46 protein-coding genes and 1 tRNA gene (1 of these 47 cut by a window edge) are annotated in these 48,859 nt (G+C 65.4%); 22 read left to right on the forward strand and 25 right to left on the reverse strand.

The window, feature by feature from the left end:
- Together AC4D2Q_RS16895 and AC4D2Q_RS16900 are read right to left on the reverse strand one after the other, a co-directional pair.
- On the reverse strand, positions 1-248 hold the 5' portion of the coding sequence (locus AC4D2Q_RS16895; protein ID WP_490947592.1) for a threonine/serine exporter family protein. The gene continues 1,588 nt to the left of window position 1, outside the view; the window shows 248 of its 1,836 coding nt (coding positions 1-248); the start codon lies at positions 246-248; the stop codon falls past the left edge of the window.
- A gap of 48 nt (positions 249-296) precedes the next feature.
- Positions 297-1,370, reverse strand: a complete 1,074-nt coding sequence (locus tag AC4D2Q_RS16900) for a lipid II:glycine glycyltransferase FemX (protein WP_490947593.1) — start codon at positions 1,368-1,370, stop codon at positions 297-299.
- Positions 1,371-1,622: 252 nt separating this feature from the next.
- Between AC4D2Q_RS16900 and AC4D2Q_RS16905 the strand changes: the two genes are divergently transcribed.
- Complete coding sequence (locus AC4D2Q_RS16905; protein WP_490947594.1) at positions 1,623-2,657, forward strand: LLM class flavin-dependent oxidoreductase; 1,035 nt, start codon at positions 1,623-1,625, stop codon at positions 2,655-2,657.
- A 26-nt stretch (positions 2,658-2,683) separates the two neighbouring features.
- On the opposite strand, the gene AC4D2Q_RS16910 is transcribed toward AC4D2Q_RS16905, so the two are convergent.
- Together AC4D2Q_RS16910 and AC4D2Q_RS16915 are read right to left on the reverse strand one after the other, a co-directional pair.
- Complete coding sequence (locus AC4D2Q_RS16910) at positions 2,684-4,252, reverse strand: MFS transporter (protein ID WP_490947595.1); 1,569 nt, start codon at positions 4,250-4,252, stop codon at positions 2,684-2,686.
- Positions 4,253-4,265: 13 nt separating this feature from the next.
- Entirely contained in the window at positions 4,266-5,282 is a 1,017-nt protein-coding gene (locus AC4D2Q_RS16915; RefSeq protein WP_490927669.1) for a CHAD domain-containing protein, read from the reverse strand.
- 157 nt (positions 5,283-5,439) lie between these two features.
- Between AC4D2Q_RS16915 and AC4D2Q_RS16920 the strand changes: the two genes are divergently transcribed.
- Positions 5,440-6,417, forward strand: a complete 978-nt coding sequence (locus tag AC4D2Q_RS16920) for an aldo/keto reductase (RefSeq protein WP_490947596.1) — start codon at positions 5,440-5,442, stop codon at positions 6,415-6,417.
- Here AC4D2Q_RS16920 and AC4D2Q_RS16925 read toward each other — a convergent pair.
- The 3 genes from AC4D2Q_RS16925 to AC4D2Q_RS16935 form a co-directional block, all read right to left on the reverse strand.
- Positions 6,414-7,349 (reverse strand): sugar ABC transporter permease, encoded by a 936-nt coding sequence (locus AC4D2Q_RS16925; protein WP_490947597.1) that lies wholly within the window; start codon positions 7,347-7,349, stop codon positions 6,414-6,416. The two genes, AC4D2Q_RS16920 and AC4D2Q_RS16925, sit on opposite strands and share 4 nt — an antisense overlap.
- Entirely contained in the window at positions 7,346-8,953 is a 1,608-nt protein-coding gene (locus AC4D2Q_RS16930) for an ABC transporter permease subunit (RefSeq protein WP_490927666.1), read from the reverse strand. Before AC4D2Q_RS16930 ends, AC4D2Q_RS16925 begins: the two co-directional genes overlap by 4 nt.
- A 129-nt stretch (positions 8,954-9,082) precedes the next feature.
- Positions 9,083-10,372, reverse strand: coding sequence for a sugar ABC transporter substrate-binding protein (locus AC4D2Q_RS16935; RefSeq protein ID WP_490947598.1), 1,290 nt, complete (start codon positions 10,370-10,372; stop codon positions 9,083-9,085).
- A gap of 281 nt (positions 10,373-10,653) precedes the next feature.
- Between AC4D2Q_RS16935 and AC4D2Q_RS16940 the strand changes: the two genes are divergently transcribed.
- From AC4D2Q_RS16940 to AC4D2Q_RS16975, 8 genes are all read left to right on the forward strand, one after another.
- On the forward strand, positions 10,654-12,378 hold the full coding sequence (locus AC4D2Q_RS16940; protein WP_490947599.1) for a glycoside hydrolase family 13 protein: 1,725 nt from the start codon (positions 10,654-10,656) through the stop codon (positions 12,376-12,378).
- Between the two features lie 122 nt (positions 12,379-12,500).
- Positions 12,501-13,520, forward strand: coding sequence for a LacI family DNA-binding transcriptional regulator (locus tag AC4D2Q_RS16945; RefSeq protein ID WP_490947600.1), 1,020 nt, complete (start codon positions 12,501-12,503; stop codon positions 13,518-13,520).
- Positions 13,521-13,634: 114 nt separating this feature from the next.
- Positions 13,635-14,000 carry a DoxX family protein gene (locus AC4D2Q_RS16950; protein WP_490947601.1) on the forward strand — a complete coding sequence of 122 codons (366 nt, stop codon included), beginning with the start codon at positions 13,635-13,637 and terminating at the stop codon, positions 13,998-14,000.
- Between the two features lie 10 nt (positions 14,001-14,010).
- On the forward strand, positions 14,011-14,937 hold the full coding sequence (locus AC4D2Q_RS16955) for a hypothetical protein (protein ID WP_490947602.1): 927 nt from the start codon (positions 14,011-14,013) through the stop codon (positions 14,935-14,937).
- 98 nt (positions 14,938-15,035) lie between these two features.
- Positions 15,036-15,326, forward strand: a complete 291-nt coding sequence (locus AC4D2Q_RS16960; protein WP_490927660.1) for a DUF1540 domain-containing protein — start codon at positions 15,036-15,038, stop codon at positions 15,324-15,326.
- An 84-nt stretch (positions 15,327-15,410) separates the two neighbouring features.
- Positions 15,411-17,024 carry an AMP-binding protein gene (locus AC4D2Q_RS16965; RefSeq protein ID WP_490927659.1) on the forward strand — a complete coding sequence of 538 codons (1,614 nt, stop codon included), beginning with the start codon at positions 15,411-15,413 and terminating at the stop codon, positions 17,022-17,024.
- Positions 17,025-17,137: 113 nt separating this feature from the next.
- A complete protein-coding gene (locus AC4D2Q_RS16970; RefSeq protein WP_490927658.1) occupies positions 17,138-18,073 on the forward strand; it encodes an HNH endonuclease in 936 nt (311 codons plus the stop codon).
- 13 nt (positions 18,074-18,086) lie between these two features.
- Positions 18,087-18,470: an RNA-binding S4 domain-containing protein gene (locus tag AC4D2Q_RS16975; protein ID WP_400933899.1), complete on the forward strand. Its 384-nt coding sequence runs from the start codon at positions 18,087-18,089 to the stop codon at positions 18,468-18,470.
- Positions 18,471-18,526: 56 nt separating this feature from the next.
- Here the strand turns inward: AC4D2Q_RS16975 and AC4D2Q_RS16980 are convergent, their stop codons facing one another.
- The 3 genes from AC4D2Q_RS16980 to AC4D2Q_RS16990 all read right to left on the reverse strand — a co-directional run bounded on the left by AC4D2Q_RS16980 (position 18,527) and on the right by AC4D2Q_RS16990 (position 21,694).
- Positions 18,527-19,816: an MFS transporter gene (locus AC4D2Q_RS16980; protein WP_490947603.1), complete on the reverse strand. Its 1,290-nt coding sequence runs from the start codon at positions 19,814-19,816 to the stop codon at positions 18,527-18,529.
- Between the two features lie 34 nt (positions 19,817-19,850).
- Positions 19,851-21,380 (reverse strand): succinyl-CoA:acetate CoA-transferase ScpC, encoded by a 1,530-nt coding sequence (gene scpC, locus AC4D2Q_RS16985; protein WP_490947604.1) that lies wholly within the window; start codon positions 21,378-21,380, stop codon positions 19,851-19,853.
- A gap of 134 nt (positions 21,381-21,514) precedes the next feature.
- On the reverse strand, positions 21,515-21,694 hold the full coding sequence (locus tag AC4D2Q_RS16990; protein WP_490927655.1) for a hypothetical protein: 180 nt from the start codon (positions 21,692-21,694) through the stop codon (positions 21,515-21,517).
- 76 nt (positions 21,695-21,770) lie between these two features.
- Between AC4D2Q_RS16990 and AC4D2Q_RS16995 the strand changes: the two genes are divergently transcribed.
- The 3 genes from AC4D2Q_RS16995 to AC4D2Q_RS17005 all read left to right on the forward strand — a co-directional run bounded on the left by AC4D2Q_RS16995 (position 21,771) and on the right by AC4D2Q_RS17005 (position 23,903).
- The gene (locus AC4D2Q_RS16995; RefSeq protein ID WP_490947605.1) at positions 21,771-22,622 is read left to right on the forward strand and encodes a DUF1684 domain-containing protein; all 852 of its coding nucleotides are present in this window, start codon (positions 21,771-21,773) and stop codon (positions 22,620-22,622) included.
- Positions 22,623-22,640: 18 nt separating this feature from the next.
- The gene (locus AC4D2Q_RS17000; RefSeq protein ID WP_490947606.1) at positions 22,641-23,351 is read left to right on the forward strand and encodes a bifunctional 4-hydroxy-2-oxoglutarate aldolase/2-dehydro-3-deoxy-phosphogluconate aldolase; all 711 of its coding nucleotides are present in this window, start codon (positions 22,641-22,643) and stop codon (positions 23,349-23,351) included.
- A 90-nt stretch (positions 23,352-23,441) separates the two neighbouring features.
- Positions 23,442-23,903 (forward strand): GatB/YqeY domain-containing protein, encoded by a 462-nt coding sequence (locus AC4D2Q_RS17005; protein WP_490947607.1) that lies wholly within the window; start codon positions 23,442-23,444, stop codon positions 23,901-23,903.
- Positions 23,904-23,949: 46 nt separating this feature from the next.
- Here the strand turns inward: AC4D2Q_RS17005 and AC4D2Q_RS17010 are convergent, their stop codons facing one another.
- Both AC4D2Q_RS17010 and AC4D2Q_RS17015 read right to left on the reverse strand, forming a co-directional pair.
- Positions 23,950-24,588, reverse strand: a complete 639-nt coding sequence (locus AC4D2Q_RS17010; protein WP_490947608.1) for a peptidyl-tRNA hydrolase — start codon at positions 24,586-24,588, stop codon at positions 23,950-23,952.
- A gap of 34 nt (positions 24,589-24,622) precedes the next feature.
- A complete protein-coding gene (locus AC4D2Q_RS17015) occupies positions 24,623-27,667 on the reverse strand; it encodes an alpha-mannosidase (RefSeq protein WP_490947609.1) in 3,045 nt (1,014 codons plus the stop codon).
- 188 nt (positions 27,668-27,855) lie between these two features.
- On the opposite strand from AC4D2Q_RS17015, the gene AC4D2Q_RS17020 reads away from it, so the two are divergent.
- Positions 27,856-28,440 carry a dihydrofolate reductase family protein gene (locus tag AC4D2Q_RS17020; RefSeq protein WP_490947610.1) on the forward strand — a complete coding sequence of 195 codons (585 nt, stop codon included), beginning with the start codon at positions 27,856-27,858 and terminating at the stop codon, positions 28,438-28,440.
- A gap of 12 nt (positions 28,441-28,452) precedes the next feature.
- Here AC4D2Q_RS17020 and AC4D2Q_RS17025 read toward each other — a convergent pair whose 3' ends face one another.
- From AC4D2Q_RS17025 to AC4D2Q_RS17040, 4 genes are all read right to left on the reverse strand, one after another.
- A complete protein-coding gene (locus AC4D2Q_RS17025) occupies positions 28,453-28,872 on the reverse strand; it encodes a hypothetical protein (protein ID WP_490927648.1) in 420 nt (139 codons plus the stop codon).
- Positions 28,873-28,905: 33 nt separating this feature from the next.
- Positions 28,906-29,985 carry a PLP-dependent cysteine synthase family protein gene (locus tag AC4D2Q_RS17030; RefSeq protein WP_490927647.1) on the reverse strand — a complete coding sequence of 360 codons (1,080 nt, stop codon included), beginning with the start codon at positions 29,983-29,985 and terminating at the stop codon, positions 28,906-28,908.
- 5 nt (positions 29,986-29,990) lie between these two features.
- Entirely contained in the window at positions 29,991-30,962 is a 972-nt protein-coding gene (locus AC4D2Q_RS17035) for a patatin-like phospholipase family protein (protein WP_490947611.1), read from the reverse strand.
- 122 nt (positions 30,963-31,084) lie between these two features.
- Positions 31,085-31,582, reverse strand: coding sequence for a GNAT family N-acetyltransferase (locus tag AC4D2Q_RS17040; protein WP_490947612.1), 498 nt, complete (start codon positions 31,580-31,582; stop codon positions 31,085-31,087).
- A 74-nt stretch (positions 31,583-31,656) separates the two neighbouring features.
- On the opposite strand from AC4D2Q_RS17040, the gene AC4D2Q_RS17045 reads away from it, so the two are divergent.
- Complete coding sequence (locus tag AC4D2Q_RS17045) at positions 31,657-32,403, forward strand: dienelactone hydrolase family protein (RefSeq protein WP_490947613.1); 747 nt, start codon at positions 31,657-31,659, stop codon at positions 32,401-32,403.
- A gap of 30 nt (positions 32,404-32,433) precedes the next feature.
- Here the strand turns inward: AC4D2Q_RS17045 and AC4D2Q_RS17050 are convergent, their stop codons facing one another.
- The 4 genes from AC4D2Q_RS17050 to gap form a co-directional block, all read right to left on the reverse strand.
- A complete protein-coding gene (locus AC4D2Q_RS17050; protein ID WP_490927643.1) occupies positions 32,434-32,661 on the reverse strand; it encodes a hexameric tyrosine-coordinated heme protein in 228 nt (75 codons plus the stop codon).
- Positions 32,662-32,844: 183 nt separating this feature from the next.
- Positions 32,845-33,882: a CU044_5270 family protein gene (locus tag AC4D2Q_RS17055; protein ID WP_490947614.1), complete on the reverse strand. Its 1,038-nt coding sequence runs from the start codon at positions 33,880-33,882 to the stop codon at positions 32,845-32,847.
- Positions 33,848-34,444: an RNA polymerase sigma factor gene (locus AC4D2Q_RS17060; RefSeq protein WP_490927641.1), complete on the reverse strand. Its 597-nt coding sequence runs from the start codon at positions 34,442-34,444 to the stop codon at positions 33,848-33,850. Before AC4D2Q_RS17060 ends, AC4D2Q_RS17055 begins: the two co-directional genes overlap by 35 nt.
- 183 nt (positions 34,445-34,627) lie before the next feature.
- Positions 34,628-35,635, reverse strand: a complete 1,008-nt coding sequence (gene gap / locus AC4D2Q_RS17065) for a type I glyceraldehyde-3-phosphate dehydrogenase (protein ID WP_490927640.1) — start codon at positions 35,633-35,635, stop codon at positions 34,628-34,630.
- Positions 35,636-35,733: 98 nt separating this feature from the next.
- On the opposite strand from gap, the gene AC4D2Q_RS17070 reads away from it, so the two are divergent.
- Complete coding sequence (locus tag AC4D2Q_RS17070; protein WP_490927639.1) at positions 35,734-36,942, forward strand: ROK family protein; 1,209 nt, start codon at positions 35,734-35,736, stop codon at positions 36,940-36,942.
- 55 nt (positions 36,943-36,997) lie between these two features.
- Here the strand turns inward: AC4D2Q_RS17070 and AC4D2Q_RS17075 are convergent, their stop codons facing one another.
- Positions 36,998-37,615, reverse strand: coding sequence for a TetR-like C-terminal domain-containing protein (locus tag AC4D2Q_RS17075; protein WP_490947615.1), 618 nt, complete (start codon positions 37,613-37,615; stop codon positions 36,998-37,000).
- Positions 37,616-37,741: 126 nt separating this feature from the next.
- On the opposite strand from AC4D2Q_RS17075, the gene AC4D2Q_RS17080 reads away from it, so the two are divergent.
- Complete coding sequence (locus tag AC4D2Q_RS17080; protein WP_490947616.1) at positions 37,742-38,719, forward strand: DUF5692 family protein; 978 nt, start codon at positions 37,742-37,744, stop codon at positions 38,717-38,719.
- A gap of 74 nt (positions 38,720-38,793) precedes the next feature.
- Here AC4D2Q_RS17080 and AC4D2Q_RS17085 read toward each other — a convergent pair.
- Together AC4D2Q_RS17085 and AC4D2Q_RS17090 are read right to left on the reverse strand one after the other, a co-directional pair.
- Positions 38,794-38,870, reverse strand: a tRNA-Thr gene (locus AC4D2Q_RS17085).
- Positions 38,871-39,022: 152 nt separating this feature from the next.
- Complete coding sequence (locus AC4D2Q_RS17090) at positions 39,023-39,895, reverse strand: DsbA family protein (RefSeq protein ID WP_490927637.1); 873 nt, start codon at positions 39,893-39,895, stop codon at positions 39,023-39,025.
- A 167-nt stretch (positions 39,896-40,062) separates the two neighbouring features.
- On the opposite strand from AC4D2Q_RS17090, the gene otsA reads away from it, so the two are divergent.
- From otsA to AC4D2Q_RS17115, 5 genes are all read left to right on the forward strand, one after another.
- Entirely contained in the window at positions 40,063-41,523 is a 1,461-nt protein-coding gene (gene otsA, locus AC4D2Q_RS17095) for an alpha,alpha-trehalose-phosphate synthase (UDP-forming) (RefSeq protein WP_490947617.1), read from the forward strand.
- On the forward strand, positions 41,520-42,296 hold the full coding sequence (gene otsB, locus AC4D2Q_RS17100; RefSeq protein ID WP_490947618.1) for a trehalose-phosphatase: 777 nt from the start codon (positions 41,520-41,522) through the stop codon (positions 42,294-42,296). Before otsA ends, otsB begins: the two co-directional genes overlap by 4 nt.
- A 130-nt stretch (positions 42,297-42,426) precedes the next feature.
- The gene (locus tag AC4D2Q_RS17105) at positions 42,427-43,518 is read left to right on the forward strand and encodes an ABC transporter ATP-binding protein (protein WP_490927634.1); all 1,092 of its coding nucleotides are present in this window, start codon (positions 42,427-42,429) and stop codon (positions 43,516-43,518) included.
- Between the two features lie 121 nt (positions 43,519-43,639).
- Positions 43,640-45,010, forward strand: coding sequence for a DUF4032 domain-containing protein (locus AC4D2Q_RS17110; RefSeq protein WP_490927633.1), 1,371 nt, complete (start codon positions 43,640-43,642; stop codon positions 45,008-45,010).
- 129 nt (positions 45,011-45,139) lie between these two features.
- Positions 45,140-46,870, forward strand: coding sequence for a glycoside hydrolase family 13 protein (locus AC4D2Q_RS17115; protein WP_490947619.1), 1,731 nt, complete (start codon positions 45,140-45,142; stop codon positions 46,868-46,870).
- Here AC4D2Q_RS17115 and AC4D2Q_RS17120 read toward each other — a convergent pair.
- Both AC4D2Q_RS17120 and AC4D2Q_RS17125 read right to left on the reverse strand, forming a co-directional pair.
- Positions 46,854-48,227 carry an FAD-binding oxidoreductase gene (locus tag AC4D2Q_RS17120; RefSeq protein ID WP_490947620.1) on the reverse strand — a complete coding sequence of 458 codons (1,374 nt, stop codon included), beginning with the start codon at positions 48,225-48,227 and terminating at the stop codon, positions 46,854-46,856. The two genes, AC4D2Q_RS17115 and AC4D2Q_RS17120, sit on opposite strands and share 17 nt — an antisense overlap.
- 9 nt (positions 48,228-48,236) lie before the next feature.
- Entirely contained in the window at positions 48,237-48,722 is a 486-nt protein-coding gene (locus AC4D2Q_RS17125; protein WP_490927630.1) for an SRPBCC family protein, read from the reverse strand.
- Positions 48,723-48,859: the final 137 nt, after the last annotated feature.

The raw sequence follows: 48,859 nt of genomic DNA on the forward strand, positions 1-48,859 counted from the left end.
GGCTTCGGTTTCGTGCTGCGCAGGCCGGTCCCTTCGGGACCGGTGGGCAGGCCCGCTGCCTTAGCTGACTGCGGCGCCTGGCCGGGCGCGGCCGGGCGCCGCACCCGGGCGCTGGATGTTTTGGACCCGGATGCCTTGGAACCGGCCGCCTTGGGCTGCCGGACTACAGGAATCGGTCCCACCATCGGATCGGGGTTCTGAGCAGGCTCTTGGCGGTCTGCATCGGACGTGTTCTCCAAAGGACTCACCCTTTCGCCTTTGTTGTGCCTGAATCGGCGTTCAGGCATGCTTCCTGGTTAGTAAAACGGCTGCTGGTGCCGGCGCCAGTAGATCTGGCGGGCCACCCGCTCACCAATGGTGTTCCAGATCTTGTACCGCACCGGATCCAGGACCAGGTCATAACAACCCACAAAATCCGTGACCGTCTTCGAGAAGCTGGTCTTGAACAGGCCAAGGCCGTGGTGCGGGTGCTCCTTGTTTTTCAGCTGATCGCTGGGAGGAGTTCCGCAGAAGTCATACTGCTCAATGCCGAAGTCTTCCTTCAGCTCATTGATGGCGGTCCACTGAACCAGGTGGGAATCCCCGTACTGGTTGCGGCGCGGCTTGGATCCGCCGTCCTTGTACGTGCCCTTTTTGCCATAGGCAATGACAAAGGCACCCACTGTGGGTTCGCCGTTCTCGAAGGCGAAGTAGAACCGGCCCTGGCCGGCGGCCACGAAGTTGGACCAGAAGCGGTGGTAGTACTCGTAGGAGCGCATCCGGGCCGAGGACCGGTCCTCGATGTGGCTCATCAGCTTGTACATGATGCGCATGTTCTCTTCGGTGGGTTCCACCCGGCGTACATCCGCTTCCTCGCGGATCGCCCGGCGGACGGCGTTGCGCCCGCGCGAGGAGAGGTTCTTGAGCAGCTGTTCAGTATCCGGAGTGGTATCCAGCAGTGCCGTGGAGTCATTGGGCTGCAGATTGAAGGTCTTCACCAGGCCTGCGCCCAGGAACTGGGCACGCACCTCCGGGCTGTCCACAATGTCCGGTTCCACCTTGACGGCGAACACGTTGCGCTTGGTGTCCTTGATAAACCGGCGCAAAGCATCCAGCACCTCGGGCACATGCGACGGTTCCGCTACGTCCGGGCCCTTGATGAGGTACCAGAGACTGCCCAGGCCGGGAACCTTCTTTTCGATGGCCAGGTTGTACGTGGTGTAACCGTGGCCGGTGAATACCAAATGGATCGGATTCCACCCGTGGTGCGACTTGACTTCCGCATAGGACGCAGACTGCAGCACGTTCCCGCCGCACGGGTTGGACAGCACATGGCTGTCCCACTTTTCCATCTCGTCGGCTGTGGCCAGGCGTGCACTAAAGTCTCGCAAAATACCTCAACTAATCACTTGATCGCTTGATCACTTGCGCCATCGGCTGCTGATCCGAAGCGGACCCCGGAATTGCCCAAGGAACCGCCCCAAGTCTATCCGGTGTGGTGTTCCCAGTATGAAATCCGAGCCCCCGCAGCAGTGTGACGTGGCCCCGGCTGCCGCGGCCTGTGGTGCGGCGCCCCGGCGGCCCCGGCCCCGGCTACACTAGATGCAAAATCATGTACTTTTAGCGGAAGCGGGAAGCACCACATGGGTCAGCATCTGGAACTTGGACTGGACACCTTTGGAGACGTCACTTCGGACCCGGACGGTGAGCGGCTTCCACAGCACCAGGTCCTGCGCAATGTTGTGGCCGAAGCAGTGCTGGCCGATTCGGTGGGCATTGACTTCATTGGCATCGGCGAACACCACCGCGAGGACTTTGCCGTCTCCGCTCCGGATGTGATTCTCGCGGCCATTGCCGGCCAGACCAGCCGGATCCGGCTGGGTTCGGCAGTAACGGTCCTCAGCTCCGATGATCCGATCCGCGTCTTCCAGCGCTTCTCGACCCTGGACGCAGTGTCCAACGGCCGCGCCGAGGTGATCCTGGGACGGGGATCCTTCACCGAGTCCTTTCCCCTGTTTGGCCTGGACCTGGCACAGTATGACGAGCTCTTTGAGGAAAAGCTCGAGCTCTTTTCCGAACTGCGCCGCGAAAAGCCGGTGACCTGGAGCGGCAGCACCCGGGCGCCGCTGCAGAACCAGCGCGTGTATCCGCCCACTGCCTCCGGCGAGCTCCCGGTCTGGATTGCCGTGGGCGGAACGCCGCAGTCCGTAGTCCGGGCTGCCCATTACGGCCTGCCGCTGATGCTGGCCATCATTGGCGGCGAACCGGCACGCTTCGCGCCGTTCGTGGATTTGTACAAGCGGGCGCTGACCCAGTTTGGGCGTCCGATGCTTCCGGTGGGAGCACACTCCCCCGGTTACATAGCGGCCAGCGATGAGCAGGCACTTGAAGAGGCCTGGCCGCATTTTGAACGCATGCAGAACCGGATCGGCCGCGAGCGCGGCTGGAGCCCCACCACCCACAGCGACTATCTGGCCTCAGCGGGTCCCGACGGCGCCCTGTTTATCGGTTCCCCGGAGACCGTCGCTGCCAAAATCGTTCGGGTGGCCCGGGAGCTGGAGCTGAGCCGCTTCGATTTGAAGTACAGCCTCGGAACATTGCCGCACGAGCTGCTGATGAACTGCATCCGCCTGTACGGCACGGAAGTGGCCCCGCTGGTCCGCGAGCAGCTCGCGTAGCGCCTTCCCGTCTCCGCCTGGTACAGCTAGACCGAGGCGGGAAGGAACCAGCGCACCCGGGGCGGCTCCTCGGCCATCTCCGCGGCGCGGTCCATAGCCCTGCGGTCCTCGCCCGTGATGCGTTCCTGTTCCTGGCGCAGGTACTCCCGCCAGGTGGCGACGTCGTAAATCTCGCGGAACTGGCGGGAGTCCGTCACCGAGTGGACCAGTTCCCAGTCCCGGGCGCCGGTGCGCATCCGCGCAAGCTTCACTTCATGCATGGCCTGCACAAAGTCGGCCGCCTTGTCGGGAGCAAGCTCATAGGCGATGAGGACGGTGACCGGCCCGGCATCGGGCTCGGGCTCCTCCTCCGCCTCAATGCCGAGATCAGCTTCCGCGACGCTCCGATCCAGCTTGCCGGTGCGCGGAAGCAGCGGCAGGACGGTAATACTCAGCCCCGCGGCCACCAGCAGAATTCCCGCCGCGGCCAATACCGGGGCATAACCGAAGGCGGTTGCCAGGGATCCCCAAACAACAGCACCGAGCGCCTGGGCCCCGGTGGTCACCATCAGCTGGACCGAAAGCCCGCGGGCACGCACCCATTCCGGCAGCGTGAGCTGAATGGCGCTGTTAAGAATGGAGAAGGTGGCAATCCAGGAAATGCCCGCGAACACCAGCAGCGCAGCCAGCACGCCCGCGGGCAGGATGCCGGCGGCAAACGTCGCGACGCCGAACACGGCCGCCGCCAGCCCAAGCATCAGGTTGTCATTGATCCGGTCCGTGACCCTGGGCAGCAGCACCACACCGACGACGGCGCCGCCGCCCAGCGCGCCCAGCAGCAGGCCGTAGCCGGTGGACCCGAGGTGGAGGTGCCCGTTCACGGCCACCGGAAGCAGGGCATACAACGCGCTCGCGGGCGTCACGAAGAAACCGGTCCGCAGAAGAATGCGCCGGATCCTCGGTGCCGCCCGGATGTAACGCATTCCGGCCGCAAGTGCCTCGCGCAGGCGTTCCGGGTCATCCGGGCCCGGGGGCGCGCGCCACACGTAGACGGCCAGCGCCGTTCCCAGAAACGACACCGCGTTGAGTCCGAAGACAAAGGCCGGACCGAAGAAGGAGACGAGAACACCTGCCACGGCAGGACCAACGGCCCGGGCACCGTTTACCGCCATGCTGCCCAGGGCAGCCGCCGCCCGAATTTCCTCCCGCGGCACCAGGTCGGGGTTAATGGCCTGCCATGCCGGCTGGCTGAGGGCCACCCCGCAGCCGATCAGGAAGGTGTACAGAAGCAGCGAATCCGGATTCAGCAGGCCCAGCGCCGCAATCACGGTCAGGACGGCGGCAGCGGCCGCCGCAAAAAGATTGGCCCCGAGAATCAGGCGCCGCCGGTTGAAGGCATCGGCAAGGAATCCGGCAATGAGTCCCAGCAATAGGGAAGGCAGCAGATTGGCCGTCTGGACCAGGGATACCAAGGCGGGATTGGACGCTTTCTCCACCAGAAACCACTGCGCGCCCACGGTCTGCATCCACGTGCCAATGCTGGACCCGAGATTGGCGAGCCACAGAATCAGGAAGGCGCGGCGCCGCAGGGGCGCCCAGGGCGATACCGAATCCATCAGGACACCTCCGTCAGACCACGCGCGGGAATCCTGCCCATGCTTTCCGGAACCGCTTCCGTGCTGTTCTTCCGCGTTCCTCTTCCGCCGCGTACATCAGTCCGTAGGTGAACCCGTTCCGGCCGGCGCCCGCGGCTTCGGCACCGAGCCGGCGCAGATACTCCCGGCTGACCACACTGTCCTGATGCTCGCCAAGGATTTTTTGGATGTGTTCGGCACCGGCCGCAAGCTCGGCCGACCCTTCGGTACACACCGGCTGAGCAACCTCAGCCGCGTAGCGCAGGCGTTTGGCATCCTTGCGCGCCTCGTGCAGGGATTCGGACCGGAGATCCTCGCTGCCCGCCGTGCGGGCGTCCCGCACCTGCCGGTGCAGGCGTTTTCGGTCCCGGGTCAGCATGCGGGCTGCTGTTTGCGCGGCCGGCGCATCAGCTTCGGGAGTGAAGTCCGGTTTGGTGACCACAATCTCCAGCCGCTCAAGCAGGCTGCGGTAACGCCCGCCGTCGAGCGCCTGCAGCACCAGTGCGTGAGCGGCCCGATAATCCCCCAGCAGCTCTTCGTCGATGCGCTGGCGGACCGGCCCCATGACCAGCTCGGCGGGCTGCGCTGCCGCCAGGGACTGCAGGCGTGCCCGCATCACCTGGGCGTCGCGGGCGGCACCCAGAACCCCGGCCAGCCATTTCAGTTCATCCCGCACCTCCTGCACCTGTTCAGGACCCAAAACCTTGCGGTAGCTGGCCAAGGCCGATCGCATCCGTCTGGTACCCACGCGCATCTTGTGGATGGCATCCGCCTCGTTGGCCCGCACCCGCGGATCCTCCCGAAGCATGGCCAGGAGCTGTCCGTGCAGATACTCCACCAGGAGCAGTCCAACCGGGCCGTCAGGTTCGGGCGGCGCCGGTTCGCTGGCGGCCACTCGCACCGCAATGTGTTCCGCGGCTGCGGCTGGGATCGGTTGGGCGGGAGAAGAGGCATCCGTGTTGCCGGGGATCCGGAAAGCTGCCCGGATCTGCGGCTCCTGAGCGGTAGGCATGGCTCAGTATAGAACCGCGAAACTGGTTCCCGGCAGGGGTTCGGCGCGGTGCGGAGGCGCAGGCCGGCCAGGCTCTTTCCGCTTCTCGGCCCCGGCTGTAGCATCGCCGGTACCCGGGCCGCCGGGCCCTGTTCCGCCAAGGCAAAAGAGCGAACGCATGAGATACGTAAAACTGGGAAACTCGGGCACCACGGTGTCGGCACTGGGGCTGGGATGCATGGGCTTCGGCGACCCCCAGCGCGGGACCCACGGGTGGACGCTGCGCGAATCCGAGTCCCGGCCGGTGCTGCGCCGCGCCCTGGAGCTGGGCATCACTTTCTTTGACACCGCAAACGTCTATTCCTCGGGGGACAGCGAGCGGATTATCGGCGGCACAGTCCTCAGGGACGCACGCCGGGAAGAGGTGGTCATCGCCACCAAGGTCCACGGGAAAATGGCGCCCGGCCCCAACGGATGGGGCCTGTCGCGCAAACACATCCTCTGGCAGGTGGACGAAAGCCTGTCGCGGCTGGGGACGGACTACATCGATCTCTACCAAGTCCACCGGTGGGACAATTCCACCCCGCTGGAGGAAACCCTTGAGACCCTGGACGGCCTGGTGCGGGCCGGAAAGGTCCGTTACCTGGGCGCCTCCACCATGTACGCCTGGCAGTTCGCGCAGGCGCTGGCGCTGCAGCAGGCGCACGGCTGGTCCCCCTTCGTGACCATGCAGGCGCATTACAACCTGATCTACCGCGAGGAGGAGCGGGAAATGTTTCCTCTGTGCACGGCCGCGCGCACCGGCGTGCTCGCCTACTCGCCGCTGGCCCGCGGCAGGCTGGCCCGCGGATGGGACGAGATCAGCCTCCGGCAGCAGCAGGATGAGCTGGGCCACTCCCTCTACTCCGGGCAACAGGACGCCAACCGGGCTGTGGCCGACGCGGTGCTGCGGGTGGCCCTGCGCCACGGAGTAACCCGTGCCCAGGTGGCTCTTGCCTGGGTCCTGGCCCACCCGGTGGTGAGCGCGCCTCTGGTGGGCGCCTCCGCCGTCGGGCACCTGGATGACGCGGTGGCCGCCCTGGACCTCCGGCTTTCGCCGGAGGACCTGGACGAATTGGAGCAGGACTACACTCCGCGGGCCCCGGCGGGGTTTTAGCCCTTCACTGCTCCGGAGGTCAGTCCGGAGGAAATAAACCGCTGCAGGAACAGGAACAGCGCCATGACGGGCAGCGCGGCCAGGACGGCGCCGGCTGAGAAGACACCCCAGGTGCGGGACTGGCTGTCCCCCACGAAGGAGTAGAGGCCTACGGCCAGTGTCTGGCTGTCCGGATCGTTCAGCACAATGGAGGCGATCAGGAATTCGCCGGTGGCGGTAATGAAGGACAGCAGTCCCACGATGGCCAGGATGGGCGTGACCAGGCGCAGGATGATCGTGAAGAAGATCTGCACATGGCTGGCACCGTCAATCCGCGCTGCCTCGTCCAGGGACTTGGGAACGGTGTTGAAGAAGCCGTACATCAGATAGGTGTTCACGCCCAGCGCTCCGCCGAGGTAGACCATGATCAGGCCGGTCTGGCTGCCCAGTCCCAGCCAGGGCACGACGTCGGAGATGCCGCTGAGCAGCAGGAAGATGGCCACCACGCCGAGCATCTGCGGGAACATCTGCAGGAGCATCAGGCTCATCAGCCCGAACCGGCGGCCGGTGAACCGCATCCGGGAAAATGAATAGGCCGCGAGGGCGCCCAGGAAGACGGTGCCGGCACTGGTGATCAGCCCGACGACGAGCGTGTTCACGAACCACTTGGCAAAGGGCTTCTGCGGATCCGAGAACAGGTCGACGAAGTTGTCGAACTTGACGGTGGTAAACAGTCCGTTGGAGGAGACCAGCGTGCCGGTGGGGCTCAGCGCCGCCGAAAGCACATAGGCCAGCGGGAAGAGCGCAAAAACGCCCATGACCACGCCTACGAGGTGGCGCCAGCCCTTGTCCCGGAACCAGTGCCCAAAGCTTTTGCGGGGCTGCGGAACAGCCCGGCCCGTTGTGCCCGCCGGGGATTTCTTGCCGGCCGGGGTTTGAGTCGAAATGCTCATGAGTTCACTTCCTCCAGCGCCCTGGTCTGCCGGAAGCTGACCGCTGAGATAACTGCCACGATGATGAAGATCAGGACTGCCAGCGCACTGGCCAGCCCGTAGTCACGTCCGGACCCCTGGCCGAATGCCACCTTGTAAACCAGCGTGATCAGCAGGTCGGTGGCTCCGATGTCCATGTTGGTGTCGGAGAACCGGGGGCCGCCGCCGGTGAGCATGAAGATCACGTTGAAGTTGTTGAAGTTGAACGCAAACGTGGAAATCAGCAGCGGAGCCGTGGAGACCAGCAGCAGCGGCAGCTTGATGGACCGGAAGATCCGCCAGGCGGAGGCTCCGTCCATGCGCGCGGCCTCATTGACGTCTTCGGGCAGAGACTGCAGGGCGCCGGTGCACACCAGGAACATGTAGGGGAAGCCCAGCCACGTGTTCACCAGCAGCACACTGAACTTGGCCAGCCACGGATCGGTCAGCCACGGGATATCCGCCCCGCCAAAGAGCGCTTCGTTGATAAAGCCGAACTGCTCGTTGAGCATTCCGGACCACACGAGCCCGGCCAGGAAGGCCGGGAAAGCGTAGGGAAGGATCATGATGGTGCGGTAGATCTTCTTGCCCCGCAGGTTGGAGTGGTTGAACGTCAGGGCCAGGAACAGCCCCAGCCCAAAGCACAGCAGCACGGAGCAAAGGGCAAAGGCGAAGGTCCACAGGATGACGCTGACCAGCGGGCCGCGGAGGTCCGGGTCGGTGAAGGCGCGCTCGAAGTTGTCGAAGCCCACGCCCACCTTCCAGCCGGTGGCCAGCCGTTCGCCGTTGTCCGCCACAAAGGAGCCCTCGCCGCCGTCCTTATATACGGCGCCTGTTTCAGTGTCGGTGAAGGTGTCGGCTGCTTCGTCGTAAACCAGTACCGGTTTGAAGACGTAGGCATTGGAACCGTCCGCGGTCTGCAGGGTGCCGTCGGCGAGATCATCCGAGAGCGGCACCTTGATGGCGGTGATGTCCTGCTGGACGGAAAGCAGTTCGTTGAAAGTCAGGGTGCGGTAACCGTCGGCGCCCACGGCTTTGCCGGTGCCGCCGATCTCAGCGTCATCGACGTCCTCCAGCGGTTCGCCGGTGGTGCCGATGCGGACGCTGCCCTCGGGGTCGGTGACCAGCAGGGAGAGCACGTCATCCTTTTCCACGACGGACACCTGATAGGCGGGAGAGTCCGGAACGCGCTTCTGGGCGCTCATGGAAATGGAGGAGACGGCGTCGTCCTTGGTGCTGTTGTGCCCGTCACCGTAGTTGGTGAATGCCACGTAACCGCTGTACACCACCACAAAGACCTGGAAGATGAGCAGGAACAGGACCCCGGGGGCCAGGTATTTGGCCGGGAGGCCTCCGCGCCGCAGATAGATCCAGTTGATCAGCACCGTCACCGCGGCGGCGACGGCGAGAATGAGCCATTTCTCGTTCATGAACAGGGCCATGAGGACGAACACCGCAAACGCATCCGTCAGGCCCAATAGGAGGATCTTGGCCAGCAAACCGGCTGTTGAATCGGGGCTGCGGCGGGGCTTTTTGGGCGGTGCGGGACTGTCGGAGCGGACAGGTGTGTCCAGCTGGTCAACCATCGGGGTTCTCCTTGAACCGGTTCGGGCCGGGACGGCGCTCAGAAACTGGGCGCCGTCCCGGCCCGCAAACCTGGTCCGCCGGCGAAACCGCCGGCGGACGTATCTAACTTAGGTGCGGCTGATGCCGGACTACTTGGCGATTTTGGCTTCCACGTTGCCGACCATGGTGGCCCAGGACTCGGCGGGGTCGCCCTGGCCCTTGATCAGGGCAAGCTCGGTGCCGCCCCAGTCGGCCCAAACGGAGCCCATTTCGGGGATGGCGGGCATGGGAACGCCGTCGGCGCCGATCTTGCCGAAGGCGGCAACGATCGGATCTTCGGCAGCCTTGTCGAAGGAGGCAGTCAGGGCCGGAGGGCGTCCGCCGCCTTCGAACATGGCGTCCTGGACGGCCTCGGTGGTGAGGTAGTTCAGGGCGAATTCGGTGGCTGCCAGGGAGTTCTGGCTCTTGGAGCTGATGAAGAAGCCGTTGACGCCGATGAAGGGCTGGGCGGGCAAATCACCGGTGGTGGGAAGGGGATCGACGACGACGTTGATTCCGGCTTCCTGCGCCAGCGGCACGTTCCACGGGCCGGTCAGGAAGTACGGGGACGCTCCGGCGTTGAACTTTTCCTTGGCGATGTCAGCGGTGATGTTGGAGTTCAGGATGCCTGCGCCGGCCTCGCCCCATTCCTTCACCTTGGCGGCGAAGGCCGCACCGTTTTCGTTGCCCAATTCCAGCTTGGAGGCGTCATAGCCGCCGTTCTCGTCAGTTCCGAAAACGGGCACGCCCATGGAGGTCTGGAACGGGTACAGGTGGTACGGATCGCCCTGCTTGGGATCCATGCCCACCAGGAACGGGAACTCGGCACCCTTTTCCTCGACCGCGGCCTTGCCGTTGGCAATGACTTCGTCCATGGTGGCTGCCGGCTCGGGAACCAGATCAGCGTTGCGCAGCAGGCCAATGTTCTCGATGGAGTAGGGAACGCCGTAGGTGCTGCCCTCATAGGTCATGGCGGCGACCGAGGACGGCTGGAATTCGTCTGCCTTGTCACCGAGCTCGATGGGCGCAATCACGCCGTTCTGGACAAACTTGCCCAGCCAGTCGTGCGGGCCGACGATCAGGTCCGGGCCCTTGCCGGTGGGAACCTGCGTGATGAAGTCATCGGAAACCTGTTCAAAATCCTTGGTCACCAGCTTGATTTCAATGCCGGTGTCTTCCTTGAACTGGGCAGTGACGTCGGTCAGGGCCGGGGAACGCTCCGCGTCAACCCACATGGTGAGGGTGGTGGCGCCGGCGCTGGCCAGGTCGGTGGAGTCCTTGCTCTCGGCGGCGTCGCTGCCGCCGCAGGCGCTGAGGACAAGGGCAGCGGTGACCGAAACGGCCCCGAGAGCGAAGGAACGGCGGCCAAACGCCGTCGTTCCCGTGGTGTGCACCTTCATTGGTGTACCTCTCCTAGATTTTCAAGTGGTTACCGGCGTTCTCGCAGCCGGCACGGAAACCTCTTTGAACCGCGCCAGCACACGGGTCGGGAGCAGACGGAACTCTCCGTCAGAACCTATGTATGGAGAAAGTGTAAGCGTGTACACGTTGTGCGTCCAATCACAGATCTGCATCACTTTGGAGGGTGTGTCGGGTCACAAAAGATAAGCGACCTGAGGGGTTGCAGGCGCACATGTAAGCGTTTTCATTAATGGGCCGAGATGCCCCTAGTATGGCTCCCATGCTCAGCGATGTAATCTCCGTCACCGGCCCTGTTGCCGGACCCTCCCTTGTTCCCCTCCACGCTGCCTCCAGCGAGCACGACCGCCAGTGGTGGCGTTCCTCGGTCATCTACCAGGTGTATCCGCGCTCCTTCCGCGACCTGAGCGGAGACGGCATCGGGGATCTGCCCGGAATCACGGCTGAGTTGGGCTCGCTGGCAGAGCTGGACATTGACGCCCTGTGGCTTTCCCCGTTCTACAAGTCCCCGCAGAACGACGCCGGCTATGACGTGGCCGACTACTGCTCCGTCGATCCCCTCTTCGGAACGCTGGAAGATTTCGACGCCCTGGTGGCGGCTGCGGACGGCCACGGAATCCGGATCATTGTCGACCTCGTTCCGAACCACTGCTCCAACGAGCACGCCCTCTTCCAAGCCGCGCTGGCCTCAGGGCCGGGTTCCCCGGAACGGGAAATGTTCATCTTCCGCGACGGCGCCGGCCACAACGGCGATGCTCCGCCCAACAACTGGCAGTCCCACTTCGGCGGATCCGCCTGGACCCGGACCACCGCCGCAGACGGAACCCCGGGCCAGTGGTACCTGCACCTGTTCGACTCCACGCAGCCTGACTTCAACTGGGACAACCCCGCCGTGCACGCCGAATTTGAGCGCGTCCTGCGGTTCTGGCTGGACCGCGGCGTGGGCGGCTTCCGCGTGGACGTGGCCCACGCCCTGGTCAAGAAGTCAGGCCTCCCCGACTGGGGCGGCCGGGCAGACGGCTGCTCCTCGGACGGTTTTCCGGGCCATGAGGCGCCCATGTTCGGCCAGCAGGAAGTCCATGACATCTTCCGTTCATGGCGGAAACTGCTGGAAGAGTACGACGGCGAGCGCGTGCTCTGCGCCGAAGCCACCATCGACCCGCTGGACCGGCTCTCCGACTGGGTCCGCCCGGATGAAATGCACCAGACGTTCAACTTCGCCTATCTGAACCATGACTGGAATCCCGGCTCCGTCCGCCACGTCATCGGCTCCTCGCTGGAGGCTTTTGACAAGGTGGGGGCGCCCACCACCTGGGTGCTGTCCAACCATGACGTTGTCCGCCACGCCACGCGTTTTGGCATCGAAGGCCACCAGGAGCGCCCCGGCGACGGTTTGGGCCCGGAGGATCCGCAGCCCAACCACGAACTGGGCCTCTCCCGCGCCCGCGCAGCCACGCTGCTCATGCTGTCCCTGCCCGGGGGTGTCTACCTGTACCAGGGCGAGGAACTGGGCCTGCCGGACCACACCACCATGCCGCACGATTTCCGGCAGGACCCCAGCTACCACCGCACCGGCGGTGCGCGCCTGGGCCGTGACGGCTGCCGCGTTCCCCTGCCCTGGTACTCGGCCGTGGACAGCTTCGGTTTCAGCAGCACCGGCCAGGCCTGGCTGCCCCAGCCTGCGGACTGGGCTTCGATGGCCCGCGACGTCCAGCGCGAGGATCCGGCCTCAACCCTGAACCTGTACCGCAGCGCCCTCGCCGTGCGCCGTGAGTACGCCCTCGGGGCCGGTTCGCTGGCCTGGTGGCCCGACGTCGACGGCGACTCAGTGGTGGCCTTCCTCAACGGGAACGTGCTGACCGTGCTGAACATGGGCACCGAACCGGTGGCCCTGCCGGAAGGTGAGGTGCTGGTGGCCAGCGAGCCCGGCGCAGCTGCCGATGGAATGCTGGCATCCAACCGCGCCGTCTGGCTCCGGCTAAGCTAATGCGTGCGGCACCGGACCCCGGTCCGGTGCCGCAGCCCGGTTCTGCTTCTCCCAGCAGCCGGTTTTCCCCAACCAGCAGCTAAGGCAGCCGCCAGGCGGTCGCCGAATTGAGGCAAAATTACGTGGCAGGCATCAAAGATGTGGCCGCACGTGCCGGAGTTTCCTCGGCCACGGTCTCCCGTACCCTCAGCGGCAACGGGAAAGTCTCCGAGGCTACCCGCCAAAAGGTGCAGGAGGCCGCAGATGAACTGGGCTACGTCCTGTCCTACAACGCGTCGTCGCTGGCCTCCGGCCGCAGCCGCAATATCGGCATCGTGATGCCCACGGTTGGCCGCTGGTACTTTTCCCAGGTGCTGGAAGGTGCTGCCGCCGCCCTGATCGATGCCGGGTATGACCTCACGCTCTACAACACCAGTGACGGACCGGGCCACCGCGAAAGCGTGCTGACCGAAATGCTGCGGCGCAAGCGGCTCGATGCCGTCATAGCCGTGGCACTGAGACTCACCGATGAGGAACTGGCCCAGCTGCATGCCGTCGGAAAGCCGATTGTCGCCATCGGCGGCCCGCTGCCCCAAACCCATACCATCCGGGTGGACGAGGCCAACATCTCTGCGTTCGCCACGGAACATCTGATCTCGCTGGGGCACCGCAGGGTTGCCCACATCGGCGGAGGTGAGGAACTGGTGCGTGACTTCCGGCTGGGCAGCACCCGCCGGGACGGCTATGAACAGGCCATGGGCCGGGCGGGGCTGGACTGCCTGCATATTAACAGCGCCGACTTTTCCGTGGCCAGCGGTGCACAGGCCGCCAAGACGCTGCTGGCATCTCCGCACGGCCGGCCTACCGGCATCTTCTGCGCCTCGGACGAGCTGGCCATCGGTGCCATCCTCGCCGCCGGAGCCCTGGGTCTGCGTGTTCCCGAGGACCTGTCAGTCATCGGCATTGACGGACATGAACTCGGAGAGGTTTTTGGACTGACCACCATCAGCCAGGATCCGAAGGGCCAGGGGGCAGCCGCCGTCGCCGCCGTTCTGTCCCTTCTGGCGCAAACACCGCTGGAATCCGACTGGATTCAGCGGTTCTACCCCACGGAATTCGTGGTCCGGTCCAGCACTTCGGTGCCGGCCGATCTGCGCCGATGACCGGACGGAGCGGACCCGCACCCTCCGCAGCTGCACCCACGCCCTCGTTTTGGTGTTCCAACCGTGCTTGACTGAAACGTCAATTAGTCCTGCTGAAGGAACACTCTCCCGGCCATGTCTCTCTTTCTTTGGATCCTGCAGATAGTCCTGGCCCTGATGTTCATGGGAATCGGCGCCCAGCGGCTGACGCGATCCTCCCGGCAGCTGGGTAAACTGCCGTGGACTGACGGCTACTCCCCCGCGGCCATCCGCGTCCTGGGAGCCGTGGAACTTCTCGCCGGGCTCACCCTGCTGCTCCCCGGAATTCTGGGCTGGGCTCCGGCCTTGACACCCCTGGCCGCCTGCGGACTGGTGGTCCTGATGGCCCTGGCAGTCCTGCTTCACCTTCACCGGAACCAGCGGCAGGCGGCACTCCTTCCGGCTATCCTGCTGTTGATGGCTGCACTCGTGGCGTGGGGCCGGATTGACCGGATGGAGTGAGTAAACCGCAATGACGGACAAGGCCCGGATCATCGCCGACCTGTATGCGCTGATGCCGGACGGCTTCACGGCAGCCAGGAACAAGCTCGCCGCGGAAGCGTCCAAGGCCGGAGACAAAGAGCTGGGCAGGGAAATCCGGTCGCTGCCCAAGCCGTCGGCCGGCGCCTGGCTGGTCAACATGCTCGCGCTGCACCGCCCGGAGCTGGTGTCCGAGGTCTTGGAACTGGGCGCCGTCCTGCGCGAAGCCCAGCAGGACCTTGACCAGCAGGAACTGCGCCGTCTCAGCGGTGAACGCCAGCGCCTGCTGCGTTCAGCCGCCCGGGAGGCCCGCGCACTCGCCCAGGAATTGGGCCGCCCCGTCAGCGCGGCCGTTGGTGCAGAGGTGGAACAAACACTGTGGGCCGCCATGACCGACGCCGAAGCAGCCGACGCCGCCGCCAGCGGCCAGTTGGTCCGGGCGCTCGAAGCCAACGGCTGGGACCCCGTAAACGTTGACGGCGCCGTCGCGGATCCTGCGCTGGTCCGGCCTGCTGCCGCACTCGCCGGGAAGCGGCCGCCCCGGTCCCCCCGGACCAGGGACGGGGAGACCCACGCCGGAAGCGCGCCGTCACCAAAGGAAAAAGCTGCGTCCGTCCGCGCGCTCCGTGCCGCGCGGACCACCCTGGCGGACGCGCAGCAGCGTGCCGAGCAGGCCGAAGATGCCCTGCGGACCGCTCAGGAGGAGGTCGGCACCGTCGCGGACCACCGGGATGAGCTGACGGATGAAATCGACGAGCTCCGCGAACGCATCCGCACCCTTGAAAGTGAAGTGGTTGCCGTGGACCGCCGCGCCGGCACTGTGGAACGCGCCCGCGATGCTGCCCGCCGCTCCGCGCGCGCCGCACGCCGGGCCGTGGAAAAAGCCCAGGCAAGGCTGGAGGCCCTGGATGAGGGCTGACCTGGGCCAAATACGTCCAACAAATTCGTCCTAATTATTGGCGTCCGCCGGTGGTACGTTCGGAATTCGACAGACAGCAACTCCCCCTTGGAGGAACCATGACTGATCATGTGGCGCCCGTCAGCGATTGCTCCGTCCACAGCTGCGATTACAACCATGACGGCTGCACGGCCTATGCCATTACCGTTGGCGGAGCCCCGGACCACGCCAGCTGTTCCACGTTTATCGACACCACGGCCACCGGAGGCCTGCCAAAGGTCCTGGCCTCGGTCGGAGCGTGCGCCCGGAGCGAGTGCACCCACAATGACCACCTCATGTGCACCGCCCACGATGTCAGGGTGGGCCCCGGAGCAGAGTCGGCGGACTGCTTGACCTACCAGTCCCGCTAACCGGCCGCCACCAATCGGATATGTGACCCAAGCCTCACAGTCCCTGTAACGTTGGGTGCCATCGACCTGCCCTAAAGGAGAACAATGCCCGGCTTGGACACTGCTTTGACGCCCCTGCGCTTTCTGGAACGTGCAGCTCAGGTACACCCGGACAAGACGGCTGTGGTCGACGGCGACCGCACCCTGACCTACCGGGAGCTGGCCGCAGAGGTCACCCGCACCGCTTCCGCCCTGCGGGCGTCCGGACTGGAAGAGGGCGGTCGTGCGGCGTTCCTCGGCACCAATTCCGCCGAACTGCTGATTGCCCACTACGCGGTGCCCTTGGCCGGCGGCGTCATCGTGGCGTTGAATACCCGCTTGTCCTCGCCCGAAACCGCCTACATCTGCAACCATTCCGGAGCCACACTGCTCTTCGGGGATCCGGACCTGCTCCGCGGCCTGGGTTCGCCGGAACTGGAAACCGTCACCGAAGTCTTCTCTTTCCCCCTGCAGGACGGAACCGCGGACACGGTGGAGGGAACGACGTCGTACGCTCACTTCCTGGACCGCGGAACCGACGCTCCGCTTTCCTGGGAGGTGCCGGACGAAAACGCCGTCATCAGCCTGAATTACACCTCGGGCACCACGGGAGCGCCCAAGGGCGTGATGTACACGCACCGCGGGGCGTACCTGAACTCGCTCGGCGAGGTGCACCACCAGGGTTTCGATGCGGACACCGTCTATTTGTGGACGCTGCCCATGTTCCACTGCAACGGCTGGTGCACCACGTGGGCGCTGACCGCCGCTTCGGGCACGCACGTTTGCCTGCGTGCCGTGCGCGGGCCGGACATCTGGCGTCTGATTGACACCCACCGGGTCGACCACCTCGCCGGCGCCCCCACGGTCCTCAGCGCCATTGCCACCGCAGCGGAAGCCCATGACCTCGAGCATCCGCTGACGATCGTCACGGCCGGCGCCCCGCCCAGCCCCACCATCATTTCCAAGATCCATCAGTTGAAAGCCGCCGTGGTGCATGTCTACGGGCTCACGGAATCCTACGGCCCGTATGCGGTCTGCGAACCCCAGGCTGCGTGGTCCTCGCTGGATGAAGACACCCTGGCGCGCAGGATGGCGCGGCAGGGCGTGGGGATGCTGACGTCGGACCGGATGCGCGTTGTCCGCGACGAGGTCGGAGCCTCCGGAGACCTCATCGACGTCGCCGACGACGGCGTGGAGATGGGCGAGATTGTCATGCGCGGAAATTCCGTGATGAAGGGCTACTACCGCGACGACGCCGGCACCGCAGATGCTTTCCGCGGCGGCTGGTTCCATACCGGGGACCTGGGTGTCATGCATGCGGACAGCTACGTCCAGCTGCTGGACCGCTCCAAGGATGTGGTGGTCTCCGGAGGTGAGAACATCTCCACGATCGAGGTGGAACAGGCCCTGGCCAGCCACCCGGCCGTGGCGGATGTGGCCGTGGTCGGTGTTCCGGATGACCGCTGGGGTGAACGGCCCAAGGCGTTTGTGGTGCTGTCCCCCGGCTGCACCACGACGGCGGAGGAACTGACGGCACACGTTAAGGCCCAAATCGCCTCCTACAAGGCTCCGCGCAGCGTGGAATTCATTGTGGAGCTGCCCAAGACATCCACCGGGAAAATCCGGAAGAATGAACTGCGTGCCCGCGAATGGGACGGCCGGGAGGCCCGGATCAATTAGGCCCTCCCGCCGCAGCCCGCGGCAAGCACCTGCCCGCTGATGATTCACACCGTCACGGCGGGTAAGCTCGGCCGGGTCAAACACGCCCGTGGAGAACAAGCAGAGGAGAACTAATGGCCGCCGTAGTGCTCGGCTGGAATCCGGCCACAGCATTTGGTGCCGGCCCCGGCCGTACGGATTACGCGATGGCTGCCGCGACGGTGGACAGCACGGGGCTCTTCGGCACCCGGTGGCGCGTGGGGCGCGGTCAGCATCTGGACCGCGGAACCGATGTGTGGCTGTTTGCTCAGGGCCGGCACGGCCGCGGACTGCTCGGACACGGCGTCGTGGCTTCGGGTCCGCAGCCCGGGGCAGCCCTGCCGGCCCGGCTGGGGCTGCTGGCAGGCATCGTCTTTGATCTGCTTCTGCCGCCCGGTGACGCCCTGCCGGCCGAGGTGCTGACGGCGAGCGTTCCGGATCTGAACTGGAGCGCGGTGCGCAGTACGGGAACCGTGGTTCCGGAGCAGGTGCAGGGACAGGTTCGTGCGGCGTGGGCCTCATATCTGCGGTCGAGGCCGGTCCCGGAAGGCTGGCAGGGCGCAGTGGATCCCACCATCCCGGTTCCGGGAAGCATGTCCCAGGACACGCTCAGGCAGGTGGCCGTGAACCGCTATGAACATGATCCCGACGCCGTTCAGCGGTGCGTCGCGTTCCACGGCACCTCCTGCGCAGCGTGCGGGTTGTCGATGCAGCAGGTTTACGGGCCGAACGGGGCGAACTTTGTGCAGGTGCATCACATTGTCCCGCCCGCCGCCATCGGACCGGACTACACCCTGGACCCGGTGGCCGACCTGGTGCCGCTGTGCCCCAACTGCCATGCCATGGCCCACCGCGGCGCCCCCGATCCCTACACTCCGGCGGAGCTTCGGCAGATGCTGGCCTCGGCCGCCGGCCCGCTGCCCGTCCGGAATTCCCTGCCCGGCACGGTGCCCACACCCGAACAGCTGGACGCCCAGGACGACGCCGACCGCCTCCGGAATGCGCCCTCCAGCGGTGCGGACACGCAGTAGAATCGGTAACCCCATGAGCATTCCAGCCAGTACCTCAAAATCAGTCCGCGTGGATGCCTGGCTCTGGGCCGTTCGGGCCTACAAGACCAGGTCTGCTGCCACCGCCGCCTGCCGGGCCGGCCATGTGCGGCTCAACGGCAACCCTGCCAAGGCTGCCCAGCCGGTCCAGCCCGGGGACACCATCCGGGTGCGCCAGCCGGGCTACGAACGCATCTTGGAAGTCCGCCAGCTGATCGCCAAGCGGGTGGGCGCAGAGGCTGCGTCCCATTGCTTTACCGACCACACGCCGCCGCGCCCCGTTGGGCCCGCCCTCGGGATACCGATGCGGGACCGGGGCGCGGGACGCCCCACCAAGAAAGACCGCCGCGAGATCGACCGGCTGCGCGGGGACCGCTGACCCGGACCGGACCGGCGGTAACCGGCGGGTCAAGGTATGCGGGTCAGGCCTGTGGGTTAGGCCTGCGGCAGGACTCCCGCGCCGGCAGGGCGCAGCTGATCGTCCACAAACCGCGGGGCGGCCGCAAGGATCCCGGCGGCGGCCATGGCCGCGGAGGAAGCGATCAGGATGATCAGCGGCACCGTCCAGCTTCCCGTGGATTCATGCAGCGCGCCGATGGCGAAGGGCCCCAGCGCCGCCAGCAGGTATCCCGCGGGCTGGCAGAATCCGGACAACTCGGCCGTGACCAGAGGGCTTCGGGAACGCGCGATGATCAGGGCCAGCGCCGTCGGGAAAGCGAAACCTCCCACGCCCAGCAGGAGGGCCCAGAGCCAGGGCACCTCGGCGGGTGCCAGCAGCAGGCCCACGTAGCCGGCACCGGTGCAGACGGCCAGCGCGGCAACATAGAACTTCAGACCCGGCGCCCGTGCCACCAGCGAGGGCATGATCAATCCGCCCGGAATTCCGAGTGACGCGATAATGGCTGTCATTAGGCCCGCGGAGGACTGGCTCAGCCCCGCGTCGCGGTAGATTTGCGCGGCCCAGCCAAACTGCACGTACGCATTCATGGACTGGACACCAAAGTACACGCACAGAGCCACGGCAGTGCGCGACGACGTGATGCGCACGCGCCTGGCGCCACCCGCCGTCGTTCTTCCGGCCTCGGCGCGTTCGTCCGCTCCCGCACGCCGGTCCCGAAGCGAAATCAGGGTCCACGGGACAACGGCAATCAGCGCGGCGGCGCCCCACACCCTGATGCTGAGCTGCCAGCCGTCCGCGCCGCCCGCGGACAGCGGTCCGGCGATCAGCAGCGGAAGGGTTGCACCCACCGCCAGCGTAGTGCCGTACACGGAGTTCAGCAGGGCAGTCCGAGCACCCCCGTGCCGTTTAATGAAGGCCGGGACGAGGATGTTGCCCACCGCCATGCCGGAAAATGCCAGTACTGTCAGGGCCAGGAACACCGCGGAGGACTCCACCACGGACCGCAGCAGCAGCCCCGCCGCCACTGCGGCCAGCCCCATAGTGATGGTGCGGCTGAGCCCTGCCCTGCGGGAGAGGGACACGGCGAGCGCTCCAATGACCGCGAACGTGAGCCCGGGCAGAGCGGTCAGGACCCCGGCCTGAGTGGATCCCATGCCCAGAGCTGCTTCCAGCTCGGCCAGGACCGGGCCCACCGACGTCGCTCCGGGACGAAGGTTGACGGCAATCAGGACGACGGCGGCAGCAGCGGCCCAGAGGGGCAGCGCAACACGTCCCTTGCGCCGGCCTTTTGGTTTTCCGACTCCCGGGCTTTGAATTTCACTCACTGAAGAGTTCTAGCATGCGCCGGGGAAAATTACGTTAGGCCGGAACCTGCTCCGGAATACGGCTGTCACCGGTCTCCACGAATCGCTGATGCCAGGACAGGGCCTCGTCCAGCAGATGCGGGGTGTGCTTGCCGAAGCTCTCCCGGCAGGCGCGGTCAAAGTAGTCCTGCAGCAGCGGCTGGAAGTCCGGGTGCGCGCACTTTTCAATAATCGTGCGGGCGCGCTGCTTGGGAGAGAGGCCGCGAAGGTCGGCGAGGCCCCGCTCGGTCACAACCAGCATGGTGTCATGCTCGGTGTGGTCCACGTGGCTGACCATCGGAACGATTCCGGAAATCTTGCCTCCCTTAGCCGTGCTCGGCGACAGGAAGGCGGACAGGAAACCGTTGCGGGCAAAGTCGCCGGATCCGCCGATCCCGTTCATCATGGCGGTTCCGGCAACGTGCGTGGAGTTCACATTGCCGTAGATGTCCGCCTCGATCATGCCGTTCATGGCGATGCAGCCCAGGCGGCGGATGAGTTCGGGATGGTTGGAGATTTCCTGGGTGCGCAGGATGATCCGCTTGCGGTAGAAGTCGATATTGGAGTTGAACTCCTCAATTCCTGCCGGGCTGAGTGAGAAGGATGTTGCGGACGCCACCCGGATAACCCCGTCCCGGATCAGGTGCAGCATGCCGTCCTGGATCACTTCGGTGTAGGCAGTCAGGCCGGTGTATCCCGAGGTGGCCAGCCCGCCCAGGACCGCGTTGGCAATGTTGCCCACGCCGGACTGCAGCGGCAGCAGCTTGTCCGTCAGACGGCCGGCCCGGATTTCGTCGCCGAAGAAGTCGATCAGGTGTCCGGCTATCTGCTGCGAGGTTTCATCGGGGGCCGCGAACGGCGTCATGCGGTCCGGAGCGTCGGTTTCGACAACGGCGATGACCTTCTCGGGGTCCAGCCGCAAATAGGGTTCACCGATCCGGTCATCGGGGTTCACCAGCATGATGGGTTTGCGGTGCGGCGGCAGGGCGGTCCCGTAATAGACGTCGTGCATTCCGTCCATGGCTTCGGGCTGCTGGAGGTTGACCTCCAAGATGATCCTGTCCGCCTGCTCGATCCAGGTCTTGTTGTTGCCAACTGACGACGACGGTATCAGCGAGCCGTCCTCGTTGATGCCCACCACCTCGATCACGGCAAGGTCAATATGGCCGTAGAACCCAAACCAGGTGTACTGGGCCACGTGCCCGAGGTGGATGTCGATGTACTCGAGTTCGCCGTTGTTGATCCGCTTCCGCAGGGTGGGATCGGACTGGTACGGCAGACGCAGTTCCATGCCGCCGGCCTTTGCGAGCACCCCGTCGAGCTCGGGGGCGGTGGAGGCGCCGGTCAGCACCTTGATCTGGAAGTCCTCGCCGCGGGCATGGGCTTCCTCCATTTGGAGGGCGAGCGCCTGCGGCACTGCCTTGGGATAGCCTGCTCCGGTGAAACCGCTCATCGCCACGGTCATGCCTGGTTTGATGAGCGCGGCGGCCTGTTCAGCAGACATCCTGCGCCCAAAAAGTCCTTCGTGGTGAATGCGGTCGTGCATGGTGGCCTTTCCTAGATGGGACCAACCAACACTATCCGCTGTGAGGCGTGCGTCATATTCGGGTGTCTTTCAGGACACAGCCGGGGCCTGCTGCGGGACGAGTTTCGCGCGAGGAAGGAGGCGGCAGGAGTGCGCTACACCGACCGGCCGGAGGTCTGCTGGATTTGTTTCAGGACGGACTCCAATTCCGTGCTCAGGGCGCCCAGCGCGGCACTGTTGTTTTCGACGGCGAGGGCAGCCACCAGTTCTGTCTGGCGGCGCCGCAACTGCTCAAGTGAAGGACCGGATGTGTTGCTGTTTTCCATGTTTTCCATGCCTCATCCTACAAAGCTCCCCGCTACACTTCCTCAAGCGGCGGGTTAAACAATCGTCCGCTGAACCGGAGGAACCATGGACACCCCCACGCCCGAAGCTTTGGAGCAGTGGCACCACTTTCGCAGCACCAGAAACGCCGAGCTGTTGCAGGAGCACGGCTGGCTGACCCTGACGTCCCTGCAGTGGCTGACGGACCGGCCCGCACCGGCGGAAGGCCTTCCCGGGCTGTGGTCCGCCGACGGCGCCGCCGCAGTGCTGTCCGCCGCCGCGGCGGACGGCCTGACCCTGGCATCAACCGGCCTCCCCGTTGACGGAACAGTGACCGCGTCCCTCGAGGACGAGGAATCGCTGTCCTGGGTGTACACCGGCGGCCCCGGCGGCCGGCAGATTTTGGTGGAGCTGGCCCGTCGGGGAGGGCGCTATGCGCTGCGAACCCGGGACGCAGCATCTCCCGTATTTACCGCTTTCTCGGGCGTCCCGACGTTTGATTTCCGGCCGGATCTGGTAATCCGGGGCCGGTTTGCGGCGTATCCCGAGCCGGTGGAGGTTCCGATCCGCACCGCTCATCCCGCCGTCGACGGCGTGCATCTCACGGTGGGCGAAGTGGTGTTCCGCCTGCCCGGTTCGGAACAGGACTGCCGGCTGCAGGTCAGCGGCGAAGGGGACAGCCGTCTGGCCCTCACCTTTCACGACGCAACCAATAACCACACCACGGCCGGATGGCGGAAGGTCGTCTTCGAAGCGCCCGCACCCGGGACATCCGAAGTGACGGTGGACTTCAACCGCGCCGTCAATTACCCCAGCGCGTTCACGCCTTTTGGAACCTGCCCCATGCCGGTGGGCGGCAACATTATCGGTTCCCCTGTGGAGGCCGGAGAAAGGCAGCCGGAGATGCAGCCAAACATGCAGCCGGCGCCGCACGAGTAGCGTCCCGGAGGTTTCACCGTGAGCACCGAACCCGTCAGCCCCCTGCCAAACCGGGCCCCGATGGGCGGCGCCCTCCAACAGAGCCGGATCATGGCAGTGCTTGAGACGGGCGCTTTCCCGGATGCCGGATCCGGCCCGGATTTCACCCGGGTCGCGGCTGCGGCGGACACGCTGGTGGCCAACGGTGTGGGCTGCCTGATGCTGACCAACGCTGCAGCCGGAACCAGCCGGGCCCTGGAACACCTCCGGCCGCGGCTTCCCGAGGGCGTGGAGCTGGGCATCGGCGGGGTTCTGACTCCCGACGACGTGGTCCGGGCAGCCGGTGCCGGTGCCCGCTTTGTCGCTTCTGCCCAGGTGGCACCCGACGTGGTCCGTTCCGCCCGCAGCTGCGGAATTGCCAGCTATGCCGGTGCCCTCACACCGAGTGAGGTCCACCTCGCGTGGCGGACCGGCGCAACCGCGGTGCAGCTCTTTCCCGCCGGGTTCCAGGGATCGGGCTATCTCTCCGCCATCCGGCGGACGCTTCCCGCGGTCCCTCTGATCGCTGCCGGCGGCATCGAGTGGAAACAGGCGGCCGACTGGCTGGCAGCAGGTGCGGCCGCCGTGGGACTGGGCCGTTCCCTTCTCGGCGATGCCCTGCTCCCCGGCGGGAACCTCCGTGCCCTGGGTGTTCGGACCCGTTTGGTCTGCGCCGCCGCGGCGGAAGCGCCGCTGCGGCCACGGAGCTGAGACCGCCCAGGTGAGACCGCAGAGCTAAGAGCGCGCAGCTGAGATCATGGAAGAAGCATCCCCCACGTTCTCCACCGGAAATGAGATCCCATGACACTCAAAGAACAGCTCCAGGCCGATATGAAGACCCATATGAAGGCCGGCAACCGCACCGCCCTGATGACGGTGCGCAACGTGCTCGGTGAAATCGAGACCCGGGAGAAGTCCGGCAAAACCCCCGTGGAACTCGACGACGTGCAGGTGATTTCCCTGTTGCAGAAGGAAGCCGCCAAGCGTCGGGACACCGCGGGAATTTACCGTGAGGCCGGCGAAACTGAGCGCGCTGACGCTGAAACCGCGGAAGCCGAAATCATCGAAGCCTACCTGCCGGCGCCCCTCACCGCGGCTGACGTCGAAGCCATTGTGGATGAGGCTGTGGCTGAGCTGACGGCCAACGGCACCGAACTGTCCATGCGCCAGATGGGTGCGCTCATGAAGCCGGTTACGGCCAAGGTTGCCGGACGTTTCGACGGCAAGGCTGTCAGCGAGATCGTCCGCAGCCGCCTCTCCTGATTTCAGCAATGCTCCGCCTTACCGCCGGAGCGGGCGGCCGCCGGATCTAGCCGGCGGCCGCAACGAAGGCGGTAGCCGTATTCGGGGCAATCTCCGTCATCCCCGCATCAACAATCAGCGGTCCGGCGCCCGGATCCTTTGCGAGCGCGGTGAACTCGGTTCCCGCGGCGAGCCGGACGCTGGCCGGGCGTCCGCCGTCGTACCAAGCGGTCCGTTCCTCACCGGACAGTGTCAGGTACCAGGCCAGCAGGGCATGGGCTGCTTGGGCGCCGGCTTTGCCCGTGGACATCTCCAGATCCTCGTTCACCACGATCACCGGCGCCCCGGGCGCCCCGGGAACCGGAGCCTCATCGGGCAGATGCGTGCCGGAAACCTGCAGTCCGCGCAGTTTCTTGGGCATCTCCTCGTAGGTCACCGGTTCAAAGGCAACAGCCTTCGCGCGGCCGACGACGACGGTTCCCGACGGCGCTGACGCCGCCATCTTTTCGAACACCTTCGGTCCCGCCCGCCGAACGGTCTTGGTGAACCGGCCGAACACCCAGTTCTCCCAGGCGGTGTCCTCGGTCCTGCGGGCATAGGCGCTCACGCTGGCGACGGCGGCCGCAGCCACCGCATCCAGGTGGGCTGCGGGATCTTCCTTATCCACGAGCAGGACGATCGGCTGGACAGTGTCGCTGGGTTGCATGCTTCTAGTTTTTCACGACCCGGCAGTCTGTTTTTTACCGCCCGCGTGCCCCGCGCCGGAATCGCAGCGTGGCGATCTGGAACGGACGGAGCAGCAGTTCCACCGTTTCCCCTTCCGCTCCCCCGCCAATTACCAGCGGCAATCCGGACGGTACGGCCCGTTCCAGCAGGTCAGCGGCTACGACGTCGTCGTAGCTGAACCCCGTCCGCACCGTTGCGCCGGCACGGCTTCCGTGCGCTTCATAAAGCCGCACAATGACATCGCCGCTGCGGTCTTCGGCCAGTTTCACCGCTTCCACCACCACGGCCGGGTTGTCCACCGTCACCACCGGAGTTACGGCCGTGCCGGCAACGCCGCTGATCCGGCGCAGGGGAAGGTTCAGCCGGTAGCCTTCGGCAACCGCCTCCGGAATTCCGGCCGCCGGACGCAGCGAAAACCGGAAGCTGTGCGGACCTTGATCAGCCGTGGGATCGGGAAACACCGGGCCGCGCAGCAGGGACAGCCGGACAGTGGTGCAGCTCCGGCCCTCCACCAGTTCGCGGAAGGTGTCATGGCCGTAGGTGGAATCGTTGGCCACGGCCACCCCGTAGCCCGGCTCCCCCACATGGATCCACCGGTGTGCCACTGCCTCAAACCGTGCCGCGTCCCAGGAAGTGTTGGCGTGGGTGGGCCGGTACAGGTGGCCAAACTGGATTTCCGATGCCGCCTGGGCGGCGTGAACGTCCAGCGGGAAGGCGAGTTTGAGCAGTTTCTGCTGCTCGTGCCAGTCGACCTCAACCTCCAGGTCCACCGCGGCTCCGTCCGGGCTCAGGGAGATCCGCTGCACGAGGGTGGAGTTGCCGAAGGAGCGCGTGATTCTCAGGATGCGGTTGCCGCTGCCGTTCACCATCTCCATGGCGTCCGGCTGCATCAGATCCAGGGTGCTGAACTTGTAGGAGGCATCGAGGTCCCAGGCATCCCACTGGTTGGGGGTGTCGCGGAACAGCTGGAACAGGTTGCCCGGACGCCCCGGCAGGAAGACTTCCCGGCCGCCGGGCAGGTCCGACAGTGAACGGAACAGCCCCTCGCTGTCTACGGCCAGCCGCAGCCGGCTGCTGCTGATGACCCATCCGTCCATCCAGCGCTGCCAGGTCCACGGACCGGGTTCGGGCGCCGGTCCCGCTCCGCCGGCCGGCACTCCCGCCACGGGATACGGCCCGGCATTCAGCGCCGCCTTCTGGCCGCCGTCGCCCAGCAGCGCCCGCGCGGAGTTTTCGATCAGAACGCGCAGCCCGGCGGCCACGAGCGCGTAGTTGTGCTCAGCCTCCTGGTAGACCCAGGCGATGGACGTGCCCGGCAGGATGTCATGGAACTGCTGCAGCAGAACCGTCTGCCACGCCTGTTCCAGGGCCTCGTAGGGGTATTCAGCGCCCGTGCGCAGGTGCGCCGCCACAGCCCACAGTTCCGCTTCGCGCAGCAGGTGTTCGCTCCGGCGGTTTCCCTGTTTGGTGTTGGCCTGGCTGGTGTAGGTGCCCCGGTGGAACTCCAGGTACAGCTCTCCGGACCAGATGGCCGGCTCCGCGAGCTCGGCCTCCGCCGCTGCAAAGAACCGCTCCGGGCCGGAGAGCCGGACCGCAGGGGACCCTTCCAGCGAGGCGGTGCGGCGGGCAGCCGCCAGCATTTCCCGCGTGGGCCCGCCACCGCCGTCGCCCCAGCCGAACGGCACCAGCGAGGTGTTTCCGAACCCCTTCTCCTTGTACTGGCGCTGGGCGTGGGCCAGCTCCCGTCCGGACAATTCGGAGTTGTACGTATCCACCGGCGGGAAGTGGGTAAACAGGGATGAACCGTCGATGCCCTCCCACCGGAAGGTACTGTGCGGCATGACGTTGGTTTCATTCCAGGAAATCTTCTGCGTCAGGAACCAGCGCGCACCGGCCGCCCGGGCAATCTGCGGCAGGGCCGCCGAGTATCCAAATGAATCCGGCAGCCACACCACCTCCGATTCCACCCCGAAGTTCTCCAGGAAGAACCGTTTGCCGGCCAGGAACTGGCGGGCCAACGCCTCTCCTCCGGGCAGGTTCGTGTCCGCTTCCACCCACATGCCGCCCGCCGGAACAAACCGTCCGGCCGCCACCTGTTCCGCCACCCGGGCGAACAGCTCCGGGTAATACTGCTTCAGCCAGGCGTACTGCTGCGCCGAGGAGGCAGTAAAAACGAAATCAGGGTCCTGCTCCATCAGCTCCAGCACGTTGGCAAAAGTGCGTGCCACCTTGCGCACCGTTTCCCGCACCGGCCACAGCCAGGCACTGTCAATGTGGGCATGCCCCACTGCGTGGACCCGGTGCGCGCTGGCGTAGGCCGGAGATGACAGCACTCCGGCCAGCTCCGCCCGGGCCGCCGCTGCCGTACCCGAAACATCCGCGGGGTCCACGGTGCTGACCGCCCGCTCCATGGCCCGCAGGATGTCATAGCGGCGGGGCAGGTCCATCGGCAGTTCATGCATCAGGCCGTTGAGGGTGATGAAATCCTGGGCCAGATTCCACGCCTCGACATCCAGCAGGGCGGCGTCGGCCGTCCGGAAAACGTAGAGCGGATCAGTGCCTGCCGTCGCCGGGTCGCCCAGCGGGGTGGGCGCATAGCTGAAGCCGGCAATGACATTGGGGTTGGAAGCAGCTTCCACGTAAAACTCAAAGGGCTCGCCCGGACCCTGCCGGAGCGGAACGTGCAGGTTCCGCGGTTCCACCGCTTTCACAATGCCGCCGGACGGCGTGTAGACCAGAGCTTCCGCCTGAAATCCCGGACCCTGCCCGTCAAAGCCGAGATCGATGAGCAGCTCCGGCCGGTACCCGCTGCCCTCATTGATTTCAGGAACCAGCCCCGACACGTGGAACCACGTGGTTCCCCACGGGGCGCCCCACGGCTGTCCAGCGCTGAAGGGCAGGAATTCCCGGGTGACCGCCTGGGTGAACGGCACCGGTTCCCCCGGTGCCTCCCAAACAGTGACTTCCGCCGGCGTCCGGTTTCTCCAGAGGCTGCCGGGCAGGCGTTCACGGAGGAACCTGTTGATGCGGGCTTCCGCCAGTTCGCGGCTGTCGTGCACGGGGAACCTACCCTCTCATAAGCCTGCTCCTGGCGAAGGCGCCGTCCTCTTTACGGGAGGAGCCCGCATTGGCAGATACCGGATGCTAACGTGGCGGCACGACCCGGCGGAAGGCATCGGCCGGATCCCTTCAGCAACATCCCTTCAGCAACATCCAGCGGGGTCCCTTCAGAGAAGAGGAGGACGGCATGGGGCGGTTGATTTATACGTGCATTACTTCGCTGGACGGTTATGTGGCGGATGCGGACGGGAACTTCGACTGGAGCATGCCGGATGAGGAAGTCCACGCCTTCGTCAACGACCTGGAGCGCAACACCGGCACCCAGCTCTACGGCCGGGGACTGTATGAGGTGATGGCGGCCTGGGAAACCATGGACACCGCCTCCGAGCCGCCGGCTGTCCGGGATTACGCCGAGATCTGGAAGGGTGCGGAGAAGATTGTCTTTTCCCGGTCACTGGCAAACGCGGACACGTCCAACACCCGGCTGGAGCGGGACTTCGATCTCGGCGCCGTCCGCCGGCTGAAGGAAGAATCCGGCCGGAACCTGTCCATCGGCGGCCCGCTTCTGGCTGCCCAGGCGCTGCGGGCAGGGCTGGTGGACGAGATACAGCAGTTGCTCTCGCCCGTCGTCGCCGGCGGCGGGAAACCGTTCCTGCCCGACGGACTGCGGCTCAACCTCGAACTGCTCGACGAGCGCCGGTTCAACAACGGCGTGGTGTTCCTGCGCTACGGTATCCTGCCCGTCACCGCCGGACGCGCGGGCGGCGGTTAGAGCCCGACCGTTCTACAGGCTGACGGCGGCGGTGATTTCGTTGACGAACGTTTCGGTTTCGGCAGCGTTCCGGAAACCGTAGGACACTTCGCGGACTGCGTCTTCCCGGGACTGGGGAACCGTGTGGTACTTCAGCGCTTCAAAGCTGCCGGGCTCGGTGACCGGCTCCACCAGTGACCGGTGCACCAGATGCGGGAACTGGCGCAGGGTCGGATCGATGCGCCACTGGTCCGTTTCAATCCAGAAATGGTCCCCCATGCCCGAGCTTCCGCTGGCCACGCGGACGCCCTCAATGCCTGCACCCGCCATCAGCCACGCCAGGGTGAACGACGCCGGGGCGCCCAGCCCTGATCCGTAGGGGATGTGGGCCTCAGCTACTGCCGCTGTCTGTTCTGCAAGGCGGGTGGCTTCCTGGTGGCTGAGTGATCGCATAGTTCCATATTCCCAGTCCGATGCCAGCAGAACCTATTTGGGCCAGCGCCCGGTCTCGAACAGCTCCTTCAGCTGCGCGGCCGCCGGGGCCGGATCCAGTCCCCGGGAGGCCAGCCAGGCGTCGTCGCCGTAGGAGGCCGCGTACCGGTCCCCGGAATCACACATGAGGGAAACAATGCTGCCGGCCCGGCCCTCGGCTTCCATCTGCGCCCCCAGCTGCCACACTCCCCACAGGTTGGTTCCGGTGGAGGGTCCGGCATGAAGACCGGCGGAGGCATACAGGTGCCGGGCAGCGGCAACGGAGGCGCCGTCGGGCACCTGGATCATGTGGTCGATGACGGCGGGAACAAAGCTGGGTTCCAGCCGCGGCCTGCCAATGCCCTCAATACGGGAGGGACCGCCGACGGCGGATGTCCCGGGACTCTGCCAGGCCGGGAAAAACGCGGAGTTTTCCGGGTCCACCACTGCCAGCCGGGTTCCATGGCGGTGGTACCGGATGTAGCGGCCGATCGTCGCGCTGGTTCCGCCGGTTCCGGCTCCCACCACAATCCACTCCGGCACGGGGAAGTCTTCCAGCTTCAGCTGTCCGAACATTGATTCGGCAATATTGTTGTTGCCGCGCCAGTCGGTGGCCCGCTCCGCGTAGGTGAACTGGTCCATGTAATGCCCGCCGGCGGTGCGCGCTATCTCCTCCGCAGCCGCGTACACCTGGGAAGGATCATCCACAAAGTGGCAGGTGCCGTTGTACTGCTCGATCAGCGCGATCTTCTCGGCGCTGGTGGTGCGGGGCATGACGGCCACGAACGGCAGATCCAGCAGCTGGGCAAAATAGGCTTCGGAGACGGCGGTGGAACCGCTGGAGGCCTCCACGATGGTCATCCCGCGGGTAATCCAGCCGTTGACCAGGCCAAAGAGGAACAGCGACCGCGCGAGCCGGTGTTTGAGGCTGCCGGTGCGGTGGGTGGACTCGTCCTTGAGGTACACCTTCACGGACCAGCCCGCCGGGACGGGAACTTCAAACAGGTGGGTGTCGGCGGAGCGGTTGTTGTCGGCCTCGATGCGCCGGATGGCGTCCTCGGACCAGCGTCGGTTTTCCGCCTGGGTAATAGTCACCCGATTCAGCCTACAGGCGGCTCCTGCAGCGCAGCGGACAACCGGTCCAGCTCAGCGGATGACTCCAGGACCATTTTCTCGGCTGTGGCCAGCAGCCCCAGGATGTTTTTCGGGCTCGCGTCGTCGGAGTCGTGGTGCGTGCCGGGCAGCAGACGGGTCTGGATCCGGACATAGTCCCTGCCCAGGAATTGACGCAGGCTCTCGCGCATCAGCTGCCCCGGCCCCTCGAGCACCATGGACAAGTCAGGCTCGGGACCCCGGGTATCGGCTCTGTTGCGGGTCTGTTCCGAGCTCAGCAGCAGCCCGGACGATGTCTCGCTGGTGCCGGTGCCCAGTGAGACCAGCAGCACGCCGTCGTCGGCCGCCGGAAGTGAGCGGCCCAGCGTGTAAGCCACCAGCGCCGGATCATCGGCGGCCAGCCCGCCGTCCACCAGTTCCCGGGCTGCGCCGCCCGGATCGGTGTAGTCCACGGCGGGAAAGTACTTCGGCAGGGATGAAGTCGCCCGGGCTGCAAGCGCCATATCCGCATCACCGAGCTGTGACTGGTCCAGCCCGCCGCCGGTGAAGTGCAGCGCCCGGGTGTGGACCAAATCGCACGTCACAACGCCCACGGGACGGTATGCCTCGGACAGTTTCGTGTCTCCCATGACCTGGTGCAGGAACTCCTGCAGCGGTGCGGCGGAATAGGCGGCCGCTCCCGGCGCCGGTGCCTGCGCCGGCTGTTTCGCACCGTGGCGGGGGAATATCTTCTTCACGCTGCGCAGGTCCAGGTGCCGCAGGTCGGCGGCACTGTAGGGAGCGCCGCCGTCGCGCGGGCAGGTCAGGGCCAGGGCGATCATTCCACCCACGGAGGTTCCCACAATGAGGTCAAAAAGGTCTGCGGTGCGCTTCCCGGACCGCTTCTCCAGGTGGGTCAGCCAGATGACCGGGATGATGCCGCGGACACCGCCGCCGTCAATCGAGAGTATGCGCAGCATGGCGGCTCCTGAGGGGTGCGGTGTAGTGCCAAGATGCGGTTAACGCTTGCCTCGGGGCCGGGCAGGGTCAAGGTTGCTTTGCGGCTGGCACTGCTCCGGCGCTGTTTTTTGCGCCTGAGGTTCTAGGTGAACCGGTGCACGGCCAGTTCGGAGGCCGGTCCGAAACCGAGCCGGGCATAGAAATCCTCGGATTCCGGCGAGGGAGCCAGCACCATCCGGACGGCTCCGTGGTCCCGGGCAAAGGCCATCGCCGCCTGCATCAGGGCGGTGCCGGCACCGGCGCTGCGGTGTCGAGGCAGCACATACGCATTGCCCAGATACACCCAGCAGGAGGACCCTTTACCCGGCTTGGGCATTCGCTCAAAGATCAGCAGATTCACCATGCCGATCAGCTCCCCGCCCTCCTCAGCCACGAAGAATTCCCGCGGATTGCCTTCCGCCCAGTGCCGGAAGTCTTCTTCAAAACCATCCGGCAAACCGTCTCCGGCTCCGTCCCCGGCCATGCCGCCGGTTGCTGTGAGCTCCGGGACTGGGCCCGGTTCCTGCTCGGCGCTCCAGAGCGCGCGGAGCCTGGCCAGCTGCGGCACATCTGCGGGGTTCCCCTGACGAACGGTGTACATCGGGGCAGGCTACCAAACCTGCCCTGCCGACGGTCTTCGTGGCTTGGCGGTGCGTTGTGTGGCAGGGTGTCGGCATGGACGAATTGATTGTTATGGGTACGGATTCCGCTGCGGTTCATTCCTATGTTGCCCGGCCGGAGGGAACTCCGCGGGGCGGCGTCATTGTCATTCACGAGGCGTGGGGGCTGGTCAACCAGATCCGCAGCGTGGCGGATCGGTTTGCCGCGCAGGGCTACCTGGCTGTCGCCCCGGATTTGCTGGGCGAACACGGCATCACCGATGACGTCGCCACGGAACTCGGCGAGCAGCTCTTCAACCCGGATCCCGAGCAGCGCCACGCCGCGCAGCCGAAGCTGCGGGAACTGATGTCACCGTTCCGCTCCCCGGACTTCTCAGCCCAGGCTTCGGCGCGGGTGCAGTCCTGCTTTGAGTATCTGGAGTCCGCCGAGGGCGTGAACGGGCGGATCGGCGTCGTCGGCTTCTGCATGGGAGGAACCTTTGCCCTCTCCCTCGCCGTCCAGGAACCGCGGCTCAAGGCCTGCGTCTCCTTCTACGGCCGGGCCGACTTCTCCGTTCCCGAGCTTTCAACCATCACTTGCCCGGTTCTGGCCTTTTACGGTGACCAGGACACCGACTTGGTGGATAAGCTCCCCGATTTGGGAGCTGCCATGACCGACGCGGGCATCGATTTCACGGCAGAGGTCTATCCCGGCACCGGCCACGCGTTCTTCAACGACACCAACCGGTTTGCCTACGATAAAGGCGCCGCCGACGACGCCTGGCAGCTCACGCTGGAGTTCCTGGGCAGGACGCTGGCCTAGTTCCGCCCAGCCCCCTCCGGAGGGAGCAGGTCAGCGCCAGTAGTTGTTGGCGGCAGCGATCGTCGCGAACTCGGTGGCAACCACATGGCCGGCGGCAATCAGGCCCTCAGGGTTGTTCGCGTACGCGTCGCGGATAATTTCCTGCACGCGGTCGTCAGGCTGGATCGCGAAGGAGGTCTGCAGGGCCAAACTGAGGGCCAGCCGGCGGCCGTCCTCCGGGCTTGCGCAAATCAGGGTGTTATTGGGAACGAGCTCCATGGTGTCCGTCCTCTCAGGGTGGGCGCGGTGCCCGCGGACCCGCTGTTGCTGCTGGTGAGCGGCGCTGACTGCCCCATTGTGTGCGGCGGTATCTGCCGTTGACAAGGGCCGGGTAAAGCAGGATCACGGGCTCAGGGGCCTTTCGATTCCCACAAGGCCCCTGAGCCCGCGTTGTCCTGCAAATTACGGTGCCGAATCCACGACGGACGTGGTGACCGCGGTCCACTCGATCGCAGTCCCGGCGGGGACGCCGTCAAGGTCCTCAAGCAGCATTTCCCGCTCGCCAATGAGCTGACCGGTGGCGGGGTCGATGATGATTTCCTTCCTCGCCTCGTATCTGCTGGTCTTCATTCCCAGGGAGATCCCGGTTCGCCCGTCCAAGGTTGCTTCCTCCTCCACCACGGTCAGGCCCGGAATCAGTGAAGCAGCCTGATAAAGAGCGGCCCGCAGATCGGCAGGGATGACGCCTGTGCGCAGGGTATCGGCAATCGTGATGAAGGCTTCCTCGTCGGGAGTCGGCCCTGCCCCTTGCGTATTTCCATAGATCAGGTCCAGCAGCCCCTTTGGATCTCGGGGTGCCGTGGCGATCGCCTCCTCCAGTGGCTCGGCGCCCAGAATGCGCTGCGGCGAACCATAGAACTGTCCCTCCGGTGCTCGCAGGAGCTCACCCTGATAGTCGCTCTCTGCCCCCATCCGCTCGGCCTCCCGCCGCGAGGCGTCGTCAAAGAACTCCACGGCCTCCCCGGGCTCGCGGTTCCAGATCCACTCGCCGCCCCGATCCGCCGGTACATACAGCTGCCCGTTTTGGCTTTCCAGCCAGACGAACTGCTCCCCTGTCTCCGTGCTCGCATAAGAGGTGTACACAGCTTTGGTATCAACCAGCAGGTACTGCCCCGGCGCCAGCACCGGATCCGAGGCGGCAATGGTGGTGGCGGCGGCGTCATTGAGCACCTGGGCCGCTGCAGCCGTCGCTCCCGACTGTTCATCCGCCCCGACCACGTCCACCGCCACCAGCGCCGCAATCAGCGCGGCTGCCGCAGAGACGGCAAACACGGTGCGGCGCCAGGGTCTCCGGGAGTGCAGAACGGGCGCCGGCACATCGTGTGCGGGCTCTTCCCCTGCGGCCTTCTGCATCAGTCTCTCCCGCCCCGCGGCCAGGACGGCCGGGGGCACGGTTCCGGTCGTGTTACGCGTGGCGCGGAGCAAGTGCAGTTCGTCCATGATCACTGTCCATTTCGTCGAAAAGAGCAAAGCCGAGGTCCGCACGGAGCTTGCGCCGGGCGCGGTTAATGCGGGAACGGACGGTGCCAATGGGCACTCCGATGGCAGTGGCGATGCCGTCATAGGTCAGGTCCGCCCAGGCATAGAGAAGGATGGCCTCCCGGTCGATCGGTGCCAGCGCCTGCAGCGCCGCTCCAATCCGTAACCGGTCGCCGTCAGCATCCACCGTCGCGTCCACCAGATCCAGTCCGTCGGCAGCTTCCGCGCGGTGGCCGTTCCGCGCCAGGGCGCGCAGCATTCGTGCTTCGGCCCGGTGATGCCGGCGAAGCAGATTGGTGGCGATGCCAAAAAGCCAGGGCCGTACAGCCTCGGCCGGACCGTCAAAGCTCCCCCGGCGTTCAAAGGCAATCAGAAAGGTCTCCGCCATCACGTCCTCGGCGGCGAAGTCACCGGCACGGCGGGCCGCGAACCGGTAGATGTCCGGCGCATGCCGGTCATAGAGTTCCCCAAATATGGCGGGGCCGCTGTGCGACCGCTCCACAATCTCTTTGTCTGTCTTCACACCCTGTAATGCCCGTTCACCAAAATTGGTTCACGGTTCCCCCGTTTTTATTTTTCTTTCAGCTTTCAGTTTTCTTGGACACTGCATTAAACGACGACGGCGCCGCCCGGACCGTGGAAGCGGTCCGGCGCGGCGCCGTCGTGCGTTGTTCTGTGCTGGTCTCCGGAAGGAGAGCGCTTGCCCCTAGAGCTTGGAGGCAACCAGACCGGTCAGGTCGACCAGGCGGTTGGAGTAGCCCCACTCGTTGTCGTACCAGCCGACGATCTTGACCTGGTTGCCCATGACGCGGGTCAGACCGGAGTCGAAGATACAGGAGGACGGGTCGCCCACGATGTCCGAGGAAACAATGGGATCCTCGGTGTACGTGAGGATGCCGGCCCAGCGCGGGTCCTGTGCAGCCTTGGCGTAGGCAGCGTTGATTTCCTCGACCGTGGCTTCCTTTTCCAGCGTGACCGTCAGATCGGTGACGGAGCCGGTGGGGACGGGAACGCGGATGGCGAAGCCGTCCAGCTTGCCCTTCAGCTCCGGCAGGACCAGGCCGATGGCCTTGGCGGCACCGGTGGAGGTGGGAACCATGTTCAGGGCTGCGGCGCGGGCGCGGCGCAGGTCCTTGTGGGGGCCGTCCTGCAGGTTCTGGTCTGCCGTGTAGGCGTGAACCGTGGTCATCAGGCCCTTTTCGATGCCGAAGGCGTCGTTGAGGACCTTGGCCAGCGGGCCCAGGCAGTTGGTGGTGCAGGAAGCGTTGGAGATGATGTTGTGCTTGGCGGGATCGTAGTCGCCGTCGTTCACGCCCATCACCACGGTGAACGCATCACCGGAGGCGGGTGCGGAGACCAGGACCTTCTTGGCACCGGCAGAGATGTGCTTCTGTGCGTCCTCGGCCTTGGTGAAGAAACCGGTGGACTCGATGACGATGTCAACGCCGAGCTCGCCCCAGGGCAGGTTCGCGGGGTCGCGCTCAGCCAGGACCTTGATGGTGGATCCGCCCACTACCAGGTTGCCTTCTTCAACGGAGACCTTTTCGCTCAGGCGTCCGGCAACGGAATCGTACTTCAGCAGGTGCGCCAGCTGGGCGGGATCGCCGAGGTCGTTGACTGCAACAACCTCAAAGCCTTCTCCGTGCTCCAGTGCTGCTCGCAGGAAATTGCGGCCAATGCGACCAAAACCGTTAATTCCGACTCGTACCGTCATGGGGGCCTCCTCAGGCTCGTCAGGATTAGATTTAGAAACTAAATTTATTACCTCCTACAATTATGCTGTTATCACCGCCACACGTCAAAGGCAGCCTCATGGACCCCTCGGCCAACACGCCCCAGCTTCTGCGCCGCACCAACCTTCGTGCGGTGCTCGAGGTGCTGCGTTCCACCCCCTCTGCAACGGGCACCGACCTGATCGAGGCCACCGGCCTGACGCGGGCCACCGTCATTGCCGTTTGCGATGACCTGATCAGCCGCGGCTGGGCGCGGGAGACGGTGCCTCCCCGGCCCGAAGGCCAGAAAGGACGGCCCGCCCGGCGCTTCGAATTCAACGAAAACGCGGGCTACGTCCTGGGGCTCGACGTCGGCATCGCCACCGTCCGGGTATTGGTTGCCGACCTGGCCGGCACCGTCGTCGGCGGTTTCGAAGCGCGCTTCCCCCGCCACGGCGGTGCACCGGTTGAACGACGCCGGGTGCTCACCAACGCGGTTGACGCCGCCCTCAGCGACGCCGGCATCACGTCCGCTGCGGTGCTTTGCGTCGGAACGGGCATCGCGGCACAGGTGTCCGGTGACGGCACCCTCGCCCCGGGACAGCCAACGGCACCCATGTTTGAACTGGGGCTCCAGAAGGAATTCCGTGAAGTCCGGGGATGGCCGATGCTGGTGGAGAACGACGCCAAGCTCGCCGCCCTGGCAGAACGCTGGCGCGGCGTGGGTTCCGGCGAAAAGAACCTTGCCGTCATCCTCGCCGGCGAGCGCCTGGGAAGCGGCATCATTGACGCCGGACGGCTGCTGCGCGGCTCCCGCGGCGGGACCGGAGCCATGGGCGGGCTGGAACTCGTGGAGGGTGTGGGCAATGAGGATGGCATCGCCAAACTCGCCCGCGTCTGGGGCAGCGCGGCCCTGAAAGCCGGTCACAGCGGGCGGATCCGGGAACTGGTGGGCCCCAAGACCAACCGTGCGTCCGCCCGGTACGTGTTTGAGGCCGCTGCGGACGGTGATCCCGTGGCAGAAGAAATCCTGGACCGGATCGCCCAGCGGATGGCGCGGGTGCTGGCCCTGGTTTCTTCGTTCTTTGATCCCCGGCTGATCGTCATTGGCGGCGCCGTGGCGGCGTCGGCCGAGGCACTGCTGCCGGCCATGACGCGCGAACTCGCCGGCTACGTGGCGGAGCCGCCGAGGTTGGCCGTCTCAAACATGGGCAAACTGCTGGTACCTACCGGCGCCCTGCGCCTGGCCCTGGACTATGTGGAGGAGCATCTGCTGGAACTGGTGCCGCAGGTCCGACGTCCCGGCTGATTCCGGCGGAGTGACGCCTGGTCCGTGTGATCAGCGCCGGTGACGAGCTCACGGTTCATTTAGTTCCCGGGCGATTCGCGCCCCGCGAAGCTGCACGTGCGTCGAGGCGGCGGACGGACTCCTGCACGGCGCCGTGCAGCATGATCTCCAGATCGCCGACCACACGGTAGGGGTGTTCGGCCATGCCGTCCCCGACCCACCGCAGCACCACGGCGAGCACGGCCGAGGTGTAAAAGTCGACCACCAGCACGCGGTCTTCCGGGCGCACCGGTCCGCCGCCGTCCTGCTCCATCACCGCCTCGGTGATGGGCCGCATCTGCCGAAAGAGGAACCGCTCAAGCCCGGGCTGCCCCACCCCGTTGAGCACCCCGAGCGTCGACGAGCGGTTGTCGCGCAGATACAGCATCAACCGCACCAGCCCATCGGCCCATCCGACCTCAGCCGCAAAAGCGCGGACCTTTCGGGCGACGTCGGTCTCGAACACCCAGACCGCGAGATCCCGCACGTCGGAGAAGTGGTAGTAGAACGCCTGTCGCGTCAGCCCGCAGTCGCGCGTTAGTTCTGTGACCGTCACCCTATCCAGCGGCTCGGTGCGCAGCCGGGCCTTGAGCGCGGCTGCCAAAGCCGCTCGTGCACTCTCGTGACGCTGCGCGTCGGTACCCTCACCGGTCATGCCTGACGGTAGCACCGGACGTTTTGGACACATCGCATCGTCTGTCTAATGACCCGTGGCGCTTGCGTTTTTACCTTTAAATCCGAAGGCATTTTATACACCGGGCTGCTAAGGAGAGGTCCCTAGATGTTCTTGTACGAATCGATTCCCTGGTACTCCTGGGCGATGTTCGGCGTCGTCCTGGTTGCCCTCATTGCGCTGAACGAAGTGACGCGGCGCTGGAAGTGGGCCGGTCTGGCTTTCTTCGTTGCGCTGCCCATCCTCCTGACCGTGTTCGTGTGGCCCACGACCGCCGGAGAAGGGTCGTCCACAGGCACATGGTTCCACTGGGTGAAGGTGTACTCGGCACTCCTCGGGTGCCTGGGCTTCATGCTCATCCGGTACGTCCCGCGCCTGGCGAAGAACCGCTGGATGCTGATGTTCCCTGCACTGATCCTGGCGATCAACATCGCCGAGGCGGTCATCCGCGACTTTGAGGTGGCGGGCCTGCAGGGCATGCACGACGGCGTCTTCATGGTCGGCGGTCCATGGAACTACATGAACGCCATCGCCGGCATCCTGAACCTGCTCACCATCTGCGGCTGGACGGGCATCATCGTCTCCCGCGACAAGTCGAAGGACATGATCTGGCCCGACATGATGTGGTTCTGGATCATCGCGTACGACCTGTGGAACTTCGCCTACGTCTACAACTGCGTCGGCGACCACTCGTTCTACGCCGGTGCGGCGCTGCTCATCTCCTGCACCATCCCCGCGTTCTTCCTCAAGAAGGGTGCGTGGCTGCAGCACCGCGCCCACACGCTGGCGCTGTGGATGATGTTCACGATGGCGGTCCCCACGTTCGTGAGCACGTCGCCGTTCGCCGTCGAATCCTCGCACAACCCGACCGCGCTGTTCGTCGTCTCCGCCATCTCGCTGGCGGCCAACATCGCCGTCGCTGTCTACCAAGTGTTCACCATCGTCAAGCGGCACCGCAATCCGCTGCGTGACGAGCTGTACACCCACCTGCCTCAGTACCAGGAGGTGCGCGACGCGAACCTCCCCGGCGAGTCCCCGGCTGCCCTGCCTGGGTCCCCGGGAACGGGCCGGCCGGTCACCGTCTGATCCGGCCAGGCGCCGGCAGGGCATAAAAAAGCCGCTCCTCCTCAGCACTACATCTGAGGAGCGGCTTTTTTCAGTGGAGCCCCCTGCCGGATTCGAACCGGCGACCCCCTGTTTACAAGACAGGTGCTCTGGCCAGCTGAGCTAAGGGGGCGGCGCCGGCCAAAGCCGGCAACCGCCGTCGTCGTGCTTGAAAAAAGGCAAACACGGCAACTGCGCTAGACAAGGTTAGCCCAGAGCGCCCGTTCCCGCGAAACCCGCAAGGGGCGGCGCTGGAAACGGGCGCACCGGAGAACCGAAAAAGAGTTACTTGGTGGCTGCGATTGCGCCCTCAACGGCGGCGGTGAAATCGTTCGCATTGGTCTCGGCACCGTTGACGTACACGGCGGGGGTCCCGCCAACGTAGTCAACGCGGGCCAGGCGGTCCGTGTACTTCACGAAGGCACGGAAGCCGTCGTTCTTGATGCAGTCGGCGGCGTCGCCGGCGCCCACGGAGTCAGCCATGTCAGCCAGTTCGGCGTTCTTCATTTCGCCCTGCTCATAGTGGCCGAAAATTGCAGTCATGAAATCCCAGTAGGACTCAGGATTGGTGTCCGCGACACAGGCGGCGGCATTAGCGCCCCGGGAAGAATAATTGCTGGGTGAACCGCGGTCCAGGAAAGCAACCGTGCGGTACTGGAACGTCACGTCGCCGGCATCCAGCCACGAGGCGATCTGGGAGTTGTAGGCAGCCTCAAACTCTGCACAGTGAACACAGTTCACGTCCACGTACACCACAATGGGCACCGGCTGGCCGGCCTCGGCGGGAGTAATACCCGGGGGAACCGGGGCGTCTTCCTTATCCTCGGTCGGTGCGTCCGGCAGCGTCGTGACGTCCACATCGAACGGTTCCTCGGGCTGCAGCGAGTCCGTGGACGTAACCGTAATGCCGCCGTACTGGTTAGCATTGGCCGGCGATGTACCGGTTTCCGCCTCAGCGCCGTTGCCGCTGCGGATGGAATTAATCACGATCAGCGCAACGATCACGATGATGGCCACCACGGCAACCACCACGCCCCAGCGGATCAGGAGCTTGTTGCGCCGCTCCTTTTTCTTCTGGGCTTCACGCAGGGCGCGCGCCTGGTCACGCGCAGCAGCCGTACGATCAGCTTTGCTGGGCTTGGGGTTCCGCTCAGTCATAGTTCCTCATGTCTCTCTCGCACCTGCCCGTCTGGGCATGCGGCCGGCAGGCAACAGTTTAGGCCAACGAGTGTGCAGGCCCTTACTTGCAACGGCTTCAACGGGCACAAAGTTTCCGGCCTTGGATAGAGTGGCCTAAACACTTAAGCCAACAAGGGGTCCATATCGTGAACGCTGCTGCCGCCGATTCCGCAGAAAATGCCAGGGACGGGTATGGCGATTTCGACTTCATCGTAGTTTCCAACCGTCTTCCGGTGGACCGGGTTAGCACCGACGAAGGCGAAAGCTGGCGGCGCTCCCCGGGCGGGCTGGTCACAGCGCTGGCCCCGGTCATGGCCAAGGCCGACGGCGCCTGGGTGGGCTGGCACGGAGCTCCGGACGAGGAACTGAAGGAGTTCGATCATGACAACATGCATCTGCTCCCGGTCCCCCTGAGCGCTTCCGAGGTGGAGCTGTACTACGAGGGCTTCTCCAACGCCACCCTCTGGCCGCTCTACCACGACGTGATTGCACCGCCGGAATTCCACCGCACCTGGTGGGACTCCTACCGTACGGTGAACCGCCGCTTCGCCGACGCCGCTGCCACCATGGCGGCCAAGGGCGCCACCGTCTGGGTTCAGGATTACCAGCTGCAGCTGGTCCCGCAGATGCTGCGCAAGGACCGGCCGGACCTGAAAATCGGCTTCTTCAACCACATTCCCTTCCCGCCGCTGGAGATCTTCGCCCAGCTGCCGTGGCGCCGCAACATCATTGAGGGCCTGCTCGGCGCGGACCTGATCGGCTTCCAGCGTCCCTCCGACGCCAGCAACTTCCTGCGCTGCGTCCGCCGCTTTGCCGGCCACACGGTCCGGCAGCAGCAGGTGCACGTCACCACCAACGACGGCGTCTCCTACGTTTCGCGGGCCGAAGCCTTTCCGATTTCCATTGACGTGGACCAGATCACCGAGCTGGCCAAGCGCGAGGACATCATCGAGCGGTCCAAGCAGATCCGCCGGGAACTGGGAGATCCCAAGACCATCCTGCTCGGCGTGGACCGGCTGGACTACACCAAGGGCATCAGCCACCGGCTCAAGGCCTACGGCGAGCTCCTCGAGGACGGCAAGCTCAACGTCGAGGATGCCTCCCTGATCCAGGTGGCCAGCCCCAGCCGGGAGCGCGTGGAACAGTACCGGCTCCTGCGCGAAGAAGTTGAAGGCACCGTCGGCCGAATCAACGGCACGTACGACACCATGGGCAACACTGCCATCCGCTACCTGCACCACAGCTACCCGGTGGAGGAAATGGTGGCCCTGTACCTGGCCGCCGACGTCATGCTGGTCACTGCCCTGCGGGACGGCATGAACCTGGTGGCCAAGGAGTATGTGGCCGCCCGCATCAATAACACCGGCGCCCTTGTGCTCAGCGAATTTGCCGGCGCCGCGGACCAGCTGCGCCAGGCCATTCTGATGAACCCGCATGACATCGACGGGCTTAAGGACTCGATCCTGTCGGCGATCAACATGCCGGACCGCGAAGCCCAGCGCCGCATGCGTCTGATGCGCCGGCAGGTCCTGCAGAACGACGTCGAACGCTGGTCCAAGAACTTCCTCAACGCCCTGCAGCAGGTGGAGCCGGAGGCTGCCCAGTGAGCAATCTTCCCGAGGGGCTTGCAGAAGCACTGGCCCGGCTGGCCTCATCCGAAACACTGCTGGTCGCGCTGGACTTTGACGGCACCCTGGCTCCGCTGGTGGAACATGCCGACGACGCACGCCCGCTGCCGGAATCCGCTGCCGCGGTTGCCGCACTGGGGGCCCTTCCCGGAACCTTCACGGCACTCATCTCCGGACGTGCCCTGGACAGCCTGCGCCGGACGGCCTCCCCCGAGCCGGAAACCATGCTGATCGGCAGTCACGGCGCGGAGGCCTGGACGGGGCCCAATGCGCAGCCGCTGCGGCTGACCCCGGAGCAGGCAAGCCTGCTGGCCCGCGCACGGCAGGCCGTGGAAACCGTGACCAGCGCACACCCCGGCACCTGGCTGGAAGAAAAGCCAGCCGGCGTCGTGCTCCATACCCGCAGCGCCCCTGATGACGTGGCATCCGCTGCGACCGATGCCGCCCGGCGCGGCCTCGGCGCGCTCGACGGCGTGCAGGTCACCGACGGGAAGCGGGTACTGGAAGCCTCCGTGGTGCACACGAACAAGGGCGAGGGCATCCGCGCGCTGCGCGAACTCACCGGAGCCGGGGCCGTGCTCTTCGCCGGGGACGACGTGACCGACGAGCGCGGATTCGCCGCCCTGCAGCCCGGCGACCTGGGTATCAAAATCGGGCCCGGCGACACCCGGGCGGCTTTCCGGGTCGAGTCCCCGGAAGCCTTTACCCAGGTCCTGGAAACACTGCTGGAATTGCGCCGCAGCGGCAGGTAAGCAGTACGGGCCGAGCGTATGGCATACTGACCCTGTGACCGCGGCCACAACCGCTGCCACTCGCTCTTTAACTCAATAGCACTTCACAACGGATCGTCGGGCACGTACCTGCCCGTGAAGGAGAAATATCATGGCAACGGTAACGTTTGACCAGGCCACACGCCTGTACCCGGGCACTGAACGCCCCGCAGTGGATAACCTCACCCTGGAGATCGCCGACGGCGAATTCCTGGTTCTGGTTGGTCCCTCCGGCTGCGGAAAGTCCACCTCGCTGCGCATGCTCGCCGGACTCGAAGACGTCAACTCAGGCCGCATCCTCATCGGTGACCGCGACGTCACCGATGTTCCGCCCAAAGACCGTGACATTGCCATGGTGTTCCAGAACTACGCTCTTTACCCGCACATGTCCGTGGCGGACAACATGGGATTTGCCCTGAAGATCGCCGGCGTCGGCAAGGAAGAGCGGATGGAACGCGTCCGCGATGCCGCCAAGCTGCTCGACCTTGAGGATTACCTGGACCGCAAGCCGAAGGCACTCTCCGGCGGCCAGCGCCAGCGTGTCGCCATGGGCCGTGCCATCGTCCGTAACCCGCAGGTCTTCCTTATGGATGAGCCGCTGTCCAACCTCGATGCGAAGCTGCGCGTGCAGACCCGTACCCAGATTGCGTCCCTGACCCGGCGCCTGGGCGTCACCACGGTGTACGTCACGCACGACCAGGTTGAGGCCATGACCATGGGTGACCGCGTGGCAGTGCTCAAGGACGGAATCCTGCAGCAGGTGGACACCCCGCGCAATCTGTACGACCACCCCAAGAACGTCTTCGTCGCCGGCTTCATTGGTTCTCCGGCCATGAACCTGCTGGAACTGCCCGTAGTGGACGGCGGCGTGGCCTTTGGCGGCGCCATCTACCCGGTATCCAGCTCGGTGCTGGGCCAGGCTGCCGGTAACACGGTCACCGTTGGTGTTCGCCCCGAAGATCTGGAAATCGTGGATTCCTCCGGCTCCGGCCTGAAGGTGGAAGTTGACGTGGTTGAGGAGCTCGGCGCCGATGCTTACGTCTACGGCCACACCACGCTCGACGGATCCGATCGGGACATGGTCGTCCGTGTCGACGGCCGCCGTCCCCCGATGAAGGGTGACACCCTGTATGTCCGCCCGCAGCAGGGCCATGTGCACCTGTTTGACGCCAGCAACGGGGAGCGTCTGGCCGATCAGGCCTAAACCTCTCCGCTGATATGCGGTGGCTCCTGCACCTGTTCTAAACTCGTGTATGGGGCCACCGCATTGCTGTTTAACTCAGTACTGTCTTCCAGACAGAACGTTCACCCAAAGGCATGTGCTTATGACCGAACCCGCAGGCGCCCAGTGGCGAGATGAACCAACGGACTATGAGCAGACGGGCAAACTGCCGCGCCTGAGGACTGCTTCGCCGGAAAAAGCCCTGGCGTCCCTGAACATTACGGCAGCGTCCATGGACCCGGCGCTGCTGGACCTGCCCTGGCACCTGCCGCTGGAGGAGTGGCCCAAGGAGAATCTTGCCGCCCTGCCCCGCGGCATTTCCCGCCACGTCGTCCGTTTTGCCCGGATGGGCGACGAGTTGATCGCCATCAAGGAAACCAGCGAGCATGTAGCCCGGCAGGAATATCACATGCTGCGCAAGCTTCGCCGGCTCAATGTCCCGAGCGTGGCGCCGGTGGCCGTGATTACCGGCCGTTTTGATGCGGACGGCAACGAGCTGCAGCCCGTCCTGGTCACCAAGCACCTGCGCTTTTCCTTGCCGTACCGCGCCGTCTTTTCCCAGACCCTGCGCCAGGTGACGCTGACCCGTCTCATCGACGCCCAGGCCCTTCTCCTGGTGCGCCTGCACCTGGCCGGGTTCTACTGGGGCGATGTTTCCCTTTCCAACACGCTTTTCCGCCGCGACGCCGGCGCCTTTGCCGCCTACTTGGTGGACGCGGAAACCGGAGAACTCTATCCCGAGCTCTCCCGCGGGCAGCGCGAATATGATCTCGAGATCGCCCGAGTGAACATTGCCGGAGAACTGATGGACCTCGCCGAGGGCGGCCTGATCGAGGACACCGTTGATCCGCTGGCCACCAGCGAGCGGATCATGGACAGTTACCGGAACCTCTGGGCGGAGCTCACGGAAAAGGAGTCCTTCGAACTGGGTGAACGCTGGCGCGTGAATGCGCGTATTCGGCGCCTGAATGACCTCGGGTTCGACGTCGACGAACTCACCATCAAGACCACCGCCGACGGCACCCAGGTGCAGCTGCAGCCCAAGGTGGTCGACGCCGGCCACCACCAGCGCCGCCTGCTGCGCCTGACCGGTTTGGACGCCCAGGAAAACCAGGCCCGGCGCCTGCTCAATGACATGGATTCCTACCGGGCGGACAACAACCCGGACTTGGAAGAGGAACTCAGCGCACATCTGTGGGTCACCCAGGTCTTCGAGCCGATCGTGAAGTCCGTGCCGCGTGAGTTGGGCAGCAAGCTGGAACAGGCCGAAGTGGTGCACGAGGTGCTCGAGCACCGGTGGTACATGTCCGAGAAGGAAAACCGCAACGTGCCCATGGCGGAGGCAGTGCAGTCCTACATGGACACGGTGCTCCGCCACCGCCGGGATGAGGCCGCGATTCTGCTCAGCACCGACACCCGCACCATGAACATCCTGGAAGCGGGCGGCTCACCCGACCAGATGGCTGACGGCTAACCTTCGCCGGGCAGACCGTCCCGCTCCCGCCTGTGGTGCAGTTCATGGCAGCACGGGCAGCGATTCGCTTTAATTGCGTTGATGGAACTGATTAAAGACCTTCCCCAGACAGGAGGACGCTCCTCAAGTATGTCCACATCAGCACTTTCCCGCTTACCAGGAGGGGTGCTCCAGACAGTACCCGTCCACGACGGACAGCCCGGCAAAGAGTGGTGGCGGTCCTCGGTGATTTACCAGATCTATCCGCGGTCCTTCCGCGATCTGCGCGGAGACGGTGTCGGCGACCTCCCGGGCATCACCGAAGAAATTCCCGCCCTGGCAGAACTGGCAATCGACGCCATCTGGCTCTCGCCGTTCTACCGCTCCCCCCAGAAGGACGCCGGCTACGACGTTGCCGATTACTGCGCCGTCGACCCGATTTTCGGCACTCTGGATGACTTCGACGCCCTCGTGGCCAGGGCCGGAGAGTACGGGATCCGTGTCATCGTGGATCTGGTGCCGAACCACTGCTCCGACCAGCATCCCCTTTTCCAGGCCGCACTGGCTTCGGCCCCCGGATCCCCGGCCCGCGACATGTTCATTTTTCGCGATGGTACCGGCGAGCACGGTGAATTGCCGCCGAACAACTGGCAGTCCCACTTTGGCGGTCCGGCGTGGACCCGCATCACCAACCCGGACGGCACCCCCGGCCAGTGGTACCTGCACCTCTTCGATACTTCCCAGCCGGACTTCAACTGGGACAACCCTGCCGTCCGGACGGAGTTCGAGCGCATTCTGCGCTTCTGGCTGGACCGCGGCGTGGGCGGCTTCCGGGTGGACGTGGCGCATGCGCTGATCAAGAAATCCGGGCTGCCGGACTGGGGCGGGACGGCCGACGGCGCGTCCTCGGAGGGCTTCCCGGGATACGAGGCCCCCATGTTCGGCCAGGCGGAGATCCACGATATCTTCCGGTCCTGGCGGAAGCTCCTCGATGAGTACGACGGCGACCGGGTGCTCTGCGCCGAAGCGAACGTGGATCCGCTGGATCGGTTGACGGACTGGGTCCGCTCGGATGAGATGCAGCAGGCCTTCAACTTCGCCTTCCTGACGCATCCGTGGGATGCCCCCAAACTGCGCGAGATCATCGATTCTTCGCTGAAGGCTTTCGACAAGGTGGGTGCGCCCACCACCTGGGTGCTCTCCAATCACGACGTCGTCCGGCATGTGTCCCGCTTTGGGCTGGAAGCCAACACCCTGCGCAGCGGCGACGGCATTGGCCCCCTCGACACCCAGCCGCAGTATCAGCTGGGCGCGGCGAGGGCGCGGGCAGCGACGCTGCTGATGCTCGCCCTGCCCGGCGGGGTCTACCTCTACCAAGGTGAAGAGCTCGGGCTGCCCGACCACACCCTGATGGCCGATGAATTCCGGCAGGATCCGACGTATCACCGCACAGCCGGGCTCCGCGTCGGCCGCGACGGCAGCCGCGTGCCGCTGCCCTGGAAGGTCAGCGAACCGTCCTACGGGTTCAGCAGCACCGGAAAAACGTGGCTGCCGCAGCCCGGTTATTGGGGCCGGCACGCACGCGATATCCAACGCAGCGATCAGTTCTCGTCGCTGAACATGTACCGCAAGGCCCTGGACCTGCGGCGTGAGCTTGGACTGGGTGCCGGAACCCTGGCGTGGTGGCCCGACCATGACGGCGAGGGCCTGGTGGCCTTCGTCAACAACAACGTCCTGGTTGCCATGAACATGGGCGAAAACCCGGTGCAGCTCCCGCAACTCCCCGTCCTGGCCACCAGCTCGGCCTCCGCCCTTGAGGGGACCAGAATCCGCCCCAACAGCACGGTCTGGCTTCAGCTGCCGGCTACCGCGGAAGAATAGCCTTTCCGGGATTGAGAATCCCGGCAGGGTCAAAGGCAGCTTTGATGCGCCGCTGCAGTTCCAGCACTTCCTCCTGCTGTTCCTGCGCGAGCCAGCGAAGCTTGAACTGGCCCACCCCATGTTCGCCGGTGATGGTGCCGCCCATCGCAAGGGCGACGGCAATGGATTCATCGAGGGCAGCGTCCAGCCGTTGAACGGCAGCGCTGCCCTCAGCCTTTTCCACCCAGAAGGTCGGGTGCAGGTTGCCGTCCCCGGCATGTGCCACCACTTTCAGCCGGACCTGGTGCCTGCGCGCCATGGAGTTGAGTTCAGCTATATAGGACACCAGCCGGGACCGCGGCACCGCCACGTCCTCCCCCACCCGGTGTTCGGTGTGGACAGCGTCTCCGCGGCTGTGCCGGCGCAGGTCCACCATCTCCACCGCTTCATCCGAACCTTCCACGGTGACCAGCCCGCCGGCGGCGGTGAGGACTGAACGGACAACGTCCGCCTCGGCATCTGCCCCGTAGCCGTCAGTTTGAATCAGCAGCAGTGCAGCGCCGCGGGAGCGCAGAAGGGACCCGTGGGCGGCATCCAGCGCCACCATGGTCTCGGCGTCGAGCAGCTCCATGATGGCCGGCTGTACACGCGCACGGCCGACCGCCAGCACGCCGGCTGCCGCGCTTTCAATGTCCGGGAAGAAGCCGGCGAGCGTGCATACTTTGACGGGCAGGTAGCGCAGCCGTACGGTAATTCCGACGACGATGCCCAGGGTTCCTTCGGAGCCCGTGAAAAGCCCGGTCAGGTCGTATCCCGCCACTCCCTTAAAGGTCTGGTGTCCGGTGCTGACGAGTGTGCCGTCAGCGAGAACGACGTCGAGGGCCAGTACCGAGTCCCGGGTCACCCCGTACTTGGCGCAGCGCAGCCCGCCGGCGTTGGTCGCCACGTTCCCGCCAACGGTGGACATCCGGTAGCTCGCCGGGTCAGGTGCATACATCAAGCCGAACTCGGCAGCGGCATTGTTGAGATCCGCATTGATGACTCCGGGCTCTACCCTTGCCAGCTCATCTTCGGGCCGGATTTCGAGGATCCGGTTCATTCGTTCCAGGCTGACCACAATGCTGCCGGCGGTGGCGTGTGCGCCGCCGGAAACTCCCGTCCCGGCGCCGCGCGGAACAACTGCTGTTCCGGTGCGCGAGGCCCAGCGCAGGACCTGCTGTACGTCACCGACGGTCCGCGGCCACACAACGGCCAGCGGATTGACGTTCTCCAGCACGGGCCCCTGGTCGGTGCCGTAGGCCGCCAACACCTCGTCTGAGGTTTGCACCTCAATGTCCGGCAGGGAGCGGGCAAGGTCCAGGAGCGTGTCGGGCGTCATACGAGGATGCTACCGGGCACCCATGAAACGTGCGTAACGGTCAAGGATCTGCGGCCAGGCCACTGCAAATTTCCCCGCCGCTTCCTCGGCTTCCGGAACCGTTGCGAACCCCGAATGCTGCACAGTGACACTGGTGGTTGCCGCGTCCACCGGCTCAAAGGAAATACGGACTTCGGTTGGGGTCTGCGGGCTGTGGCCACGTACCCAGTCCAGGACAATTTCGGAATCCTGGACCCGTTCTGCCACTGTGGCCCATACGGCGCTCTCTCCCTCGGGGCCGCTTTCCGTCAGCGCGGCTGATTCAATCTCGGGGTGTGTGCCCTCGCCGAACTCAGTGAATTCTTCCGGCCACCAGAGATGCAGGTATTCGGTGAAGCCGTTGAACGCTTCATGCAGCTCGCGGGGCACTTGACGCTTTACAACGACGTCCGGAACGGAGGCGGCATCTTTCGCCGGCTCGGGCTGCTCAGCGTGCGAAAAAAGGGAAGAGTTCATGGTCCAAGCCTAGCCCGCCCGCGATATGGCACGGGGGGGGTGTTAAACAGTTCAGGCCCGCACCATACGGTGCGGGCCTGAACCTCTCAACCAAATATTGTCCGGCGGTGACCTACTCTCCCACACCCTCCCGGATG

It is taken from the genome of Arthrobacter sp. TJ-178 (assembly GCF_058269275.1).

Excerpts from the sequence above, each read along its gene's own strand:
- AC4D2Q_RS16905 (WP_490947594.1), top strand. The coding sequence starts at position 1,623 with ATGGGTCAGCATCTGGAACTTGGACTGGACACCTTTGGAGACGTCACT.
- AC4D2Q_RS16910 (WP_490947595.1), bottom strand. The coding sequence starts at position 4,252 with ATGGATTCGGTATCGCCCTGGGCGCCCCTGCGGCGCCGCGCCTTCCTG.
- AC4D2Q_RS16915 (WP_490927669.1), bottom strand. The coding sequence starts at position 5,282 with ATGCCTACCGCTCAGGAGCCGCAGATCCGGGCAGCTTTCCGGATCCCC.
- AC4D2Q_RS16920 (WP_490947596.1), top strand. The coding sequence starts at position 5,440 with ATGAGATACGTAAAACTGGGAAACTCGGGCACCACGGTGTCGGCACTG.
- AC4D2Q_RS16925 (WP_490947597.1), bottom strand. The coding sequence starts at position 7,349 with ATGAGCATTTCGACTCAAACCCCGGCCGGCAAGAAATCCCCGGCGGGC.
- AC4D2Q_RS16930 (WP_490927666.1), bottom strand. The coding sequence starts at position 8,953 with ATGGTTGACCAGCTGGACACACCTGTCCGCTCCGACAGTCCCGCACCG.
- AC4D2Q_RS16935 (WP_490947598.1), bottom strand. The coding sequence starts at position 10,372 with ATGAAGGTGCACACCACGGGAACGACGGCGTTTGGCCGCCGTTCCTTC.
- AC4D2Q_RS16940 (WP_490947599.1), top strand. The coding sequence starts at position 10,654 with ATGCTCAGCGATGTAATCTCCGTCACCGGCCCTGTTGCCGGACCCTCC.
- AC4D2Q_RS16950 (WP_490947601.1), top strand. The coding sequence starts at position 13,635 with ATGTCTCTCTTTCTTTGGATCCTGCAGATAGTCCTGGCCCTGATGTTC.
- AC4D2Q_RS16955 (WP_490947602.1), top strand. The coding sequence starts at position 14,011 with ATGACGGACAAGGCCCGGATCATCGCCGACCTGTATGCGCTGATGCCG.
- AC4D2Q_RS16960 (WP_490927660.1), top strand. The coding sequence starts at position 15,036 with ATGACTGATCATGTGGCGCCCGTCAGCGATTGCTCCGTCCACAGCTGC.
- AC4D2Q_RS16965 (WP_490927659.1), top strand. The coding sequence starts at position 15,411 with ATGCCCGGCTTGGACACTGCTTTGACGCCCCTGCGCTTTCTGGAACGT.
- AC4D2Q_RS16970 (WP_490927658.1), top strand. The coding sequence starts at position 17,138 with ATGGCCGCCGTAGTGCTCGGCTGGAATCCGGCCACAGCATTTGGTGCC.
- AC4D2Q_RS16975 (WP_400933899.1), top strand. The coding sequence starts at position 18,087 with ATGAGCATTCCAGCCAGTACCTCAAAATCAGTCCGCGTGGATGCCTGG.
- scpC (WP_490947604.1), bottom strand. The coding sequence starts at position 21,380 with ATGCACGACCGCATTCACCACGAAGGACTTTTTGGGCGCAGGATGTCT.
- AC4D2Q_RS16990 (WP_490927655.1), bottom strand. The coding sequence starts at position 21,694 with ATGGAAAACATGGAAAACAGCAACACATCCGGTCCTTCACTTGAGCAG.
- AC4D2Q_RS16995 (WP_490947605.1), top strand. The coding sequence starts at position 21,771 with ATGGACACCCCCACGCCCGAAGCTTTGGAGCAGTGGCACCACTTTCGC.
- AC4D2Q_RS17005 (WP_490947607.1), top strand. The coding sequence starts at position 23,442 with ATGACACTCAAAGAACAGCTCCAGGCCGATATGAAGACCCATATGAAG.
- AC4D2Q_RS17010 (WP_490947608.1), bottom strand. The coding sequence starts at position 24,588 with ATGCAACCCAGCGACACTGTCCAGCCGATCGTCCTGCTCGTGGATAAG.
- AC4D2Q_RS17020 (WP_490947610.1), top strand. The coding sequence starts at position 27,856 with ATGGGGCGGTTGATTTATACGTGCATTACTTCGCTGGACGGTTATGTG.
- AC4D2Q_RS17025 (WP_490927648.1), bottom strand. The coding sequence starts at position 28,872 with ATGCGATCACTCAGCCACCAGGAAGCCACCCGCCTTGCAGAACAGACA.
- AC4D2Q_RS17035 (WP_490947611.1), bottom strand. The coding sequence starts at position 30,962 with ATGCTGCGCATACTCTCGATTGACGGCGGCGGTGTCCGCGGCATCATC.
- AC4D2Q_RS17040 (WP_490947612.1), bottom strand. The coding sequence starts at position 31,582 with ATGTACACCGTTCGTCAGGGGAACCCCGCAGATGTGCCGCAGCTGGCC.
- AC4D2Q_RS17045 (WP_490947613.1), top strand. The coding sequence starts at position 31,657 with ATGGACGAATTGATTGTTATGGGTACGGATTCCGCTGCGGTTCATTCC.
- AC4D2Q_RS17050 (WP_490927643.1), bottom strand. The coding sequence starts at position 32,661 with ATGGAGCTCGTTCCCAATAACACCCTGATTTGCGCAAGCCCGGAGGAC.
- AC4D2Q_RS17055 (WP_490947614.1), bottom strand. The coding sequence starts at position 33,882 with ATGGACGAACTGCACTTGCTCCGCGCCACGCGTAACACGACCGGAACC.
- gap (WP_490927640.1), bottom strand. The coding sequence starts at position 35,635 with ATGACGGTACGAGTCGGAATTAACGGTTTTGGTCGCATTGGCCGCAAT.
- AC4D2Q_RS17070 (WP_490927639.1), top strand. The coding sequence starts at position 35,734 with ATGGACCCCTCGGCCAACACGCCCCAGCTTCTGCGCCGCACCAACCTT.
- AC4D2Q_RS17075 (WP_490947615.1), bottom strand. The coding sequence starts at position 37,615 with ATGACCGGTGAGGGTACCGACGCGCAGCGTCACGAGAGTGCACGAGCG.
- AC4D2Q_RS17080 (WP_490947616.1), top strand. The coding sequence starts at position 37,742 with ATGTTCTTGTACGAATCGATTCCCTGGTACTCCTGGGCGATGTTCGGC.
- AC4D2Q_RS17090 (WP_490927637.1), bottom strand. The coding sequence starts at position 39,895 with ATGACTGAGCGGAACCCCAAGCCCAGCAAAGCTGATCGTACGGCTGCT.
- AC4D2Q_RS17105 (WP_490927634.1), top strand. The coding sequence starts at position 42,427 with ATGGCAACGGTAACGTTTGACCAGGCCACACGCCTGTACCCGGGCACT.
- AC4D2Q_RS17110 (WP_490927633.1), top strand. The coding sequence starts at position 43,640 with ATGACCGAACCCGCAGGCGCCCAGTGGCGAGATGAACCAACGGACTAT.
- AC4D2Q_RS17115 (WP_490947619.1), top strand. The coding sequence starts at position 45,140 with ATGTCCACATCAGCACTTTCCCGCTTACCAGGAGGGGTGCTCCAGACA.
- AC4D2Q_RS17120 (WP_490947620.1), bottom strand. The coding sequence starts at position 48,227 with ATGACGCCCGACACGCTCCTGGACCTTGCCCGCTCCCTGCCGGACATT.
- AC4D2Q_RS17125 (WP_490927630.1), bottom strand. The coding sequence starts at position 48,722 with ATGAACTCTTCCCTTTTTTCGCACGCTGAGCAGCCCGAGCCGGCGAAA.